Source organism: Aurantimicrobium minutum (genome assembly GCF_029893825.1).
Taxonomy (GTDB): Bacteria; Actinomycetota; Actinomycetes; order Actinomycetales; family Microbacteriaceae; genus Aurantimicrobium; species Aurantimicrobium minutum_C.
The window spans coordinates 115,343-171,533 of the sequence record NZ_JARXXV010000001.1; the positions used below are offsets into that span (position 1 = coordinate 115,343).

Below are 56,191 nucleotides of genomic sequence, written 5' to 3' on the forward strand. Positions count from 1 at the left end.
TGTGTACTCTCCAGAGCCAGGTAATGGTGTGGGAGACCCCGTCAAAGTCGCTAAAGACTCCATCAAGTTCGCTACCGACAAGCAGTACGACGTCGTCGTCATCGACACCGCGGGTCGTCTAGGTGTAGACGCTGAGCTGATGAAGCAGGCAGCGGATATTCGCAAGGCAACTAATCCTGATGAAGTGTTGTTTGTCATCGACGCGATGATCGGTCAAGATGCTGTGTCAACAGCACAGGCATTCCAAGAAGGAGTGGACTTCACCGGTGTTGTCCTCACCAAACTTGATGGTGATGCCCGCGGTGGTGCTGCGTTGTCTGTTGTTTCTGAAACTCAGCGCCCCATCATGTTCGCCTCCACAGGTGAAAACCTTGATGACTTCGAGCCTTTCTATCCTGACCGTATGGCCAGTCGTATCCTCGACCTGGGTGACATCCTCACCCTGATTGAGCAAGCTCAAGAAGCCTTCGACGAGAAGGAAGCAGCACAGCTTCAAGAGAAGTTCGCCACTGACTCCTTCACGCTTGAGGACTTCCTCAAGCAGATGCAGCAGCTGAAAAACATGGGTTCCATGAAGAAGATGCTGGGCATGCTGCCAGGTGCTGGTGCCATGAAGGAACAGCTCGAGAACTTCGATGAGAAGGAACTCGTTCGCACCGAAGCCATCATTCAATCGATGACGAAGGCAGAGCGTCAGAACACCAAGCTCTTGAATGGCTCACGTCGTCTGCGAATTGCTAAGGGTTCGGGCATGACCGTGACTGACGTCAATGCCCTCGTCAACCGTTTTGAGCAAGCCGCCAAGATGATGAAGACCGTAGCCAAGGGCGGAATGCCACAGATTCCAGGAATGGGTCCCATGGGTGCCATGGGTCACGGCGGGAAAAAGCAGCAGGCCAAGAAGAAGGGCTCCAAGTCAGGAAACCCTGCCAAGCGCGCTGCCGAGAACGCAGCTCTTGCAGCTGGGGGAGTAAAGCCTGGTAACGGTGGTGGATTCGGTCTGGGTAACCAGGGCGCCTCAGGTGGACCAAGTCCAGAAGAGCTCGAAGCTTTGCAGAAAATGCTGGGTAAAGGCTAGTTCTATAACCTAAATGACATCAGCCCTCCGCAATTGCGGAGGGCTGAGTCTTTCTAGGGGAGAAACGCTTTAGTACCCCTGCCCTAGAAGACTTGAGGCGCTGATCAGGTATGGATGGTGTGCTTCGACGACGTTGGGATGTGCTCGCACGCGACTCTTCAAAGAATTCTCTCCAAAGATGGTGTGCAACACATTGTTCGGATCTTGAGTAACACCACGAGATTGTTCAGCCAACTTCTCTGGAAGTTCAATAGTTGGAATGCTGGCATCCAACCGGGGTGCATAGAAGAAGGGGAACGAGATTCTGTCGTCACCAATCTCTGGGGATATCACTCGGTGGAGTGTTGCTTTGAGAAATCCGTTTGTTGCGATTTCGAGCATCTCTCCGATGTTCACCACAAATGCTCCAGATACTGGAGGAGCATCAATCCATTCGCCTTCGTATTCCACCTGAAGACCTGCCTTGCCTTCTTCCACATACAAAAGCGTGAGGACACCGAGGTCCTTGTGTGCGCCTACTCCCTGTTGGGGAGTTTCCCCAGATTTGCCGGGGTAACGGACAATCTTGAGGAGCGGAGCAGAGAGCTCGTCGAAGCTTGTATCAAAGAAGTCCGCAGGTGCTCCGAGTGCGGCAGCCCATTCTGACAGCAGTTTGCGACTGAGGGCAGAAAGTTCTTCAATCCATCGTTCTGAAAGTTCTCGAAGGCGAGGAAGATCGCCTGGCCAGAGGTTAGGTCCCTGGAGCGTCCAGAAGTCTTCAGTGAATACAGTACGGTCTAGTGCCGGACGTTCTGGGCCAATGTCCAATTGTTCACGCCAATCAACCTTGCCTTGAGTCAGTTCGCCACCTACTCGTGTGTATCCACGGAAGTGAGGACTTTGAGTGTTCTCTAACTGGAGCTTTGATTCCTCAGGCAGTTTGAAAAACTGTCGTGATGTAGAAACAAATTCATCAATGAAATCTTTTTCAATACCGTGCCCAGTGAGATAGAAGAAACCAATCTCGTGAGTGACGCGACGGAGTTGATCCCGAAGTTCTTCCCTATCTTGCTGAGTTCCTTGAGCCAAGGAGAAATCAATAATGGGCAGTGAGGTGAGTTGAGTAGTAGTCATTTAATGTTCCTTATCCAATTGCCATGAGCGCTGCGTGAATATCTGCGAGTAAATCCTCGACATCTTCGATTCCGACACTGAGACGAACCAAATTGTCGGGAACTTCTAACTCCGTTCCCGCAACCGAAACATGAGTCATTAAATACGGGTATTCAATAAGAGATTCCACTCCTCCGAGTGATTCAGCAAGTGTGAAGAGCTTTGTGTTTGCCACGAAATCGAGAGCAGCTTTCTGTCCGCCAGAGACACGGACCGAAAGCATTCCGCCGAACAAGGACATCTGTTCTTGGGCAATGGCATGACCTGGGTGAGAGGGAAGACCTGGGTAGTAGACAGCCTCGATAGATGGGTGTGACAGCAGTGCTTCCGCAATCGTTTGTGCATTTGCAGAATGCTGCTTCATACGGATTCCAAGGGTCTTGATTCCTCGAGAGGTGAGATAGGCATCAAAAGGTCCTGAAACAGCTCCTGCTGCATTGTGAAGGTAGGCAATCTTGTCGCCCCAGGTGTTGTCCTTCACGATCAATGCGCCACCAACGACGTCACTGTGGCCACCGATGTATTTAGTGGTCGAGTGGATGACAACATCAGCACCGAGACTCAGCGGTTGCTGGAGTGCGGGGGTTGCGAACGTGTTGTCTACAACCAAAATGGCGCCCACTTCGTGGGCAATTTGAGCCAAACCAGCAATATCCACAATCTTAAGAAGCGGATTAGAAGGTGTTTCGACCCACACAATCTTGGGTTGTGTGGCCTGGATTACTTTTCGAGCACCTTCAAGGTCGCCTAAGTCAGTTGCGGTGTGGCCAATGTTCCACTCCCCAAAGACGCCATTGATTAAGCGATAGGTGCCACCATAAGCATCGTTGCCGAGCACGATGTGGTCACCGGGACGTACCACGGTGCGAATGAGGACGTCTTCGGCAGCAAGTCCGCTGGCGAAGGAGAAAGCTCGGTGACCGCCTTCGAGTGCAGCAATGCTTTCATGCAGGTTGTCACGTGTGGGGTTACCACTGCGGGAATATTCATAACCTGCCCGGAGATTGCCTACTCCATCTTGGGCATATGTGGAAGAAAGGTGGATTGGAGGAATGACAGCTCCAGTGAGCTGATCTGGTTCTTGGCCTGCGTGCACAGCACGAGTGTTGAATCCTGACATGAGAAGTCCTTAGTTGTTTGGGAGTGTTAGACGTACGAAAGTGAGAGTGAGTTAGTTATGGCGGAAATGCGTTCGCGAAGTTCGAGTTGGTCTTCGCTTACCTCTACCTCGTAGCCCTTCTCGCGCATCCAGTCATCGTTGAACACCTTGCCGAGGTAGCCGCGGCCAGAGTCTGGAAGCAAAATCACAACGACGGCATCTGCGGGTAGTGACTGGGCGGCGCGTAATCCTGCCACCACCGCCATTCCAGAAGAACCACCTACAAGTAGGCCTTCTTCTCTGGCCAATCGACGTGTCATCGCAAAAGACTCAGCGTCAGTGACCATGAGTACCTCATCTGGAATACTCGGATCAAAAGCTTGAGGCCAAAAGTCTTCACCAACACCTTCCACGTTGTAGCCGTGGATAGGGCCACCAGAATAAATAGAACCTTGAGGATCAGCGCCAATGACTTTGACGCCCCCCGCAGATGCCTCTTTAAGGAAACGGCCGGTACCGGTAATCGTTCCACCGGTGCCAATACCAGCAACAAAGTGGGTGATGCTTCCTTCGGTATCACGCCAAATCTCTGGACCAGTGGTGGCGTAGTGACTCGCCGGCCCATTGGGGTTGTCGTATTGGTTGGGTTTGAACGCACCAGGAATTTCAGTAACGAGACGGTCGCTCACCGAATAGTAAGAACGGGGGTCGTTAGGCTCCACGTTCGTTGGAGTCGCAATGACCTCAGCACCGTAGGCACGCATCGTGTTCTGTTTATCGATCGAAACTTTGTCTGGCACGACAAATATGGTTTTGTATCCGCGTAGTTGTGCAAAAAGCGCCAGACCAACGCCGGTATTACCTGATGTGGCTTCAACAATGGTTCCGCCCGGCTTGAGTTTTCCTTCACGCTCAGCAGCGTCGAGGATCTTCTCCGCTATACGGTCTTTAGCGGAACCTCCGGGGTTCGTGAACTCAAGCTTGACCAAGACGGTTGCCTTGATTCCTTCAGTGACGTGGTTGAGCTTGATCAGAGGTGTGTTGCCGATGGCGTCTGTGACAGTGTGTGCGTACTTCATGGGTTATCCCTAGTGATGAGGGAGACCTCTGCTCTACGCAGATACGTCTCGATGTTGTTGTGGAGTGTGCGTGCGCTCAGAGGCACGCTGAAGAACTAGTTCGGAAAAGGAACTAGCGACAACAACAGAGACGAGAAGTAATCACGATGAGATGACGCTAACAGGGGATTTATCGGTTTCAAAGCCATAAGCAGTTTTGTTACGTCACAATTCGAAGAAAGCGTTTGTTGCGTAACATATTGCGATTGAGGATTTGATCAATGAGAAAGTCCTCCCCCTCCGAAAGGAGGGAGAGGACCGATTCCCCTTGTTCGTGAACTTCGTTAGGAGAGTTCCACATCCTTCTTGACCGCAGCCAAGACGGGTCCAGCAATGAAAGCCAGGGCAATAATGATCAGCACACCGAAGGAGAAGGGGCCATAGGACTCTTCACCAACCAGAACAGGTAGGTTCTGCAGGATGAGGTAGAGGAAGAAGAGAAGACCGACAAGTCCAATGACTGGTGCGATAACTGTCTTCCATGCACTGAGGTTGTGCTTGTCCTTACGGAAAATACCAAGCACTGCAACGCTGGTGATAACCAGAAGCAGAACGATACCAACCGAAGAGATTCCACCAAGCCAGGTGTAGAACTGGACGATGGGATCCAGGCCAAGTGCAACTGCTGCAGCGAGGAGAACCGCAACGATTGTGGTTGCTACAACAGATGCACGAGAAGGCGATCCGTGCTTTCCGTGTGCTTCAGAAAGAGAGTGTGGGAGCACACGGTTAGCTGAAAGCGAGAAGATGTAGCGCGACACAATGTTGTGGAACGACAGAATGCAGGCAAACAAGCTCGTTACAAAGAGAACCTGAATGATGTGGCCACCCACAACGCCAAGGTACTTCTCAGTGGTCACAGCAAGAATTCCACCAGGGTTTTCTGAGGCGATTGCAACAACTTGGCTCTGTCCGTTTGCAGATACGAGAACCCAGCTGGAAACAGCATAGAAAATCCCGATAGCAATCAGTGAGATGTAGGTTGCACGAGGAATAGTGCGCTCAGGATCACGCGCTTCGTCGCGGAAGACAGCAGTTGCTTCGAAACCGATGAAGCTGAGGATTGCGAAGAGGATACCGAAACCGGGAGCTCCAGAGAGAATCTCGGTGGGGTTGAAAATTCCGTTGGAGTAACCCTCGGGTCCACCACCGCTGAAGACGACGACAGCATCGAGAGCGATAACGATCAGAACTTCAGCAATCAGAAGCACGCCCAGGACACGTCCTGAAAGCTCAATTTTGCGGTAGCCAACCCAGGCAACGACCACGAGGCCTAGTGCAGCGTATGCCCACCAGGGAACTGCAGGAAGACCATATGACTCGAGAAGACCATCGAGTGCTGGACCGAACAGACCGAACACACCAGCTTCAAGAGCGAGGTAGGAGAACAACGCTACGAAAGCGGTTCCGATACCCGGAGCACGTCCAAGTCCCTTGTCGACATAGGCGTAGAACGCACCAGCAGACTTAACGAAAGGCGTCGCAGAGGTAAAGCCCACTGCGAAGAAGAGGAGTACGACGGTTGCAATCACGAAGGTAAAGGGGAAACCTGCACCATTACCAAATGCGATACCGAGAGGGACGGGTCCACCGATAACACCCAGCGGGGAAGCTGCAGCGACAACGATGAACACAATGCTTGCCACGCCAAGAGTTCCACGAAGCTTGCGAGTATTCTCGGTCGCTTTCGCAGTCTCGGGGGCTGTGAGAGTGTCAGCCATGATTATTTCCTTTGTTCAATAAAGAAGGGGTTTATTGAACATTAGGTAGTTCATTCAGGAATGGAAAATGTGCTTGTAACAAAAGGTTTCATGGCTCAACATGACGTAATAAAAGAACAGGAAATCCTTTATTTACGGATGTTTTGCGTAACCGGAGTGTTAATTCGCGCAGTGTTTCCTGTCAGCTTTTCACGAAGTGTTCCGGGTGAGTATTCGGTCTTGTGGCGTCCACGCTTTTGCAATTCAGGAACGAGAAGACCAGTTATCTGTTCCCACGATTCTGGAACTGCTGCAGCGGCCAAATTGAAACCGTCCACGCCGGTTTCTTCGACCCACTCTTCGAGCTGATCCGCAACGGTTGTAGGAGAACCCACGATCACTGGACCGTCTCCGCCGACACGTGCGTAGTCAGCAATTTCGCGAATGGTCCACTTCTTGTCGGGATCTGCTTGGCTGAAGGCTTTAACTGCTGATTGGATGGCGTTGCTTTCCTGATCTTCGAAAGTACTATCCAGCTTGAGCTTGGAGAAGTCAATGCCGGTCCAGCCGCTCATCAAGGTGAGAGCACCCACTGGTGAGGCAACCTCGAGGTAGCTTTCGAACATTTGTTGAGCTTCAGCATCTGTCTCTGCAACGATTACGGTTTGCTGGTTCAATATCGTGGCTGAACTGCGCTCACGGCCGGCATCCTCTAGTGCTTGTCGAATTCCCGCAACTTGCTTGGTGAGAACGGTTCGACTTGGAGCTGCAACAAAGATTCCTTCGCCGTGCTTGGCAGAAAATTCCAAACCTCGTTTTGATGCCCCAGCCTGATAGATCACAGGTGTGCGTTGCGGGGAGGGCTCACTGAGGTGAATGCCTGGAACCTTGAAGAATTCACCCTCGTGATTGATGGGGTGGACTTTGCTCGGTTCGGCATAAACACCTGTTGCCTTGTCGGCGATAACTGCGTCATCTTGCCAGCTGGTTTCCCAGAGTTTGTAGCAAACCTCGAGGTATTCATCTGCGATGTCGTAACGACGGTCATGTGCCTCTTGAGCGCTGACACCGAAGTTGACTGCACCGCTATTGAGATAACCGGTAACCACATTCCAGCCCACGCGACCCTTAGTGAGATGGTCGAGCGTGCTCATCCGTCGCGCGAAAGGAAAGGGGTGTTCGTAGGACACTGCGGCTGTCATGGCGAACCCCAGATTTTCAGTTACAGATGCCATTGCTGGAATAAGCGCGAGAGGGTCATTCAGTGGTACTTGCACGCCACCACTGAGGGCAGCATCTGAGTTACCGCCATAAACGTCATAGACACCGAGCACATCTGCCAGGAATAGCGCATCAATCTTGCCATCTTCCAGAGTCTTGGCCAATTGCATCCAGTAGTCCAGATCCAGATAGCGACGAGCTTCATCTCGTGAATGACGCCAGACACCAGGAGAGAGGTGACTGAGAGTATTCATGCTGAACGCATTGAGTGCAATGTAATTCGACATGGTTACTTGTCCTTCTGTGGTCGTCCAACGCCGATGTACCACTCGTAAGGAGGCTCTGCTTGGTTCACGAGCCAGTCCCCAACGATGCGAGCTTTGAATGCAACGGGGTTATGTGAGGTAACTGTTCGAGCATTTCGCCAGTGACGATCCAGCGCTTGGGAAGTGGAGACCGCTGAAGCGCCTAGTCCATCAAAAAGATTTGTTGACGCTTCAAGGGCTAACTTGGTGACGACAATCTGTGCCTCTGCCGACTTCAGTTCAGCTTCGCGCTTGGCGTCCGCTTCACTTTCAGTTCCGTGAGCATCTGCAGCTTCCTGTAAAGATTCAGCAGCGGCCACAACAATGGCCTCTGCAGCGGAAGCCTGAGCGGCAATGCGACCGACAACTTCTAATACTTGGGGGTCATGACGTGTTTCGTCGTGGTTTCCGTGGCTGAATGTGCGTGAACGGTTAGCAACCTGACTTGCTGCATCTTGTGCCGCTGCGCGAGTGATTCCGGCAGTGACAGCAACCAGAATTAATTGGTAGAGAGAAGTCTGGTAGCTGAAACGATCTGAAAAAACATAGACATGCTTTCCTTGAACAGGAGCCTGGGTAAAGACAGCAGTCCCACTTCCAGTAAGTTTTTGCCCAAAGCCGGTCCAGTCGTCAGAAATTTGAATGAGTTCAGTATCTGTACTGACAATTGCTGCCACTTCCACACCATCTGGCCGTAGGGCGTTCGTGTCAATCCACTCCGCGAAGATACTTCCGGTTGTGTAGTACTTGCTGCCTGTGATGGTGAAGTCGTCACCGTTTTCGGTGAGTTTGGTGCGAACGTCACCTAATGCAACTGTTCCGATTTCAGTCACAGCATTACCAACTAGTTCACCCTGAGCAAACCGGGTAAGCCATTCGTCACGATCCTCGGAAGGGGCGGCCTGAAGGCGATCTTCAACAAAAGCAATGTGTCCCCGGAACGCCTGTGGAACATGTGGATCAGCTGACGCCAACTCAACCAAGAGCTTGAAAAGTTGGGGAAGGGATGCGCCATCGCCACCGTATTCTTTTGGAACACGAACGCCCGTGAAACCTGCTTCTTTGAGCCACTGAATTTGTTCGGTGGGGAGTGTTCGGTCGAGTTCTCGTTGAAGAGAGTCTTCAGCAATTCGTGAAAAAACAGGGCGGTACTTTGCTGCTAACTCGGCAAAGGTAGGAGTCTCGTTGGTCGACATTGTGACTCCTTATGTGTAGAGAGAAACGGGTGCAACAGCACCGGTGAGGAAGTTTGCGCCCACTTCGATTTTTTTGTAATCGACAGGATCGTGCAGAGAGTGGGTGCGAATGTTTCTCCAGTACACATCCAAGCCAATGCTGGACTTGGTAGCACTAGCTCCAGTCACCTCATAGACACGGTTGGAAACTTCGATGCCGACTTCAGTCGAAATTACCTTGAGCTGAGCAATGCTGATTTCAAGACGTGCACGATCCTCGGCAGTTGTAGCTGCGCTGAGTGCAACAGCATCGTCATAGCTTCGGTTGAGTTTGTCGGCCAATGCCTCTACAGCAACAGTCTTGGAAACCAATTCGCCGAAAACTCGGTGAGTGATGGGATCTTCTGAATAGCGATCGACGTTGCTGAGGAACCAAGAATTGGGACGTGCCAGAGTCAAAGCCTTGGCTTGGTCAAGTGCACCTTCTGCAATCCCTAAGTAAATGTTGCCGAACAACAATTGAACACCTGGAGTAACCACAGAAGAGAAAGGTTCCTCTTGATCGATTCCGATGATGTCAGCAGGTGTGATGACAACATTATTGAATCTGACAGAGCCACTTGCAGAAGAGCGTTGACCTAAGTGATCCCAGTTGTCTAGGTGCTCCACACCGGAACGTTTTCCATCGATAGCGAAGATGAGAAGTTCGCCATCGAATTCGCCGCCTTGAGCAACGCCGCATGAAATTACGATGTCCGCCACTGCAGCACCGGTGGCAAAATGCTTGAGACCACCAAGAATGTAGTTATCTCCGTCAGCAACCAAGCTGAGATCTGGACTGACCGGGTTGAAAGCGTCGCTCCAAATCCACTTGTTCGATGAACTCTTGGAAAACCAGTGCGCTTGCTTCGCCTCATCTGGGCCGTAGAAGGTGATGCAGGCCTGGTTGAGATAGTGATATCCCAGGATTTGAGCAATTGAGGCATCAGCTCGAGCCAAGATACGGGTAATGAGGAAAGCGGTTTCCCAGTGTCCACCGCTACCACCAAATTCGGCGGGAACGAGAAAGTTTGCCAAACCAGAATCGCGCAAAACCTGGAGAGGACCAAATGGAGGAGTACTGTGCTTGTCACGCTCGAGAGCATCGATAGAAATCTTTGCTGCCACTTCCTCGGCAATATTGCTCCAGTGTGCAATTTCCTCAGTAGTTGCATTGCCGGTCCAGGGGCTACGTGTGTATGTGGCAACAGTGCTCATGATGATCCTTGAGTTCAGGGTTATTGACGCTTATTCATCTTCTCTAGTGCCGTAACAAAGCGCATTCTCAAAAGAAACACAAGGTAACTCAAGGAAAAGGAATGCTGTCCTGATGCAAAAATGCAGCATGCCCAAACAGATACGTTTCAATGCCTTCGACATGAGTTGTGTAGGCCACATTTCTGCAGGAACCTGGCGTCATCCAGATGATCAGGCGTATAGATATACCGATATCGACTACTGGACCGAACTTGCGCAAACACTTGAAAATGGTATTTTCGACGGAATATTCATCGCTGATGTTTTGGGTACCTATGACGTTTATGGGAACTCCCATGACGGTGCACTAGCAAAAGCAACACAAGTCCCTGTGACCGATCCGTTGATGGTGGTCTCTGCCATGGCTGCGGTAACAAAGAATCTTGGTTTTGGTGTTACTGCTGGAACTGCTTATGAGCACCCTTATCCATTCTCACGTCGTATCAGCACACTGGATCACTTGACGAAGGGTCGGGTGGGGTGGAACGTCGTGACGGGATATTTGCCATCTGCTGCTCGCAACATGGGAAACACCGATCAGTTAGAACATGATGCTCGTTATGACCATGCCGATGAATATCTCGAGGTTCTCTACAAACTTTGGGAAGGTTCATGGGAAGACGATGCCGTAATTCGCGATAGGGAATCAGGCATCTATACAGATCCCGCCAAGGTGCATGACATCAACCATCACGGTAAACATTTCACTGTTCCTGGAATTCACTTGGTTGAGCCATCCCCTCAGCGCACGCCCGTGATTTATCAAGCCGGTGCGTCTAAACGTGGAATCACATTTGCTGCTGAAAATGCTGAAGCCATTTTTGTGGGGGCGCCCTCAAAGGAAACTCTCCGCACACAAGTTACTGCTCTGCGGGACGGACTGGAGGCTGCAGGTCGCGATAGATATGCCGCCAAGATATACACGATGCTCACCATTGTTGTGGATGAAATCAGTGAAAAAGCACACGCTAAACATGCAGAACTCTTGAAATATGCAGACCCTGAGGCGGCACTTGTACTGATGTCGGGGTGGATGGGCGTTGATCTCTCTGAATACGAATTTGAAGCACCCGTTGGTTACATCAAGAGCAATGCAATTCAGACAACTGTCGATGCGTTCAAGCAGGAATCAGATGAAGGCCGCGAATGGACTGTGCGAGATATCGCGGAATACTCAAAGCTTGGTGGATATGGCCCGGTTCTCGTGGGTTCACCTTCTGAGGTTGCTGACCAGCTTCAGGAATGGGCTGAAGCTACTGATGTAGACGGCTTCAACCTCAGTTACGCGATCACGCCAGGGTCTTTTCATGATGTTGTGAAGTGGGTAGTTCCCGAGCTCCAAAAGCGAGGTGTGTACCCAACTGAATATGTACCAGGAACTCTTCGCAACAAGTTGCATGGTCGAGGAGACCAACTTCCGCGTGAGCACCGTGGTGCTCAATTTAGTTACAAAAACCGCTAGAGCCTAGAGTGGTCACCGAGATGGTGCCAAGAACGGTTGTGGTACACCAAAGGATTTGACGCAGGATCCTCGTCAGGAATATCAGCTTCGAGTGCGTGAACGGCAAAGACCGTTGAGTCCCCGATAGGCATCTTGTTAATGACTCGTCCACGAATACGTGCCTGAGCATTTTTGAAGTATGGCTCACCTGTAGGAAGCCGGTCCCAGATGGTGGTGTCTTCAAAACGGTTGATCCCGCTTGTTGCGCACAGTTTGGCAATATCAATGTGGTCAGACAGCAACAGGTGAACCACAACGGTATCTGCGGCATTCAGAGTCGGAGCACTAGAAGACGAGCCAGAAACCGAGAACACCAGCACAGCCGGATCGGCACTGACAGAAAAAACAGAACTTGCTGTAAGTCCGACAGGGCCATGTCCTGCATCTGCAGTGATGACAGCAACTCCTGCGGGGTGGTGACGAAATGCAAGTTTGAATTCTTCGGCGCTCAGTCCGTCTACGAGTTCAACTGTCATGGTATTTCCTTCGATTGATATGAAGTCAACGTTATGGAGAACTTTGCTTTACTTCAGGAGTCAGCTCAACCTTTCGTAACTTTCACGCCATATTGAGTGCCCAAAATTGATCAAATTTGCCATTTCGACACTTTTTCTCCTTATCGTTTTCGGCGTCGTCTTTCGAACTTGATGTAATCCTGCGTAACTCAGTTACAAACAATGTCGGCTGGTTTCATCTGCGACCGAGAGCTTTCTAATCTCGAGACATGGCCTCCTCCACGACAATGCCTTACGCTGTGACCAACACGGCGTTTGAGGTGCGCTTCGACGGTGTTGGGCGCAGCTTCACTGCAACCAACACCCGTCGAGGTGAGTCGGCTGAGCCTCGAATTGTTCTGCGCGACATCAACATCACGGTCAAGCCTGGTGAGCTTGTTGCCATCCTTGGAACCAGCGGATGTGGAAAGTCAACTTTGCTGCGCATTACCGCCGGACTCGACACAGGTTTTACTGGAAACGTCACCATAGATGGAACTCCCGTTGAAGGTATTGATTCTCGATCGGCATTTGCTTTTCAAGAACCACGACTTTTTCCCTGGCGCTCAGTTACACAAAACGTTGCTCTCGGACTTCCTCACGGCATCGACAAAGCAGAAGGTGAAGCACGCGTCGCTGAGCTGCTGGAACTTGTTGGACTGAGTGCTTCAGCTCACCATAGGCCACGTGAAATTTCAGGCGGCATGGCACAGCGCGCCTCTCTAGCTCGTGCACTGGCACGTAACCCTGGCGTGCTGCTCCTGGACGAGCCTTTCGGAGCACTTGATGCCCTGACTCGTTTGAAAATGCAGGATCTGCTCTTGGATATTCACGCAGCTGCACCTACAACTGTCCTTTTGGTTACCCACGACGTTGACGAGGCATTGCAACTGGCTGACCGTGTCATCTTGTTGGGACGAATGCCCGGGGAGCCCGGTGCGACCATCTCGGAATTGGTAACTGTTCCTGGTGGCCGACCTCGCGACCGTGGCTCCGCAGAACTGGCTGAACTCAGAGCACACCTGCTTGAGGGCCTTGGTGTTGATCGTCACACGACCAGCACTTTCAGCATCTAAAACTTCCTTTGCACATCACAAAATCCGAAAGATACAAAACACACCATGACGAAAATATCACTACTCGCTTCTGTCACAGCAGGCGTTGCTGCTCTCGCGCTGGTTCTCACCGGTTGCGCAGGGGAGTCCAAGCCTGTCGTTACTGAAGAAGCTGCTGCGGTTATCGACCACACCGGCGAAACTCTCAACATCGACTTCGCTACCTACAACCCTCTCTCGCTGCTAATCAAGAACTACGGCTGGCTTGAAGAAGAACTTGCTGACACGGGTATCAAGGTCAACTGGGTTCAGTCATTGTCTTCTGCTGACGCAAATGCCAAGCTTCTCGCAGGAGCTCTTGACGTGGGATCTACTGCAGGTTCTGCTGCACTTCTGGCACGTTCCAACGGTTCACCCATCAAGACTCTCGAGATCTTTGACCAGCCTGAATGGGCAGCACTTGCTGTTGGGCCTGACTCGACCATCAAGAGCGTGAAGGACCTCAAGGGCAAGACTGTTGCAGCAAAGAAGGGTACTGACCCCTACTTCTTCCTGCTTCAGGCACTCGAAGAAGCAGGCGTTGACCCAGCTACTGTGACCATTCAGAACCTGGCACACGCTGATGGAAAGACTGCACTGTTCAACGGTTCCGTAGACGCATGGGCTGGTCTTGACCCCATCCTTGCTGGTGCTGAGACTGAAGGTGCAAAGCTGATCTACCGCAACGTGGACTTCAACAGCTACGGGTTCCTGAACGGCACCGAAACCTTCATCAAGGAGAAGGCAGACATTGCTCAGGTTGTCACCAACGTGTACGAGCAGGCTCGTCAGTACGCGATTGCTAACCCCGACGCAACCTACGCAGTTCTTGCAGCAGCTTCCGGACTCACCGTTCCAGTTGCTAAGACTGTTATTACCGAGCGCACCGTCATCGACATCAACCCCATTCCTGGCAAGAAGCAGACCAAGCTCCTCAAGGGCATTGGCAAGGTCTTCGTAGCTAACGGAGACGTTGCTACCCAGGCACAGGTCGATGAGGCTTTGAAGACGCTCTACGACACCACCTTCATCAAGAAGTCCTACAAGGACATCGATGTGAAGGCGACCGAGGCTGCTGTAGCGAAGTAATTCGCCACGGTAAACACCAGGATACGAAGCATGAGCGCGACGACCGATCTCACACCTAGGGCACAAGCCCGAGGGAAGGCTGCCCGCCAGGGCGGGGGATCGGTTCGTCGTGCTCGCTTCACGTCCACCCGAGGGGGACAATTCCTCATTAGCTCCATCCTGCCGATAGCCATCTTGCTGGCATGGCAGCTCACGTCCAGCCTTGGCATTTTCACCGTGGGCCAGCTTCCATCACCTGAAATGGTGTGGCTTGCAGGAGTCGACTTGGTTCAACGTGGGCTTCTTGGCCCATTCATTGGCATCTCAGTTCAACGCGTATTGATTGGGTTCGCCATCGGTGCCAGCCTGGGATTGTTCTTCGGAGCAATCGTTGGTTTGGCACGAGTCTGGGACTTCTTCTTTGGTTCCACCTTCGGCGCTATTCGTGCCGTCCCATCTTTAGCATGGGTGCCCTTGCTGCTTCTGTGGCTCAAAATCGGTGAAGAGTCCAAAATCACCCTGATTGCTATTGGTGCATTCTTCCCCGTTTACACAACGGTTGCCGCTGCTTTGCGCCATGTGGACAAGCAGCTTGTTGAAGCAGGACGTGCTTTCGGACTTTCCGGAGTTCAGCTCTTCACTACCGTGCAGCTTCCTGCCGTAGTTCCTTCTGTTATTTCAGGTCTGCGCCTCGCCTTGGCACAGTCTTGGCTCTTCCTGGTCGCGGCAGAATTGATTGCTTCTTCTGCTGGTCTGGGTTTCTTGCTCCTTGATTCGCAAAACAATGGCCGAACAGATCGAGTGATTCTGGCCATCATCTTGCTTGCCGTCTTCGGCAAGACCACGGATGCACTTCTGGGATTGTTTGAAAAGTGGGCAGTTCGTCGCTGGGCGTAGAAGCTCACAGAGGAACAGGCTTAGAATTTCACCATGGCTTACGACGTAGAGAAGAACGACGACCAGTGGCGTGCAGAGCTTTCTGCTGAGGAATATGCGGTTCTGCGTGAAGCAGCAACTGAACGTGCCTGGTCTGGTGAGCTCCTAGATGAAGACCGTGCTGGTATCTACACCTGCAAGGCGTGTAACAACGAACTTTTCACCGCCGGAACCAAGTTCGATTCTGGTTGCGGGTGGCCTTCCTTCTACGAATCTGTTCGACCCGATGCTGTTGAACTTCGCCCAGACCACTCACTTGGTATTGAGCGCACCGAGGTACTCTGTGCAAAGTGTGGTTCGCACTTGGGTCACGTCTTCCCAGATGGTTTCGGAACCCCAACGGGAGATCGTTACTGCATGAACTCGATCTCGTTGAACTTCAAGGCCGAGGACAACTAGTCCCTAGCTGCGCAGAACTTTCACGTCAGCAGCACTCAAACCGGTATTAACCTTGAGCAGTTCTGGCGAGGGTTGAGTTGTTGCTGTCGTAGTGACGGCTGTGAGCAAGTGTGATGTTGCGCGAGCAAGACCTCGATAAGCGGCCTCTGCTGCAGCAGCCTCTGGTGAAGTGGCATCAAGACCTAACGCTGCTAGCTGATCAATCACAGCACCTGCAGCAAGGAGATCCTCTGTTGCAACACGGAGCTGACCATTACGGTTTGAACCAGCTGCAACAACTGCTATCAGAATTCTCTTGGCCAGTTTCACCTGCAGATCAATGACCCACTGAGCGGCAGCATGTGCTGTGCTGAGGTCAGCGCTGATGACAGCGGGACTTAGTGGGAGCTCAGTGAGGTTTACGTCACTACCGTCTTCCTTAATGGCATCAACCCAGACAATCACGTCAGCATCTTCACCAATAGCGTGGGCGCCTTGGGTGGCCCAATCAAAGCGAACCTGGTAGCGAGTTTGTTCCATGCACTTATTCTCGCCGAGTATCAGGAACACTGGTTGTTCATATGACGCTCTGTGACGAAGGCAGTGGGCGCGATTCATGAGTTCTCAATACCCTTGAGGCATGGCTGATCGCGAATATGGGTTTAAGACCCGCTCAATCCACGCTGGAAATATCCCGGATTCAACAACGGGCGCTCGTGCTCTTCCGATCTATCAATCCAGCGCTTTTGTCTTCGATGACACCGCCGATGCTGCAGCGCGATTTGCCCTGCAGAAGTATGGAAACATCTACTCGCGATTATCAAACCCCACGGTTGCTTCTTTTGAAGAGAGAGTTGCAAGTCTTGAAGGCGGTCTCGGTGCTGTGGCAACCGCCAGTGGACTTTCAGCGCAATACATCACTTTTGCTTCCCTAGTCGGGCAAGGTGACCACATCGTTTCTTCAGCAAACCTCTACGGGGGTTCCATTACTCAATTAGATGTGACCCTGCGCCGTTTTGGTGTGGAGACCACGTTTGTTCAGTCAGCAAATCCTGAAGATTATGCGGCAGCAATTACCGAGAAGACAAAGCTGATTTATGCCGAGACAGTAGCAAACCCTTCTGGCGAGATTGCGGATATTGAAGGACTTGCTGATGTTGCACACGCGCACGGTATTCCGCTGATTATTGACTCCACCATTGCCACCCCCTACCTCTGCCGCCCAATCGAGTGGGGTGCTGATGTTGTTATCCACTCCGCCACCAAGTTCCTAGGCGGTCACGGCACCACTCTCGGTGGTGTGGTTGTCGAGTCCGGTCGCTTTGATTGGAACACCGACACATTCCCTCTCTTTGATGAGCCGGTTCCTTCCTATGGTGGTCTCACCTGGGGTGGCAACTTTGGCGAGTATGCCTTCCTTACTCGTTTGCGTGCTGAGCAGCTTCGCGACATTGGGCCAGTTCTCTCAGCACAGTCTGCATTCACGCTCGCACAAGGAGTAGAAACCCTGCCATATCGTATGCAGGCACACATTGACAATGCGCGTGAGGTGGCCAACTGGCTTGCCCAGGACAGTCGTATTGAGTTTGTTAACTGGGCAGGCCTGCCCAGCCACCCACACTATGAACGGGGATTGAAGTATCTGCCCAAGGGTCCTGGTTCAGTCTTTAGCTTCTCGGTCAAGGGTGGCCGTGATGTGGGGCGTAAATTCATCGAATCTGTCGATCTTGCCAGCCACGTTGCCAACATTGGTGATGCAAAGACTCTCGTCATTCACCCTGCATCCACCACTCACGCTCAACTCACAGATCAACAGCTTCTGGATGCGGGAGTTCTTCCTGGCATTGTGCGTTTATCTGTGGGCATCGAGGATGTCGAAGACATCATCTACGACCTTGACCAGGCACTAACCAAGGCAGTGGAGGGGAAGTAATGGCTGACATCATCAATGCGCAGCTTGCCAATGGCCTCAGCTGTGAGCTTCCAGCTAATTCCCCGCTAGCGAAGCTTCTGAAGTCTCAGCGCACCTGGGTTGGACCAGATGCTAAAGCACGTCAGCGTATTCTCAACTCAGCAAAGTCCGTTGCAATTGTCGGAGCATCTCCAAACCCGGCACGTTCGAGTTATTTCGTGGGAACCTATCTTCTTTCCTCCAGCGATTACCGCGTGTATTTCGTAAACCCCAATGCCGATGAAATCTTGGGGGAAAAGGTCTATCCAGACCTTGCTTCACTACCCGAAGTTCCAGACATTGTGGATGTTTTCCGCAAGGGCAGCGACATTCCTTCCGTCATCGATGATGTTGTGGCAATCGGCGCAAAGACTATTTGGGTTCAACTTGGTATCTATAACGAAGAAGCAGCTCGTTATGGCGAAGAACAGGGCCTCACAGTGGTGATGGATCGTTGTATCAAGGTGGAGCACGCCAGGTTCCATGGTGGTTTGCACTTACTGGGCTTTGACACTGGTGTAATCAGTGCCAAAAAGCTCGAACGCTAAATACCAACTGTTTCGTACTTCAGCGTTTTCAAATCCACCGTCGTGACACTGTCGTGTTCCAGCGGTTCCCAGTCATCAATGTCTAACCCGCTAGAGGCAAAAACGATAGTGCCATCCACCCGCTGTTTCATTCGCATGAGGTAGTAAGAATCATCGTGGTCAGCAGGTAGGGTGCTTTTATCGATGCCGCGTTTGTCGAATTCTTCAACCGGGCTGGGTGCTCCGGAGGAGGCGTGAACTGCTATCAGTTGGGTTTCTGAAAGTAACAGTGCATTCAAACTTGAGGTGGGAAACATGGAGCGCAATGTTCCTGCGGCTTTCTGTGCAGCCTCGGGAAGAGTGCTTCCCTGTTCCCGATACGTCTGAATTAGACCAAAGTAGCGTTCACTATCCGTATCACCCTTAATGCCAGCGAGCACATTGGGGGAGAGGAGTTTCTCCACTGACTCCAGATCCGGAAATGAGCCATTGTGGGCAAAAGAAATGTTTCCCGACACAAAAGGATGAGTGTTTTCTGGCTCACAGGCCATGCCACCGGTGGCAAGGCGGAGGTGAATAATCTTGGCCGTTGCAGAAAAACGGCTCAAGGCATCCAGCAGTTGTTGATCTTCGAGTCCGGAAGTGTTTTGTTTGACTGACTCGAGTTCAACATCACCGGATTCATCAATCCACGAGGAGCCCCAGCCGTCGCGGTGAAGTTTGGCCATATCGAGGAACACGCGTGATTGAGCGCCACCGAGCACAGATGCCACCGTTCGGGGCACTGGAGCTGCATAACCCAGGAGTCGACACACGTGAAAACTCTACGACAGGCCGTCGCGCAATTCACGAGCCAGTGAGAGTGTCACTTCGCGCAGGTCGCCCTTGTTTTCTTCAAATACTGCGAGTTGGCGTTGGTAGCTGGCGCCTTTATCCAGAATCAGGTTGATGTTCTCAAGCTCTTGGGCACAGCTTAATTTTTCAGCTGTCGGACGAAGTTGAGTTAGGAGGGCATGGATATGTTCACGAACAGGAACTTCCGTGCCGTTGTTATCGATAATGATGATGGCATCAAGACCATATCGGGCTGAGCGCCACTTGTTCTCACGCACAAACCAGGGTTTGAGATGAGGAAGTTCTTCTCCGGCATCTATCTTGGCCGAGAACCATTCAGTCAGTGACTGTGTCAGTGCTGCAACGGCACCAATTTCTTCCGCAGTGGAAAGCCCATCACATGCTCGGAATTCGATGGTTCCCCACCTGGGCGCCGGGCGAACATCCCAGCGCACTTCTGAGACCACATCAATGATTCCTGTTCTGGTGAGGTCATCAACGTAGTGTTCGAAAGATTCCCAATCAGGTAAGTCATAGGGCAGACCAGCTGTGGGGAGCTGCTGGAACATCAGTGCACGGTTGGAGGCATAGCCGGTGGCTTCTCCAGCCCAGAATGGGCTGGAAGCCGAGAGTGCCTGGAGGTGTGGGTAGTAGGACAAGAGGGCATTGAGAAGAGGGAAGACTTTCCTGCGGTCTTCGACACCCACATGGACATGAATGCCCCAGATCATCATGTTTCGCCCCCACCACTGGGTGCGTTCAATCAGCTTGTGATAGCGAGCCTTGTTGGAAACCACCTGTTCCTGCCACTGGGCAAACGGGTGGCTGCCTGAGCAAATCAAATCGATATCTAGGGGATTAGTCACATGGCGTACTTCTGCCAATTGTCCGCGCAAGTCTTCAACGGCACCGGTGACGGTGGTGTGAACATCGGAGACCAACTCCACCGTGTTCATGAGAAGTTCTCCGGTAATGAAGGGATGGGCAGAGAAGTCGGGGCCATACAGCTCGCCTAAGACCTTATCTGCGACATTTTTCAATTCCCCAGATTGCTTATCAATCAGAGCAATTTCCCACTCGATGCCAACGGTTGAGCGGGCAGAAGGAGCAAAGGTGATGTTCACGTGTGCCCCCGAATCATATTGTGCAGGTTCGATGAAGTTCGAACTGCTGGCTTCATGCTGACACGGAACGCATCGCGCTTGCAGAAATGGACGTAACGATTAGCAATACAAGGCTTTCTTCTGCCAGAATAGGAAGTCGAGTTTGGTTCATATCCGACCCTCTAATCAGATATGTCTCGAATCCCTTAGAGCTTGTACCGAGTGTGCCCCCACGCTCACGGTCGTCAGTTCATCCACTACACATCACTCACAGGAGAATTGTGGCTGTCAAAATTCGTTTGAAGCGCATGGGTAAAATCCGCGCGCCTTTCTACCGCATCGTCGTAGCAGACTCACGCACCAAGCGTGACGGTCGTGTTATCGAGGAGATCGGTAAGTACCACCCCACCGAGAACCCTTCGTTCATCGAGGTTAACTCAGAGCGTGCACAGTACTGGCTCTCTGTTGGCGCACAGCCAACCGAGCAGGTTGAAGCACTTCTGAAGCTCTCCGGTGACTGGGGACTCTTCAAGGGTGACAAGAATGCAAAGAGCACCATCAAGGTTGCTGAGCCTAAGGCTGCATTCGTTGTCGACACCAAGAAGAAGCCAGTTCTCGTTCCAAAGACTGAGAAGGCACCTAAGAAGGAAGAGGCAGCTGTTGAGGCTGCTGAAGAAGCCATCGTAGATGCCGCAGCTGAGGAAGCAGTCGTCGAGGCAGTTGCAGAAGCAATCGTCGAAGAGGCTGTAGCTGAAGCTGTTGTTGAAGAGGTAGCAGCTGAGGTTGTTGCCGAGGCTGAGGAAATCGCCCAGGCTGCTGTAGAAGCAGCTGGCGAGGAACAGGCCTAATCAACATGCTCGCATCAGCAGTCAAGCACCTCGTCAAGGGCATCGTAGAGAACCCCGATGACGTGAAGGTTGCTGTGCGTTCGAACAATCGTGGTGAGGTCCTCGAGGTTCATGTGAACCCCGAGGACCTTGGCCGCGTTATCGGCCGTTCGGGCCGAACTGCAAAAGCCCTTCGCACTGTCGTGAACGCTCTTGCAGATGGTCGCAACGTTCGTGTCGACGTCGTCGACACCGACGCCTAACGTGGCCGCTGACACTAGACAGACCCAACTTCGCGTCGGTCGTCTCACCAAGGCCCACGGCCTCAAAGGCGCTATCAAGGTCGAGCTCTACACTGATGAGCCCGAGAAGCGCTTTGTGCCCGGGGCCATTTTCTCTGTCCAGGTGCCAGAAGAATCTCCCTGGTATGGCAAGAACATCGAACTCATTGAGCTTCGCTGGTACAACTCTCACCCGGTTGCCTTCTTCAAAGATGTTCCTGACCGCACTGCAGCTGAATCTTTAATCAAGGCAATCCTCTGGGTAGATCACGATACGTCTGTTCTACCCGAAGAACCCGAGGCGTGGTACGACCACCAACTCACCGGTCTGAAAGCAGTTCGTGACGGTGTTGAGGTTGGCACCATTGCTCGCGTAGAACACATGCCAGCACAGGACTTGCTCGTTGTGAAAACAGCACAGGGTGAAGTAATGGTTCCGTTCGTGAAGGCCATCGTTCCTGAAGTCGACATCGACAAGGGCATTGTCACCTTGACTCCTCCCGGTGGTCTTTTTGAAGAGCTTCCCGAAGAGGATGACGTAGCTGAGGAAACTTCCGAGGCCTAAATGCGCATCGACATTGTGACGATCTTCCCGGAGTTCTTCGGCACTCTCAATGTTTCTCTCCTGGGTAAGGCGCGACAATCAGGACTGATTGACACTCGCGTGCATGACTTGCGTGCTGTCACCACAGATAAGCACCACACCGTGGATGACACCCCCTATGGCGGTGGCGCCGGCATGGTGATGAAGCCAGAGCCCTGGGGTGACACTCTCGATGCGATCCTCGCTGATTCTGAGAGCTCTCACAATCCTGTCCTCATCGTTCCATCACCTGCGGGGGAGCAGTTCACTCAGGCGGTTGCCAAAGAACTTGCTGAAGAAGAACAACTCATCTTTGCCTGTGGTCGGTATGAAGGAATTGATCAGCGTGTGAGCGACCACTTTGCTACGCGGATTCGTGTGCGCCCCATTTCTCTGGGGGACTATGTCTTGAATGGCGGGGAAGTTGCTTCACTAGCCATGATTGAAGCTGTCGGTCGCCTCATCCCAGGCATGGTGGGCAATCCAGAGTCCCTGGTTGAAGAAAGTCACGAGGATGGCCTGCTGGAGTATCCCAGCTACACCAAGCCTGCAACGTGGCGTGATTTAGAGGTTCCACCGGTTTTGCTGTCGGGAAATCACGCTGCGATTGCAGCTTGGCGTCACGAACAGCAGCTTGAACGCACCAAGCGCGTTCGTCCCGATTTACTTCCTGAGTAAATCTCTGGCACAATTGATCCTTGTGCCGTTGGTCTTACCCTGCCACAGGGGGCACTGAGACTTACAACACAGCACACGTTCTTTTTCATCATTCACGTATGAGGCCTGTGGCTTGTACAGATTGAGATACATCATGCACATTCTTGACGCTGTAGACGCTCCTTCACTGCGTAGCGACATTCCAGAATTCCGCGCCGGTGACACCGTAAAGGTTCACGTAAACATCATCGAAGGTAACCGCTCTCGTATCCAGGTTTTCCAGGGTGTCGTTATCGGTCGTTCGGGTGAGGGCGTTCGCGAAACCTTTACCGTTCGCAAGGTTTCCTTCCAGGTAGGTGTGGAGCGTAAGTTCCCCGTACACTCGCCAGTCATCGACCACATTGAGGTTGTCTCTCGTGGTGATGTACGTCGCGCGAAGCTGTACTACCTGCGCAACCTTCGCGGTAAGAAGGCAAAGATCAAAGAAAAGCGCGACTTCTAAGTCAACACTTTCCAAGACCCCCGGTTTTCCCGGGGGTCTTGTTTTTTACCTCGGTGTTTCACTTCCCTTACACAGGCTTTTGTCGGGAAGGGCAACCTAGACTTGAATCGCGATATTAGAGAGATTCCACACCATGGCCACTGCAACATCTTCGAGGCGCTCTGCCTCCAGAACGGTGCTGTTCTTTGTTCGGGATGTTCTGGTTATTTTCGGTATTGCGATTCTGGTTTCTTTCCTAGTGAAGACCTTCCTCGTTCGCTCTTTCTTCATCCCATCTGCATCGATGGAACAGACATTGATGATTGATGACCGTGTCATTGTCAATGAGCTGGTTCCTAAGGCAGTGGCGGTTGATCATGGTGACATTGTTGTTTTCAAGGATCCAGGCGGTTGGCTACCTGCCCGCCCACCGGTTGAACTTTCCGGTATTCAGGCAGGAACTGAATGGGTTCTCTCCTTGTTTGGTTTGGCCTCGCCAGATAGCAACGACCACCTGATTAAGCGCGTGATTGGTCTACCAGGGGACACTGTTCAGTGTTGCTCAGCCGAGGGCAAGATCATCGTGAACGGTGTTCCTATTACTGAGCCCTACATCACCATCCCTGCAGGTGAAACTCGAGCTTCGGCCATTGACTTCAATGTCACTGTTCCGGAAGGTTCCCTCTTTGTGATGGGAGATAACCGCTACAACTCCAAGGATTCTCGTTACAACACCGACAAGCCTGGTGGAGGATTTGTCGGAATGGATAATGTTGTCGGTCGCGCCTTTGTCCTCAGTTGGCCAATGAGCCACTGGGGTTGGCTCTCCAACTATCCAGAAGTCTTTGCTGACGTCCCCAAGGCGTCTGCCCAGTAAATCCATGCCTACAGATCCCACCCTTGAGGTTGAGCACGAGCTCTTTGCCAGTGGAGCATCTCTGATCATCGGAATAGATGAGGTTGGTAGAGGCGCCATGGCCGGACCGGTCATGGTGGGTGTATGCGCGGTGAAGCAAGGTGTTCAGGACTTTCCTGCTGGACTACGAGATTCCAAATTGGTTTCAGAGAAGAAACGTCTGAGCTTGTTTCCTGAGGTTCAGGCATGGGCCCCAACGGCCGTTGGTGAGGCTTCTGCGGCAGAGATTGATGAACTTGGAATCACGGCCTGTTTGGGGCTTGCTGCGCGCAGAGCGCTCATCCTTCTGCATGAAGCAGGAGTTCCTGTGGGAGAAGCAACCGTGTTACTTGATGGTTCTCACGACTGGCTCAACCCTGCACTCTCCAGCAAGCTTCCGGTGATTACCCGAGTCAAAGCAGACCAAGACTGTGCTGTTGTTTCTGCTGCCTCGATTGTTGCAAAGGTCACCAGAGACGAGCTCATGGTGAACTTAGATGCCCAACATCCTGACTATGGATGGGCATCGAATAAAGGCTATGGCGCCGCAGTTCATATGGAAGCCATCAAGACGATCGGCCTCACTCCTTACCACCGTGCCAGTTGGGTGAAATAACCTCCACTTGGTTAGACATAAGATTGATTCACCATGGATGAAGAAGACTTCGACGACTACGACCGCGAAGCGGAGCTCGCTCTGTATCGCGAGTATCGCGATGTTGTGGGTCAGTTCTCCTATGTGATTGAAACCGAGCGTCGTTTCTATCTCGCCAACGAAGTTGACGTGAAGCGTATTGATGCTGAACATGACTTCTATTTCGAGCTCACCATGAACGATGTGTGGGTCTGGGATGTTTATCGCGCAGATCGCTTCGTCAAGAGCGTCCGAGTGCTCACCTTCAAGGATGTCAACGTGGAAGAACTCTCGTCCAAGGAGTTTGAGCTTCCTAAGGAACTCGCACTCGACGAGTAGTCCTCCACGGTTGTGTTGAGCACAAGCTATTCACAACTTCTGTCTGCGCGTGTTTCTGTGTGAACTAAGTGTTTGAAGATGCTCTTCGGAGGTCTTCATGACAACAATTTGTGGTTTGCCCCGTCTTGCCGTGGAAGAAAGCATGCGACAAGTCATGCCAACTGAGGCAGATATCGAAACTCTTGCTCACGCTTTCGCTCGCGCGGCCTGGACAACCTTGGTTGAACCAGGGGACCGCGTAGCTGGTCGGCTCATCTCGATGTGTGGAGCTGAAAGGGCACTTCAATTTCTCATTGATCGATTTCGCGCCGATGAAATCGTGCAGGAGTGTTTGGCCCCGGAAGAGATCGAGTGTGAGTCTGAGCTATTCATTGAAGATCTGGCTGAAGGAATCATGCGATGGCAGCCTCGCCTCAGTTCAGGTGATGTGCTCAATGCCGTGATTCACGCAGCAGGATTAGGGGCCTTTCTGTTGACGCCAGAGCAGGATACTTGGCCCAGGGGGCTCAGAGATTTAGAACTGCACGCACCCGTTGCGTTGTGGGCACGTGGTCAGCGCGCTGCCCTGAGCGGATTCGATCATTCTCTTGCCGTAGTGGGAGCACGGGCCTCCACAGGTTATGGCGAGCACGTCACGATGGAAACGGTCTCTGCCATTGCTGAACGCGGTGTTTCCATCGTCTCTGGTGCCGCCTATGGCATTGATGGAATGGCACACCGCAGCGCCCTGGCAGTGGGAGGAACAACCATGGCGTTTCTGGCTGGTGGTGTTGACAGGTTCTATCCGAGCGGTCACGATGCTCTGCTGGGAAGGATTATGGAAACCGGGGTAGTACTTGCCGAAGCACCCTGTGGTTATGCGCCGACAAAGTGGAGATTCTTGCTTCGCAATCGACTCATCGCTGCCTCAACCCAAGCAACTGTTGTGATGGAAGCAGGGTGGCGTTCAGGGTCACTCAACACTGCAAATCATGCCGCTTCATTAGGCAGGCCACTTGGGGTTGTGCCAGGTCCGGTGACGAGTGCGGCTTCTGCGGGGTGTCATCGACTTCTTCGAGAATACGATGCCATGTGTGTCACCACAGCATCTGAAATGTTGGAACTGCTTCCAGGCCAGCCTGCTGCCCTGAGCGAGTCTGAACGGCAGGAAAGCGCTGAGTGAGGCATCCTTGAAAGCATGCAACTAGAGAGCGCCCTGGATGGCTTCATGGCCTATCTGGGTGCTGAGCGTGGCTATTCCGAGCACACCATCAAGGCATACTCCTCAGATCTGCGAGATTTGGCCAACTATGCCGAACGCAGGGCAGTAAAGAACCTCGATGGCATCACACTTGAGTTCCTGCGGGATTGGTTGTACGAATCGGCGCAATCTGGACTGACAAAAACGACGCTTGCTCGTCGATCGGCAAGTGTGCGCAGCTTCACAGCATGGATGCGCAGACAAGGGCTCACTCAAGCAGATGCTGGAGCCCGCCTGAAGTCTCCTAAAGCAGATCAGTCACTCCCGCGAGTGATATCTCTGCCTCAACTGGAGGACATCTTTGAGAAATTGACAGACACAGCTGCCGAAGGGGAGCCTATTGCACTGCGTGATCTGGCCATCATTGAGTTGCTCTATGCTTCTGGCTTACGTGTGTCAGAACTCGTGGGCTTGAACCTAGGAGATGTGGATCTTGATCGCTTGACAGTTCGAGTCATGGGTAAGGGATCGAAAGAACGTATCGTGCCATTTGGTATCCCGGCAGCATCGGCATTGACCGACTACCTGACTCGTTCGCGCAAGATGTTGGTTGAAGGCAAGCCACACACCAATGCATTCTTTGTGGGTGCTCGTGGAGGGAAGCTCAGTACCCGTGCGGTCTATGCACTCGTTGCCTCGCTATTGGAACCGCTGGGAGGCAGTGGACCTGCCGGTCCACACTCATTGCGTCACACCACGGCAACCCATTTGCTTGATGGCGGTGCAGATTTACGTATTGTGCAAGAAATGCTCGGTCATGCCAGCATGGGGACAACGCAGATATACACCCACGTGTCGATGGAAAGACTTACTTCGAGCTACCAACAAGCGCACCCTCGCGCTTAGCTGCTGCTTTCATTCTCTGCTTGAACCAGGCTGTGTCTGTGATGCGTGCCAAGACCGGTCCTGAGATGACCGTGATAAGCATGTAGGTGGCAGCTAGCGGTGCAATCAGGGGCTGAACACCGGCACTCACAGCAAGGCCGGCGATAATCACCGTGAACTCACCACGAGGCATCAGGGCAACACCCGTACGCCAGCGACCAGGGCGACCAATGCCTGCCTTTCTGGCAGCAAGATATCCAGTCATCACCTTGGTGGACATGGTGATCGCAGCGAGGATAAGCGCAGGAATAAATACTTCTGGAATATCTGCTGGATTCGTGGTCAAACCAAAAAACACGAAGAAGATTGCCGCAAAGAGATCACGCAGTGGTGCAAGTAGTTTCTCGGCGTTGTGGGCAACCTGACCAGAGAGGGCGATACCCACTAAGAAAGCCCCTACAGCCGCCGAAACTTGAACCTGTGAAGCAAGACCTGCCACCAGCATTGTGAGGCCAAGAACTCCCAACAGGAGGGTTTCTGGCTGCTCTGGGTGGAAGATGCGAGATAGCTTCTTACCGTGACGCACAGCGAGGTAGAGAACGATGGTGACGGAGCCCACAGCAATGGCAACGGTTATTGCGCCTTCGAGCAGGCTGGCCCCAATGACAACTGCAGAGAGGATAGGGAGGTAGAAGGCCATGGCGAGGTCTTCCAACACCAATACCGACAACACGATTGGAGTTTCACGGTTACCGAGTCGTCCCAGGTCGCGTAAAACTTTAGCAATCACCCCGGAGGAGGAGACCCACGTGACGCCGGCCATGACGAGTGCGGCGATGGGACCCCAGCCCAAGATAAGTGCGAACACAGCGCCGGGCACTGCGTTGAGCAATCCATCCCAGATTCCCGCACGAGCAGAGCTTTTGAGATTACCTACCAATTCTGTAGGTGAATATTCCAAACCGAGCATGACCAACAACAGCACAACACCAAGCTCAGCGCCGGAGCTGAGGAAATCAGTACTTGCGTGCAGCGGGAGCAGACCACCAGAGCCGAATACTAGCCCTGCCGTCATATAGAGAGGGATGGGGGATTGGCCGTATTTGATGGCGAGGCGCCCGAGCAAACTGAGGCCGAAGAGCAGTGCTCCTACCTCAATGAGCATCCAGGTCTCGTCATGCATGGCTAAACCTGACTGTGTGCCAGTAGTTTGTCTAGCTTGTCTAAGCCCTCGCGAGTGCCCACAGCGACAATGAGGTCATCCATGCGCAACACCTCTGCAGGGGTGGGTGAAGGAATGACATCATTGCCGCGCAAGATGGCCACGATAGACACACCAGTTTTGGTTCGTGCTTGAGTGTCACCCAACGGGCGATCTAAAAAGCGAGAGTCAGAAGGTAGGACCAGTTGTTCAGTAAACAATCCGATAGTTCCATTACCGAGGTCAGAGAGCTGACTCAGTAATGCTGCGTGCCCGAGTAAGTCCGAAAGTGCAGATGCCTCATCGCCTGTCAGAGAGACAGAGCCAAGGATGGCATCTGGATCTTCTGGATCGTAGAGAGCAACTTCACGATGGCCGTCTCTGAAGCTGAGGACACCAATATGCTGGCCATCCTGTGTCACGACGTCGTGACGTACTCCAAAACCGGGGAGGTCAATTTTTTCGATGCGTACACCCATACCTCCACGTTATCCCAGAGCAGAGCGCACGCCATCCTCAATATCGCTGTCAGTGAAAGTGAAACCAGAACTTAACAACACCTCAGGGACGATCTTTTGACTAGAAAGCAGAAGCTCACGCCCGGCTTGGCCAAGGATCAGTGAGATGGCAAAGCCTGGTGTGGGAAACCAGTAGGGCCGTTTCATCTGCCGGGCAAGAGTTTTCATGACGGTGCCAGAGGTTGCAGGTGTGGGGGCAACGAGGTTGACCGGACCTGCAATCTCATTCTCAATCAGGAAAGCTAATGCACGGGCTTCATCTCTGAGGCTGATCCACGGCCACCAGTCTTTACCGCCGGCTAATGGCCCGGAGGCAAAGAGCTGAGTTATGAGTCGAAGCGGACCGAGAGCTCCTGCTTTGCCAAGAACCAAACCTGTGCGCGCATATGCCACACGTGTGTGCTTCTCCGCAGGCTGCGCAGCAGCTTCCCACGAGGCAACAACATCGGCCAGAAAACCTGAACCGTGTTCTGAATTTTCTGTCAACGCTTCATTGCCACGGTCCCCATAGAATCCTACGGCTGAGCCTTGGACGAGCACCTGAGGTTTGTTAGAAGCTGAAGCAATACCTTCCACAATCGCAGTGGTTGACGACAGTCGAGAGTAGAGAATGTCGTGCTTGGTCTTTGCAGTCCACGGCATTTTGCTGATGGTGGAACCGGCCAAGTTCACAACTGCATCAATGTGACCATGCTGTTGAGCAATCTCATCAAGGTTGAGCGCTGAGTTTCCGGGTTCCCACTGAATTCGCCCAGGACCTGCTGAGCGAGAGAGCAAAAACACTGTGTGGCCAGCTACTTCGAGTTCTCCCCGGAGTGCAGTGCCAATCATCCCGGTGCCACCGGCGATGAGAACCGTTAACGATCGAGCCACGACTGCCTCCATAACTGGAAGCGGCCGTGGCTCGAAAGATTAGTGAGCTAGGCGGAAGCGCTTCCGCGTCCCACGATACCCGCGCGCACCAACAAGACATAGATTTGGCAACCGAGGCAGTAACCAAATACCGAGTTGAGGAATGCTGCCACAAAGGCAAAAGCCATTGCGATGATTGCGCCAGTGCTGATTCCCAGCACGGCAAAGACCAGACCAGCAAGAGCAATAATGAAACCAATCAGCTGCGCAAATGTGGGGGGCTTAGGGTCTTCAAGTTCAGTCGGTGCCGCAAGGCGAGGACGAACCAGGGCCTTGAAGATAGCGCCATAGGGGTGCTTAGCAATGCCAGCGAATGCACCAATGGCGAAGATCACAGTGATGTAGGTCAACAGAAGTCCAGCGGGTGTGAAGAAGTTGCCTGCCAGAGAATTGCTACTCGAGAGTGCTTCGGGGTTTGCCAGCAACAGGATCAACTCAATTGAGAGAGTGATAAGTGTGAGGGTGGCGCCAAAGCGTGGGCCACGAGGATCAATACCTTGTGTTCCAGGCTTAGCTGCGAGGGGGTTGGGCTTGTTAGATGACATAGCTGTCGTGCTCTCTCTTGATAGCGATTTCCAAACCAGTGGTGACTGCTTCGGGTCGTGGTGTTCCACCGATGCGCGCAGCTACTGCTCCGCTGTCATCGAGGATGAACGTGGTGGGGGTTTGCAAGATGTTGAATTGCTGGGCTAAATCTTGACGGTTGGTGAGGTCAACTTCGACGTGGTTGACGCCAGGGTGCTCCGTGGCAACACGTTCCAGGTAGTTACGTGTACCGGGGCATTTGGTGCAGAACTCGGTACTGAACTGAAGCAGAGTTCCTATTTTTCCGAACTCAATTCCTTCTCCCAAGATCTCCGGATCAATGCGAGTTAGCCCATCTTGTTTTTTCACTCGACCCTCTGCTGTCTTGATGATCAGCCCAAGTGCAGTAGACACCACAATCAGGCCGCCCAGCAGCAACAGAATCAGAGAGAGGTCCATAGTCTGTCCAGACTAAATCTCACTACCTGCTTCAGGACAGGGAAGATGTCACAAAAAGAAACTTAAGCGATGTGCCTCATTCTCCAGCGAAGTGCCGACGTGAAGTGTGAACTCACCAGGTTCGTAATTCCAATGACCATCCCAGTGTGCAAAAGCCCGTAGGGGAACAGAAATACAAACCTGTTCACTGAAACCAGGCTCAACCCAGACTGAAGCGAATCCAACCAACCAACGTGCCGGACGATCAATAGCGGTTTCTGATCTGGATGCATAAACCTGGACTACTTGCTTACCTGCGCGGTTACCGGTGTTGGTGAGATTCAGCTCAATCTTTGCGCCATTGTGTTCTTCCGAAATAGCTGGGATTCCCACATGCCAGGAGGTGTATCCCAAACCGTGACCAAAGCAAAAAGCTGGTGCAGTGTTGTTCTTGAGCCACGCTTTATAGCCAATGTGGATTCCCTCGTCATAGCGAACAACACCGTTCTTGGGTGATGTGTCCAAAATGGGAACATCAGATTCTGTGCTGGGCCAGGTGGTGGGTAGTCGACCACCGGGCTCACCTTCTCCGCTGAGAATATCGACCAGGGCATTACCGAATTCTTGCCCAGCGAAATAGGTCACCAATATGGTCGAGACTTCATTTCGCCACGGCATGAGAACTGGAGAGCCAGAATTCACCACCACAATTGTGTTGTGATTTGCTTTGGTGACCTGGGAAACGAGTTCGTCTTGAAGGCCAGGAAGTGCAAGGGAGCTTCGATCAAAGCCTTCGGATTCGACTGCTGCGTTTGTTCCCACAACCACAATGGCGACATCTGCTTCGCGAGCTGAAGACACGGCCTCATCGATCAGAGACTGAGGGTTTGCAGTAAATGATGTGATGCCACACACCGCTGTCATGAATGGCTGCTCAGGATCAAGATCTATTTCACAGCGAAGAGAATAAGTTCTGTCAGCCATGACCACGGCGGGGACACTTGCAGAAGGCGTGGAGAAGATAGCTCCTCCGGGGTCCTTGCTCGTGAGCTTCGTGGAGGTTGTGCCGATGAGTTCCTCATCAATAAAGATACGACCTTCTCCAATGCCAGTGAGGCCCAAAAGGATTTCTCCGGAAACATCTGCAGTCCACTGCGCTTCCCATCGGAAGGTCTTTGTGTTCTGACGCTGATCACCCAAGTCAAGAATCATGATGGTCGCGCTAAAGCGATCTTCTTCGCGGATAATCTGATCGTCAAAGTCGAGATAGCTCACTCGCGCACCCTGTTCCCCTGTAAGTGGGTTGCGGATGGAACCAGCATCAAATTCGACGACGCCTTCATGAACAATGGCGCCCATGGCATAGCTCACGTGTGCTTGTGGGTAGCGTGCTGTGATTGCGTCGAGGGGAGTAACAATGCTCTCAGGAACGACAGTCGCACTACCTCCACCCTGCGTTCGTGCACGGAGGGCATTATCGCCAATGACTGCTATTCGTTGTACGTCAGCGGACAGTGGCAAAAGGTTTCCATCATTCTTGAGAAGCACAGAACCTTCAACAGCCAACTCTCGTGCAACCGTGAGGTTGTCAACCTGAACCAACGGTGGTGCTGTGTAATCGACGCCATCCAATGCGCCAACGCGCGAGGCGAGAAGAAGTAACCTCAACACCTTGCGATCAACGACGGACTCGTCGATTTCGCCCTGCCGGACAGCATCTACGAGCGCCTGACCCCAGGGGCCAAAGGGTCCAGGCATCAAGAGGTCTTGTGATGCGCGGGCACTGTTAATGCTGTGGGAGGCGAACCAGTCACTGACTACCACTCCGTCGAAACCCCACTCGCTGTTCAGAGGGGTTTCCAGAAGATCATTCTCGCTAGAGGTCACTCCGTTGATGGAGTTATAGGAAGACATCACTACCCAACTGCGCGCTTCGACAACCGCTTTCTCGAAGGCGAGAAGATACAGCTCTCGCAGTGCCCGGTCAGAAACCTCAACATTTGCGGTATTCCGGTCCTCTTCAAAGTCATTTGCCACATAGTGCTTGAGGCAACCTCCGACTCCCTGTGATTGGATTCCCTCAATCAGCGCGGAGGCGATTTCCGACGTAAGGATGGGATCTTCACTAAACGCCTCGAAGTGTCTGCCACCTAGGGGAGAGCGGTGGAGATTAATTGTGGGGCCGAGCACCACATCTACGCTTTTGCGTCGGGCTTCACCTGCGACGCACACCCCTGCCTTGAAAGCAGCAGAGAGATTCCAGGTGGAACTCAATGAAGATGCCGAGGGCAGGTTCAACGAGGGGCTGTGCTCATCCCACGTCTCTCCACGAACACCGCTGGGACCGTCAGATACAACAATTCGACGAAGCCCTATCTTGGGGATGGCAGTGGTCGACCACATGTCTGCGCCGGTAAGGAGTGACACTTTTTCTTCAAGAGTGAGAAGTGACAACTTCTCAAGAAGAACTGGAGAATCAGGGGAGGTGGGAAGGCTCATCGGTTTTCCTAAATTGGAGGGTTAACGCATTCTGCCTCACGAGTGGTGTTCTCAACTAGCTTGTGCGCGTGTGAGCAGGGGGAGTGTTGTATTTCCAGCTAAGGTTTATGACGTGGCTGAGATTGAATTTCGTTCTGATGTAACTGTTGAATTGGTGCGTTCTAGCGCCCATGATTCCGACGTGCTTTTTGCTGCTCGCGTATCTACTCAAGGGGAACAGACTCTGGAAGAGTCCATGCACACCGCTGAGTCACGTGCTGAAGATGAGAAGCGCGATAAAGGTCTCATCAACTACTTGATGCGCGATCGCCATGGTTCACCTTTTGAGCACAACTCGATGACGTTTTACGTTCAGGCACCAATCTTTGTTTTCCGCGAGTTTATGCGTCACCGCATTGCTTCCTACAACGAAGAATCTGCTCGATACCGTGAGCTCAACCCCGTCTTCTACGTTCCCGCCGCTGACCGCAACCTGATTCAGGTTGGTAAGCCTGGCGCGTATGACTTTGTTCCCGGTTCAGCAGAGCAGACTGCTCTGACCCAGGAGGCAACTAAGCGTGCCGTGACTGTCGCGTATGAAGAGTACGAGCGCATGCTTGAGGCAGGTATTGCTCGTGAGGTTGCACGTGGTGTTCTTCCTGTCGCGACCTACTCCTCGATGTATGTCACCATGAACGCGCGCTCGCTGATGAACTTCTTGTCACTTCGCACCAAGCGTGAAGGCACACACTTCCCTTCATTCCCTCAGCGTGAAATTGAAATGGTCGCTGAAAAGATGGAAGACGAGTGGGCAAAGCTCATGCCGTTGACCTACGCAGCGTTCAACGAGCACGGTCGGGTTTCGCCGTAATCCCACGCGTTAGATACGCTTAATCTGTGGCCAACGCAGAAAACCCCTTCGGACAAGTTCTTGTCGCACTCGTAACCCCGTTCACCGCCGATGGCGAAGTGGATTGGAATGATGTCGAGAAGCACATTGACCATGTCATTTCAGATGGTGCTGATGGCATCGTTGTTACCGGCACGACCGGTGAAACCTCGACTCTGACTGACGTTGAAAAGGTCAAGCTTGTTGAGGTGGGCAAGAAGGTTGCCGGTAACCGAGCCAAGATCATCATGGGTGGTCCTTCAAACGAAACGGCCCACGCGATTGAACTGGCAAAGAAGAGCGCCAAGGCTGGTGCTGACGGCATCATGGCTGTCACGCCCTACTACAACAAGCCAACTCAAGCCGGAGTGCTCACCCACTTCCGCATGGTTGCTGACGCTACTGACCTGCCGTTCATCATGTATGACATCCCTGGTCGTGCGGGTATTCAGATCCAATACGAAACCATTTTGCGCTTGGCAAAACACCCCAACATTGTTGCTGTCAAGGACGCTAAGGGTGACTTTAGTGAAGTGAGCCGGGTGCTCAACCAGACTGATCTTCTGTATTTCTCAGGCGATGACGCCAATGTCTTGCCCCACATGGCCATCGGTGCTTCCGGGCTCATCGGTGTGACCGCTAACGTTGCTTCTGCTCCCTACCGCGCCATGGTTGATGCAGTAAACCGCGGTGACCTTGCTGCAGCCACTGCTGAACACCAGGCACTCGAGCCTCTCGTTCGCGCCATCATGACCCACGTTCCCGGCACCGTGGCAGCCAAGTATGTTCTGCACGGTTTGGGTCGTATCGGTAGCCCTCGTGTTCGTCTTCCGCTCGTGGGTCCAGAAGAGTGGGAAGCAGCAAAGATTGAAGACGAGATTTCTCTCGTTGGTTCGATCGAAGGCGTTGACTTCTCCAACTTCCGCCCTGACCGCAATGCCGCCGCTGGTGGAGCATTGCCCAAAATCGCCGGTACTACAAGGTAGTACCACACTCGCCAGCGCGACCGTTCTGGTGTCAATGGGGTAGAAATTACCCACTTTCCTAAGAGGAATATGCCTAACGAACTTTTTGATCCACCTGCACTAGAACACGGAACGCTGCGCGTAGTCCCACTCGGAGGAGTGGGAGAGATTGGTCGCAACATGACCGTCTATGAGCTCAACGGCAAGCTGCTTGTTGTGGACTGTGGTGTTCTCTTCCCTGAAGAAACCCAGCCAGGTGTCGACCTGATTCTTCCTGACTTCAGCTACATCCGTGATCGGATGGACGATGTTCTCGCTATCGTGCTCACCCACGGACACGAAGACCACATTGGTGCAGTTCCTTATCTGCTGCGTTTGAAGAATGACATTCCGTTGGTGGGCTCTGGGCTCACCCTGGCGTTGACTGAAGCCAAACTCAAAGAGCACCGGATTCAGCCCTACACACTGCAGGTCAAAGAGGGCGACAAGGAACAGTTCGGTCCCTACGAACTGGAGTTTGTTGCAGTCAACCACTCCATCCCCGACGCACTGGCTGTGGCAATTCGTTCAGAAGCTGGTTTAGTGCTGCACACCGGTGACTTTAAGATGGATCAGCTTCCCCTCGATGGTCGCCTCACCGACTTGCGAGCTTTTGCTCGCCTGGGTGAGGAAGGTGTTGACCTCTTCTTGCCAGATTCAACAAACGCCGATGTTCCTGGATTTACTCCGCTGGAACGTGACATTGGTCCAGTCCTGGAAAGCGTGATTCACCGTTCCAAGCGCCGCGTGATTGTGGCAAGTTTTTCTTCCCACGTTCACCGCGTTCAGCAGGTCATTGATGCTGCAGTTGCCAACAACAGGCATGTCGTATTGATGGGGCGTTCCATGGTTCGCAACATGGGTATTGCTGCTGAGCTTGGTTACCTCGAAGTTCCTGAGGGAACCATTATCGATGCCAAGAAGGCAGCAGAACTTCCAGATGACCGTCTGGTTTACATGTCCACTGGATCACAGGGTGAACCCATGGCAGTGCTTGCACGCATGGCAAACCTGGAACACCAGATTGAGGTGGGGCCAGGTGACACTGTCATTTTGGCGTCGAGTTTGATTCCAGGTAATGAGAACGCGGTGTTCCGCGTCATTGATGGTCTTACCAAGCTCGGTGCCAAAGTCGTACACAAGGGCAATGCCAAGGTCCACGTTTCTGGCCACGCCGCAGCGGGGGAGTTGCTCTACTGCTACAACATCCTGCAGCCCAAAAACGTATTCCCCGTCCATGGCGAATACCGCCACCTTGTCGCCAATGCAAACCTTGCCATTGACTCAGGCGTTGATGCACACCGAACCATCCTGGGTGAAGATGGCACAGTCATCGACCTCAGGGCAGGTATTGCTCGGGTAGTAGGCCAGCTCGATATTGGGTATGTCTATGTTGATGGATCAAGCGTGGGTGAAATCACCGACAACGATCTCAAAGATCGACGCATCTTGGCCGAGGAAGGTTTCATCTCGATCATCGTTGTTGTGGATCCGGCAACAGGCAGGATCATTGTCGGGCCAGAGATTCACGCCAAGGGATTCGCAGAAGACGATGCCGTATTTGATGAGATCAAGCCAGCAATTGCGAAGGCGCTTCAGGAAGCCGCCCACAACGGTGTTCGCGACACTCACTCTCTTCAGCAGGTGATTCGCCGAACAGTTGGACAGTGGGTTTCTAAGGGTTACCGTCGTCGCCCCATGATTATTCCACTGGTTATTGAAGCGTAGTTTTCTTCGTTACGAGGCAGCCCCGAGCATCAACTTCTAAAGGAAGTGGATCGCAAATGGTTCCCGTGAATCCGCCCGGATCACCGTTATCTATAAAACCAATCAGTAGCGGATTATTCTCAGCATCTCGAATGATACGTGCTGCATAGATCCCCCCACCGTTGAGGGGAACTGACTTTTCCAGATGGAATGGACCAAGTGGGCCATCAGCAGGTGCGCTATATGTTGCATAGGCAGCAGAAATTTGCGAATCCCACACGTCGCTAGGGCTCGTGCAGAAAATTACAAACCACTTGCCGTCAATTTGCTCCACTTGAAGAACCTCCATTTGCCCAAACTGAGATTCATGGCATAACGGTTCCTTCAATTCCCAGCTGTACAAATCTGATGAGGTGGCGTGGCCAATAGTGCCTGCGGCTTTCTCGGCTCCTCCTCCTTCACGCGCTGTGATGAGCATGTGCCAGAGTTGATCTTCCTCAAGGAAGAAGACCCAGGGATCTCTAAATGGTTTTTCACCACGAAAGTCTGTATCTGCCGTGGCATACCATCGTGAATTTGCGATGAGAATCGGGGATTCAGAAACTCTGTCCCATTGCATTAAATCTGTTGAGATTGCATGGCCAAGGCGCTGTATTTTGCCGACTGATTCCTTATCTATTCCGGTGTAGAACATGTGCCAGAGTCCTGCGTGCTTGACCACACTTCCAGTCCAAATGGCTTTGTTATCGAAGGCATTTCCGGTGCTGGGAAGGAGAGCATCGGGAAGCTCTTCCCAGTTATGTAGATCTCGAGAAATTGAATGACCGACCCGGGCATTGTGGTGACGAAGATCTGTGTCTCCCAAAGATCGAGGAGCAGTGAGGTGGAAAGCGTGGAATACGTCCCTGTCAAAGCAGTACCAGGAATCCCAGAGCCAGTCTTCAGCGCTCGAAAGGGGCATGGCAGTGAGTTTATTACCAGCGGTTGTTCAGTTTTTCCGGGCTAGGCTGTACCTCATGTCTCGACGCTCCTTTCTTCTTCCAGTTTTCGCTGTGCTCCTCAGTGTTGTCCTTGCTGCATGTAGCACGACGGACAACCGCAACCTCTCAGGTGCTGCCGCGAAGGATGCGCTGACCACTGTGTTGAAGTCTTCTGAGAAGAAGTACTTGGCTGAGGGCGGTACTGAGACTGTCTATGTCGGCACTAAGCGGTATGTGCTGCTCTACGACCCCTCGGCAGAAGCAGATAAGCAGGTTGCATTCCAAGACCTCGACACGACAGATGCTCCACAGCTCGGATCGACTGACATGATCCGCATCACTGCGTTATTGAATTTGGTGTCGAAGAACCTCAGTGACAAAGCAACCATCACACTCTCGGATAACACCTTCAAAATTCAAGACACCGAAGTTTCTATTCAGATCTCCGTTGAAAAAGATCTGATGACTCAAGCGATTGTGACCACTGCGGCAAATGGTGCAAATCAGACCACAATGTTTGCCACCACTTATGGTTTCAGTAAAGATGCCAAGAAGTTGCTCAGTTCTGCGACTCCATCTCCTGTGCCTACACAGTAGGAATTCATCGTCGATTAAGTAGTCGACGCGTGTCGACGAATTCGCTAGGCTTTCGATGTGCCCTCATCGAAGAAGCCCAAGCAAGCAACGCGCGCTGATGTTGCACGTCTTGCAGGTGTCTCTGAGAGCACGGTGAGTTATGCGCTGACCGGCGTTCGTCCCATTAGCGAAGAGACGAGAGAACGCATCGAATCTGCCATGAAGGAATTGGGTTATGTTCCCAATGCAATGGCACAAGCGCTCGCCGGAAAGCGCTCAGGAATTCTGGCACTGTTGTTCCCGGTGGGGGAGCGTGGCTTCAACGAGACCGACTTCGAGTACGTCCAGGCCGCCAATGAGGCGGTGGCTGAAGATGGCTATCAACTTCTCCTGTGGCCTAATGCGGTTGAAGATATTGAGTCTCTCAAAAAGATTGTGAACCAGGGATTAGTAGACGGTGTTCTACTCATGGAAGTCCGTTCTGAGGATCCACGCGTGCCCGTGCTTATTGAGGCCGGCATGCCGTTCTGTCTGATCGGGCGTACCGAAGATCCCTCCAAGCTCACCTACGTCGACGCAGACTTCTCTCAGTGGGGGCCACTGGCTATCCGCCACTTGGGTGACCTCGGTCACAAACAAGTTGGCTACATCGGTATTGCTGATGAGCTCATTAATGTGGGATATGGTCCTGGTGTTCGAACCGAAACCGGTTTACACGAAGAAGCTGGCCGTGCGGGCATCACCTTGCACCCTAAGCACGTAGCCGCAACGATCCGTGCAGGTCGTGCTGCCATGGAAGAACTTCTTACCTCAACCCCACCTGTTACTGCAGTCATTAGCCTGAACGAATCAGCAATGGTGGGAGCCCTTGAAGTGCTTGCCTCTCATGACCTCAGCATTCCTGAACAATTCTCTGTCATGTCTTTTGGTATTTCTGAGATCGCGGCAAACATGACGGTGCCTTCACAAACCACTATCGGAGTAGAAGGTAAGGATCTAGGTCGAATGGCCGACCAGTACCTTATTGCCCGACTCAATGGTGACAATAAGTCTGTTCTTCAGCACCTTTCTGCGCCAGTATTTGCTGACCGAGGCAGCACCGGCCCCGCCCCTGAATAAAGCGGTTGAGGGAACAAATCCCTCAAGAATCACGATTCGGTTACGAAAATAAAGATTCTTTGATTTTGGCTAGACATTCGACAAAAGTGTTGGGTAGATTACTTCCTATCGACGCGCGTCGACAACGCGCGTCGAAACCTGGAAGCACCAAAGAAGTTGCGTGATCAACCTGGTCACCACTGAGAAAGGTAACTATCACATGAAGCTAGAAAGCAAGCGCGGTATCCGCGTCGCTGCTGCTGTAGCTGTTGGTGCACTTTCGCTGGGAACTCTCTCAGCTTGTGCTCCTTCTGCTGACAGCAACGTATTCACCGTATGGTGGTACGAGAAGGACACCGCAATGGCCACCACTTGGGCTGCTGCACTTGACGCCTTCAAGACCGCTCACCCTGACGTAACCGTCAAGTTCGAGCTCAAGACCTGGGACCAGATCCAGAAGTCGGGTAACGCAATTCTCGACTCCGACAAGGCTCCCGACCTCGCTGAGTGGAACAAGGGTAACGCTACCGCTGGTTCCGCTTCTCAGGCAGGTCTGCTGACCAACCTCGACAAGTACGCTAAGGAATACGGCTGGGACACCATGCTTCCTCAGTCCGTACTCGCTTACGGTGAGTACACCGACGGCATCATGGGTTCCGGTTCACTGTACGGTGTTCCTACCTACGGTGAGTACGCATCTTGGTTCTACAACGTAGACGCATTCAAGGCTGCTGGCATTGACGCTCCTCCTACCACTCAGGCAGAGCTCGAAGCTGACCTCGCAACCCTCAAGGCTGCTGGCCAGACTCAGTGCATCGGTGCTAAGGAATACCAGAACGTTCACCTGGCATACGGTCTCGCACTGTCTCAGGCTGACCAGAAGTTCGTCAACAACTTCCAGGCATTCGCTGGGCCAGTTGACTGGACCAAGGAATGGACCTACGCAGCAAACACCATCTCTGACTGGATCGCTAAGGGTTACTTCGACCCCAACGCTTCCGGTATCGGTGCAGATGACGCAGTTGCAGCCTTCCAGGCTGGCAAGTGCCCACTGATCTACGGTGGTACCTGGCTCGACGAGGGTATGCAGAAGAACTCTGTATCCTTCGAGTGGAACAAGTTCCTCATGCCTGGTGGTCTCTCTGTTGGTTCTGCAGGTAACCTCCTGGTTATCCCAGAGCGTTCAAAGCACAAGGACTGGGCTGCAGAGTTCATCAACATGATCCTCTCTCCTGAGTACCAGAACATGCTCGGTAACAACGGTGGTCTTCCTCTCCTCGCTGACGAGGCTGCACTCACCAACCCACTCACGGTAAAGACCTACGCACAGTTCAAGAAGATTCTTGATAACGATGCACTGGGTATGTACCCTGACTGGCCAGTACCTGGCTACTTTGACATCCAGCTCGCAGCAGGTCAGAAGCTCTTCTCTGACGGCGACGCAGCTGCATACGTCAAGACCCTGCAGGACTTCTACGACCAGAACAAGCCATAAGTAGAACCTCAGGTAGCTAACTAGTACCAAACAAGAAAACTGGTGCGGTGCACATCTTGCACCGCACCAGTTTTCACACTAAACAGGTAAAACATCACAAAGCCGTGAGACGGGAAATCCAATGTCGATAACAACCTCTAAGGCCAAGTCGCTCGCTCGCAAGCGTTCTGAAGCTGTGAATCAGCGCCGAGGTTATTACTTCTACCTCATCCCAGGTTTGATTGCGTTCGTCGGTCTGATCGGAACTGCATTCGTCTGGAACATCTACCTCAGTTTCACCAAGTGGAACGGTTTGGGTAAGCCCGTCTGGGTCGGTTTCAATAACTACATCAAGTTGGCCGGCGATGACGTTTTTTGGCAGTCATTCCTCCACGCAATCGGATTCATCGGCGCTATGTCGATTGTCCCCACTTTCTTAGGTCTGCTCATTGCGGCCCTGCTCTTTGACTACATCGAGCCTCGATTCGGAAATGCCCCTACGACCGTCATGCGTGGTGGTTTCTACATTCCTCAGATTGTTCCTCTGACAATTACAGGAATTATGTGGGTATGGCTGGTTTCTCCCAGCACCGGTGTGATCAACACTGTTCTTCAAAACATGGGCATTGCTGCGCAGCCCAACTGGCTCGGTGACGCCAACTTGGCGTTCTGGACCCTCTCGGTCATCATGGTGTGGCTGCAAATTGGTTACACCATCGTGATCTTCATGTCCGGTATGTCTCGTCTGGACCCTTCACTGAGTGAAGCAGCCCAGATTGATGGCGCATCATGGTGGCAGCGTTTCCGCATCATCATCCTTTCTCAGCTCGGCCCTGAAATCGGTGTTGTTCTGTTGACCACAACAGTTGCGGCACTGAAGGTTTTCGCACCGATCTACGTGATGACTCAGGGTGGACCTGGTAACGCAACACAGGTGCCTGCCTACTTCTCCTACTTCAACTTCTTCACCACCACAAAGGTTGGCTACGGTGCTGCTGTTGCGACAGTTCTTGCATTGCTACTGACCGTGATGGCTATTGTCATTCTTTATGTTCAGAACCGCCAGAGCGAGGGAGCTAACAAGCGATGAGTATGGAACTAGAAGTCCCAATGGCTCCTTCCCCCAAGCCATTGAAGGCAAAGAAAGTAGAGCTGAAAAAGCGCGGCATTTCAGGCTGGATCGTTTTTGCTATCTTGGCAATTAGCACCCTGGCTTGGTTGCTGCCGTTCTACATGGCGCTGATCAACTCGGTGAAGACCGAGTCTGAATTCGTCAACGGCGGCCCCTTGGCACTGCCCATGGGTTTCGACCTCACCAACGTTATTGATTTCTGGAACGCGGTTGATTTCCCACGTAAGTTGTGGAACTCCGTCATTAGCAGTCTTTCCGGCGCATTGATTGCAATCGTATTGAGCCTATTTACTGCTTTTGCGATTGGTATTGGTCGAGTTCGTGGCCGTTTCTGGATTCTTGCCCTGTTCATGATCGCGTTCACTATTCCCCAGGAAGCGTTGATTTACCCCTTCTACAACATGGCAAAGAGCATTGGTCTCTACGACAGCTTGCTTTCGGTCATCATCATTTACGCAGTACTGTCCACTGCATTTGGAACCTACATGCTCAGCTCTGTCCTGAACGAGTTCCCAGAAGAAATGCTTGAAGCAGCAAAGATTGACGGCGCAACAACCTGGACAATCCTGTCCCAGATTGTGTTCCCGCTCCTTCGTCCAACGTTGTTGGTTCTGTTCACGTTCTTCTTTATCTATAACTGGAACGAGTTCTTGATTCCGTTGGTTCTGCTGCCATCGAATGACAACCAAACCGTCACTGTTGGTCTGGGTGTTGTCTTTGGTCAGTGGACCACTGACCCAACACAGCTAGCAGCAGCAGCACTATTGGGCTCACTGCCATCGATCATCTTCTTCTTCATCTTCCAGAAGTCGTTGATGCGCGGTGTCACGATGGGATCTACCAAGTAATTATTTGGGGGCGTGGTCGGCTTGTTGGTTGACCATGCCCCCTTATTTTGGCGTAGTATCGACGCGCGTCGACGAAAATCGAAGTAACACAGTAAATAGCGAAAGTTGAAAAACATGTCAGACTCTGTTTTCCTCGCAGGTGATGAAAACTGGTGGCGTCAAGCCGTTGTGTACCAGGTGTACCCACGATCCTTCAAAGACTCCAACGGCGATGGCCTTGGCGATATCAAGGGCATCACCTCAAAGGCTGACTACATTGCTGAACTCGGTGTAGACGCAATTTGGCTAAGCCCTTTCTACCCCTCTGCTCTTGCAGATGGAGGTTACGACGTTGCTGACTACCGCGACGTAGACCCCAAATTGGGATCCCTTGCTGACTTTGACGAGATGATTAAGGCATACCACGACCGAGGCATTCGAGTCTTCGCTGACGTGGTACCTAACCACTCTTCTGACTTGCACGTGTGGTTCCAAGAAGCACTTCAATCAGAACCAGGTTCTGCTGCTCGTGATCGCTACATTTTCCGCGACGGCAAGGGTGAAAGTGGAGAACTCCCACCCAACGACTGGCCTTCCCACTTTGGTCCCACCTCGTGGACTCGAACAACCAATGCTGATGGAACTCCAGGCCAGTGGTACCTGCACCTGTTTGCTCCTGAACAGCCAGACTTCAACTGGGATAACGAAGAAGTAATTGAAGACTTCAAGAAGACCATGCGTTTCTGGTCTGACCGTGGTGTTGATGGTTTCCGCATTGACGTGGCACATGCACTCAAGAAGGACATGTCAGAGCCATACCCACACATCGAAAATTACGATGTGAAGCACATTCCCCTCGATGGCTCACACCACCTCTTCGACCGTGATGATGTGATGGAGATCTACAAGGGATGGCGTGAAATCTTCAACTCGTACAACCCACCACGTGTTGCTGTAGCAGAAGCTTGGGTTCCAGCTGAGCGTCGCCCTCGCTACGCCAGCATGGAGACACTCGGTCAGGCGTTCAACTTTGATCTGCTTGCTGCGCCTTGGTCGGCGAAGAAATTCAAGAAGAGCATCGAGTTCAACCTAGATCTCTCTGAAAAGTCAGGTTCTTCCTCAACGTGGGTTCTGTCTAACCACGACGTCGTTCGTCATGCAACTCGTTACGGTCTGCCCAAGAAGACAGACTACGAAAAGTGGGTCATGACCGATGGCAACAGCCCTGAACTCGATCGTGAGCTCGGTCAATCTCGTGCACGTGCAGCAACAATGTTGCTCTTGGCGCTTCCTGGTAGCACGTATATGTATCAGGGTGAAGAACTGGGATTGTTCGAGGTGGCGGACCTTCCTGGCCAGGTACTTCAGGACCCCATTTGGCTTCGTGACGGTATGACTCGCAAGGGACGCGATGGCTGCCGTGTCCCATTGCCATGGGAAACTACTGGCTCATCCTTCGGTTTCGGCACGGGGGCAGCGCATCTGCCTCAGCCGACCTGGTTTGCAGGCTTCTCCGTTGAATTTGAAGAAAAGCAGGAAGATTCAACTCTCAAGCTTTACCGCGCTGCACTCAAGCTTCGTAAGGAATTGCTCACTTCAGAAACTCTGGAGTGGGTACCCAGCAAACGTAAGGTTGTGCACTTCAAGCGCGACAACGGATGGCACAACATCACAAACTTCGGGAAGAAGCCAGTGGCCCTTCCCGTGGGCACGGTTCTACTCACCAGTGCTCCATTGGTGGAGGGGAAGCTTCCAGGCAACTCCACCGCTTGGATCAAGGAATAGGGGTTCCCTCCCTCCGAATGAATGCCCCGCTCCGAAAGGTAGCGGGGCATTCGTTTATCTGGACACTCGCCAGTAATCACGCGGAAAGTCCGTGCTCTCGCGTAACTTTGAGGCATGGCTTCAGGCAGTAATTCGCGTTCCCGCTCAGGTAGTGGTTCTCGTTCGCGTACCTCCACATCGAAGTCCACGAAATCTTCAGCGAATAGTCGTTCTCAGAGCTCTAACGGCGGCAGTAATTACACCGGTATTGCCTGGTTGTGGATGTCGCTGGCACACATCACTGGTGGTGCTGCGCGCATGCTGGGACCGGAGAAGTTTGCCAAAGATGAACGCCGTGACGGTGTTCCGTTCACGCTAGTTCTGTTAGCCATCGTTGGTGCAATTACTCAGTGGTTCCTGCCCAATAACGAGATCGCCCAGGTCATCAATGACTGGACTATTGGGGGCTTGTTCGGACGAATTGCCTATGGCCTGCCTGTTGTCATGCTGTTGATGGCCATTTGGCTTTTCCGTCACCCAAGTTCCGTCAACGACAACAATCGCATTGGTGTTGGCCTGACGTTGTTGCTGATGGCTGCAGCAGGCTTAGCCCAAGTTTTTGGTGGTCAGCCAGATCCTTCTCAAGGCCCCGCTGCTTTGGCAGATGCTGGTGGTTTGTTGGGTTGGATTTTGGCATCTCCACTGTCAACGGTGATTAGTTCTGTGGGCGCTGTGTTTGTCATGATTGCCCTCATTGCGCTGTCACTACTGATCATCACGAAGACACCTCCCAACCGTATTGGGGCACGGTTCCGTGAGCTGTACAACTATCTTTTTGGCGCTCACGCCGAAACAGAGGCACATCAGACCGGAAAGATTGAAATCCTCGATCTTGATCCGGTGGAGGCCTCTTCCTTGCCGTGGTGGCGCCGTAATAGCAGTCGTCGTGAAACCGAAGCAGCTTTCGATTCACCGGTCATCACAGACCCTGCTGCACACGCAGTCGACCTCGCCGCAACGCGGGAAATAACTGATCTCGACATTCTTGAAGAACTCACCAACGCCGAAGAAGCAGTCCGAGTGTTCCACACGGGTGAAGTCGTCACCGATGTCGCCGCAGTTGCGGCACAGGACGATGTCTCGACTGCTCCCGTTACTGTTGTTGCTGCCACGGCAGAAGCAGCCGGTGTGGACGAAGCGGTCGTTGTGGCACCTCCAGTGCCGAAGGGCCCTGCTGCTGTGTATCGCTTACCGCCAGCAAATGCATTGGCTCAGGGAGCTCCTGCCAAGACGCGTTCTGCCGCAAACGATGAAGCAGTGCGAGCAATTACTGAGGTTCTCAAGCAGTTCTCGGTCGATGCGACCGTGACGGGGTTCAGCCGTGGACCTACAGTGACCCGTTACGAAATTGAATTGGGCCCCGGCGTCAAGGTTGAGCGTGTTACCGCACTGTCTAAAAACCTCTCTTATGCGGTGGCATCGAACGAAGTTCGAATCCTTTCACCCATCCCCGGTAAGAGCGCTATCGGTATTGAGATTCCCAATACCGATCGTGAAATTGTGACCCTCGGCGATGTGCTGCGTTCGAATGCGTCCACCTCCAGTGAACATCCCATGACTATTGGCGTCGGTAAAGACGTTGAAGGTGGTTTCGTAGTTGCCAACTTGGCAAAGATGCCCCACCTTCTAGTGGCTGGTTCAACTGGTTCAGGTAAGTCCAGCTTCGTGAACTCGATGATCACCAGTATCTTGATGCGTTCAACCCCTGCAGAAGTCCGCATGGTTCTGGTTGACCCTAAGCGAGTAGAGCTTGCCCCGTATGCAGGCGTCCCACACTTGATTACTCCCATCATCACGAACCCCAAGAAGGCGGCAGAAGCGCTGCAATGGGTAGTTAAAGAGATGGACATGCGCTACGACGACCTGGCTAGCTTCGGGTTCCGTCACATTGATGACTTCAACCGCGCGGTGGTAAACAACGAGATCACGTTGCCACCAGATAGTAAGCGTGAGCTTCGTCCATACCCATACCTGCTCGTCGTCGTAGATGAACTTGCGGATCTCATGATGGTGGCTCCACGAGACGTGGAAGATTCCGTGGTTCGAATCACCCAGTTAGCTCGCGCTTCGGGAATTCACCTCGTGTTGGCAACTCAGCGCCCATCTGTCGATGTTGTTACTGGTTTGATTAAGGCAAACGTTCCCTCACGTCTTGCCTTTGCCGTGACGAGTGTGACGGACTCTCGAGTGATCTTGGATCAGCCAGGAGCAGACAAACTCATCGGACAAGGTGATGCGTTGTTCCTCCCCATGGGTGCAAACAAGCCAATTCGTGTTCAAGGTGCGTGGGTTTCTGAAGAAGAAATTCATAAGGTAGCCACCCACGTCACGCGGCAAGCACGGCCTGAGTATCGCCAGGACGTTGCTGCAGCAGCTGAGCGTAAAGAGATTGATGCTGATATCGGTGACGATCTTGATGTACTGCTGCAAGCCGTTGAGCTCGTTGTCTCAACCCAGTTTGGTTCCACCTCCATGCTTCAACGCAAGCTTCGGGTTGGTTTTGCCAAGGCTGGACGCCTGATGGACTTGATGGAAAGCCGAGAAATTGTGGGCCCTTCTGAGGGCTCCAAAGCACGTGACGTCTTGGTTTCACAGGAACAACTCCCAGAAGTTCTGGCCAAGCTCAAGGGTGAAGATATCTCACCTGCACCATCATCAACTCCTGCCGTCAGTATGGTTTCCGACCCTTATGCCAATGACCCCGTTGCGGGAATGAGTGCAGGTATGGAAGAAGTTGACGGCGACGAAGGCGATGAAGATGCCTGGGGTTTGACCGGGCGCGACTAGCCTTGAGCCTATGAAGCACGTACCCAACACCATCACAATTGTCCGGATATTCTTCGCTCCGGTATTTATTTGGATGTTGCTCACAGCGGGTTCTGACGTCACCTCACCCCTGCGCTGGTGGGGAGCTGGACTATTTGTCGCGGGAATGGCCACCGATGGTGTGGATGGTTATCTAGCTCGCAAATACAACGTGGTTAGTGACTTCGGGAAACTCCTCGACCCGATTGCGGACAAGGTTCTCACCGGTGGTGCGCTGATTACTTTGTCCATTCTGGGGGAGTTACCCTGGTGGGTTACAGGCCTGATCCTCCTGCGCGAAATTGGTATCACCATATTCCGCTTCGCCGTTCTCAGTGATCACGTGATTCCAGCTTCTCGCGGTGGCAAAATCAAGACCATCACGCAGTTTGTTGCAATTACTGCCGCCTTGCTTCCGTTGCAATCACTCATTGGTGACTCGGCCAACATCATCAACATCGTTTTGATGTCAGCAGCAACCATCATCACGGTCTGGACGGGTATTGACTACCTTGTCGACGCATGGCGTCAAAGCAAGAAGCTCTCTTCTTCGCAAGCAGGCAAGTAACCTCCATGCATGGCGAACTCATCACTCGGTTGACCACCCGTGGTCTGACCCTTGCCGTTGCGGAATCTCTCACCGGGGGATTGCTGTGTGCTGAGCTGACTGAAGTCTCCGGGGCATCTGCTGTCGTGCGCGGTGGCGTTGTCGCCTATTCAACAGACCTTAAGGCGTCCGTGTTAGGTGTGCCACAGGATCTTCTCGATTCTGTGGGTGCTATTGATGCAGACGTCGCGCTGGAAATGGCACGAGGTGTGGCGGTTCGGCTTGGTGCCGATATTGGAATCTCCACAACAGGTGTTGCGGGTCCAGATGTTCAAGATGGCAAGCCAGTGGGAACGGTATTTATTGCGTGTGTGTGGGGTGAAAAAAACCGCGTCCAGGAGCTTTCGCTAGCTGGAACACGCAATGAAATTCGCGCATTGACCGTGCAATCTGCCCTTTCAATGCTTGCCACAATGATTTCGTGAATGAATTGGGAATAAAACTGTCGTAACCTAAGTTGATACAAGCAGACTCACATCTGGTTTTCAGGTTTCTGGAGCTAGCATGGGTTATAGATGTAGAGGAACCGAAAGGTTCACAAGCGTAGGGAGGCACCATGATTCTTGTTCGACAGGAAATCGGCGATGTTCTGCGCGACTACCGCCTGCAAAAAGGTCGCACCCTGCGACAGGTTGCAAGCAAGGCCAGCGTTGCACTCGGTTACTTGAGCGAAGTAGAGCGTGGCCAAAAGGAAGCAAGCTCAGAAATTCTTGCTGCAGTAGCTGATGCTCTCGATACCCCCATTTCGCAGATTATGCGTGAAGTGGGAGACCGTCTTGCTGTGATTGAAGGCATCGAGCCCATGCGCGCGATTCCAGACACAGTTCCTGACGAGTTCGTCAACGACTTCGCTGCAACCCGCTAGTAGCGCACGTGCGCCTCAGCGAATTTTGGCGTGCCGTCTCTGATGAGTTCGGTGAGGCATACGGGCGAGTAGTGGTCAACGATCTCGTCCTCTCCGAACTCGGTTCTCTAACCTCAGCTGAAGCATTGCGGAAGGGAATTCCTGCTCGCGATGTGTGGCTTGCGTTAGTCAAAGCTGCTGATGTTCCGCCGAGTCGCTGGTATGGAGTAGGCCTGCCGGAGCCGAAAAAGTAATTTCCAACACGCCGATATTTGTTCGAATATGTATTCGAAAACGGCTAGTCTCCTACACATGCACTTGTTTACACGTGTTATCCACGGAGGATCCTTTCTGGCAGTGAATGTCAGTGGCTCCACCTACGGTGAAACATGTCCACACAAGGAGCATGCGCCTTGTCGTAAGCGCTCCGCAGCGCCCGTCCCGCCCTCACAGGCCGGCCGGTAGCGGAGGAGTAGCACGACAGCCGATAGGCGAATCACCCTCGATAAGTAAAGGAGACGGCCATGGCATCCGCCGCAGACCGCGAAAAAGCACTAGAAACAGCACTAGCCCAGATCGACCGCCAATTCGGTAAGGGTTCCGTTATGCGTCTGGGAAGCGATGAGCGCGCTCCCGTCGAGGTGATTCCAACCGGCTCCATCGCCCTGGATGTTGCCCTCGGTATTGGCGGACTCCCACGTGGCCGCATTGTTGAAATCTACGGACCCGAGTCTTCAGGTAAGACCACACTGACTCTGCACGCCATTGCAAACGTTCAAAAGCAGGGTGGCATCGCTGCCTTCATCGATGCAGAGCACGCACTTGACCCCGAATACGCCAAGAAGCTGGGCGTTGACATTGATTCGCTGCTGGTTTCTCAGCCAGACACTGGTGAACAAGCTCTCGAAATCGCAGACATGCTCGTGCGTTCCGGTTCAATTGATTTGATTGTGATCGACTCTGTTGCAGCATTGGTACCGCGCGCAGAAATCGAAGGCGAAATGGGTGACTCCCACGTGGGTCTCCAGGCACGTTTGATGTCTCAGGCACTGCGCAAGCTCACCGGTGGTCTGAACTCCACCAACACCACCATGATTTTCATCAACCAGTTGCGTGAAAAGATCGGCGTATTCTTCGGAAGCCCTGAAACTACTGCCGGCGGTAAGGCGCTGAAGTTCTACGCCTCAGTACGCCTGGATATCCGCCGCATCGAGACCCTCAAGGACGGTACTGACGCAGTTGGTAACCGCACCCGTGTCAAGGTCGTCAAGAACAAGATGGCACCACCCTTCAAGCAGGCAGAATTCGACATTCTGTACGGAACGGGTATTTCTCGCGAAGGAAGCCTGATCGACTTTGGTGTTGATCATGGAATCGTGAAGAAGTCTGGTGCGTGGTACACCTACGAAGCAGATCAGCTGGGTCAGGGTAAAGAGAACTCACGTAACTTCCTTATCCAGAACCCCGCAGTTGCACTGGAAATTGAGCAGAAGATCCTCTCCAAGCTTGGTGTTGGTGCTGCCGCGGCAGAAGCTGTCTCGATTGAAGCTGCAGCAACTGCTGCTGAAGTCGAGCCTGACTTCGAAGCGGTTGAAGAGGTTCGTAAGGGCGCTTGAGCCTCGTGACAAACGTCACATTCTTACCCTGGGTTGATCCAGAAGGCACTCCTAACTCTGCCTCGCCTGAAATATCAGGCGAGGCAGCAGGGGATGCTTCCAAGGATCTCGCCGGAGTGCACAAACTCAGTTCGGTTATGTTCACCGAGGTTGAAGAAATTCCAGAAGAAACCGAGTCTGTCTCTGCATTAGATATTGATTCCATGGAACAAGCATTGCTTCGCAAGCTGAACACTCGGGACATGTCAATTCATGAGGTGATGAGCTGGCTGCGCTCGAAAGATGCTGCCGAGGGTGATGCTGCCGATTTGGTGGCAAAGTTTGAAAGATTGAACTATCTCAATGACGAACGACTTGCCAGAGAACTGACTTCTCGACTCAGTGATCGAAAAGGGAAAAGCAAAAGTGTGATTTCTCGTGAACTTCGTCAACGAGGCATCTCACACCATGCCATTGATGCAGCACTTGAGCTCATTGATGACGATGATGAATTAGCGAAAGCGACAGAGCTTGCTTTGCAGCGAGTGCGCCAATTCAGCAAGCTTGATCAAGAAACTGCAGAACGCAGACTTGTCGGTTTTCTCAGCCGACGTGGATATTCAGGGAGCACCGTCCGCGAGGCGTGCAGGCAGGCACTCGCAACTAGGAATTAGGCTGAGTGCGTGCTCAATGACTTCCTGAACAGCCCCTACGCCATCGCTGCGGCATTACTTGTTGTCATTGTGTACATCACATGGGGCTATCGCCGCAGAAAGTAGTGCACTGAATATGTTTGAGACTGAACCAGCACCCGAAGAAAAGCCAGCCAAGCCACTGACTCAGAAGCAGATGGCTGCACGGCTCAAAGCGAAAAAGATCAACACAGTCGCGGTCATTGTGTGTGCGATGTTGTGTGTTGTCCTGGGCGTTGTTTCTGCGGTTTTGCCGTCAAATTCTGCAACACCGTGGATGTTTGCTAGTTATGCCGCAGGATATGTCGGCGTGATGTGGGCATTAGCAGGACTGTGGGCACACTACATGGGTCCTAACGCGCCGAAATAATCGGCCCTCTGACCGCCGTAAACTTAAGGGGTTATGACCAGCCCCAGTGAAGCTCCCACCATCATCACTGTTTCTGACGCTGCAGTGGATGACAGTGGTCGTGTGCGCACCTATGAAGTGCGCACATTCGGTTGCCAAATGAATGTTCACGACAGTGAGCGTTTAGCAGGGGCCATGGAAGCCGCCGGTTATGTGAAGTTTGAATTTGCATCTGATGCAGAAGCAGATCCTGACCTCAAACGTTCGGCAAGTTCTGCCCAGCCAGACGTTGTGGTTATTAATACCTGTGCAGTTCGCGAAAATGCAGATAACAAGCTCTACGGAAACCTGGGACACCTTGCCCGCGTGAAAGAAAAGCACTCCGGCATGCAGATTGCTGTGGGCGGATGTCTGGCGCAAAAAGACCAAGCGCTAGTGCTGAAGAAAGCACCATGGGTTGATGTTGTTTTTGGTACCCACAACATGGGTTCCTTACCTGGGCTGCTTGAACGTTCGCGACACAATCACAAGGCAGAGCTAGAAATCCTCGAGTCCCTCGAAACCTTCCCCTCCACGCTGCCTACCAAGAGAGACTCCACCTATTCCGGGTGGGTATCTATTTCGGTGGGGTGTAACAACACCTGCACATTCTGCATCGTGCCCAGCCTGCGCGGTAAAGAGCGTGACCGCCGACCAGGTGAGGTCCTCAACGAAGTGAAGGCACTTGTTGACCAGGGCGCTATTGAAGTAACCCTGCTGGGTCAAAATGTGAACACTTATGGTGTTGAATTTGGTGACAAGGGGGCGTTTGCCAAGCTCCTTCGTGCGTGTGGGGAGATCGAAGGTCTTGAACGTGTGCGCTTTACTTCACCGCACCCTGCTGCTTTCACCGATGATGTGATTCAGGCGATGGCAGAAACACCAAATGTGATGCCCCAACTACACATGCCCTTGCAGTCAGGATCTGACTCGATACTCAAAGCCATGCGTCGCAGCTATCGAAGTGAAAAGTTTTTAGGAATTTTGCAACGCGTTCGCGAAGCAATGCCTCACGCTGCCATTAGCACCGACATCATCGTGGGATTCCCCGGTGAAACAGATGAAGACTTTGAAGAAACCCTGCGGGTAGTGCGTGAAGCACGCTTTGCTACAGCATTTACGTTCCAGTACTCCAAGCGTCCTGGCACCCCAGCTGCCCAGATGGAGAATCAAATCCCTAAACGGGTCGTTCAAGAACGCTATGAACGGCTGCTGGCTCTTCAAAATGACATTGCGTGGCAAGAGAATAAGGCTCAGATTGGCCGGGAAGTACATGTTCTTGTTGCTAACGGTGAAGGCCGTAAAGACAGCGCTACCGAACGTATGAGCGGCCGTGCTGAGGACTCACGCCTCGTGCACTTCGAAGTAACTCCCGGAAGTGAGATTCCTCGCCCTGGAGATATTGTCACCGTCACCATCACAGAAGCAGCACCATTCCACCTCCTTGCAGATGACCCAACCGGGGCGCCACTGAAAGTTCGTAGAACAATTGCAGGAGATGCCTGGGACCGTGAACAGGCAGAGAGCTGCGGCGTTCCTTCAACGGGTGGGGCAAAGAACCTCGGATCAACCTCTATCCCTGTAGTGGGTTTAGGGATGCCTACGTTGCGTGTGTCCACCACGCCCATTTATGACCTCGAAGACGGGCAACGTTAGCGTGAACGAGCGAACCCAAATCTTGGCGATTGTGGGGGCAACGGGCACGGGAAAATCTGAGCTTTCCCTCGATATTGCCCAGGCACTGATTGCTCAAGGCCACGGTGTTGAAATAGTTAACGCCGATGCGATGCAGCTCTATACAGGCATGGATATTGGCACAGCAAAACTTTCCGTTGCTGAACGCCGAGGAATTGCTCACCACATGTTTGATGTGTTGCAGGTCACGGATGAGGCCGCGGTCGCTGATTATCAACAACAAGCTCGGAATGTGATTTCAGAGATCAATGCGCGCGGCAACCTTGCCGTACTAGTTGGTGGTTCGGGTCTCTATGTCAGCAGTGTCCTTTTCGATTTTGATTTCCCAGGACATGACGATGTTGTTCGTGCACGACTAGAGCTGGAGCTGGAAGAGCGTGGTCCTGGTGTCATGTTTGCCAGGCTGCAGCAAAAAGCCCCCGAAGCCGCCAAACGCATTGATCAAAAGAATTCCAGGCGTATTGTTCGAGCCCTTGAGGTCCTTGAGGTTACTGGCAGTACCCAGGCCCTGGGCACACTTCCTGAAGAGCCTGTCTATTGGAGGCCAACCGTCATTATTGGCTTAGCCGAGGAACGTGATGTTCTGGTGGAGCGACTAGATCGTCGCGTTGAGAAGATGTGGGAAAGTGGTCTTCTTGCCGAGGTTGAAGAACTCATTCCGCGAGGAATAGAGCAGGGAGTGACAGCACGTCGCGCTATTGGCTATGCGCAGGCACTAGCTCAACTTGCGGGGGAGATCACTCAAGCAGACGCGATAGCGGAAACTCAGTCAATCACACGGCGTTATGCCCGTCGTCAGGTGAGCTGGTTCAAGCGTTATGCCGATCTGGAATGGTTGCCAGCAGGTGAGAGCAACAATGTTGCAGAGGTTATCTCCAGGCTGAACCTTTAAGCTGGAGACATGGCAATCTCGCTGCACTTCACCAAAGGACACGGAACCGGTAATGATTTCGTGCTCTATAGCGACCCCGAAGGGGAGATGCCACTGACTCCCAGCCAAATAGTGGCACTGTGTGATCGCCACTTTGGAATCGGTGCCGATGGGGTTATCCGTGCGGTTAAGAGCAGCAAGCTCAACCGCAAGCACGAACCAGGTCAGATTGTGAGCGATCCTGCAGGGGTTGTTGCGCTTGAAGAAGACTCCGCTGCCGAGTGGTTCATGGACTATTACAACTCCGACGGATCACTGAGTGAAATGTGTGGCAACGGTATTCGCGTGTATGCCAAGTACTTGCTGGAAACTGGTTTAGCTTCCATTAACCGCGGTGAAACTCTAGCCATTGGCACGCGTGCTGGGGTGAGAGACCTCACCGCGCAAGGAACCCAGTTCCAAGTTGATATGGGACGTTGGAGCTTTGAGGGCGGGGAACCTGTAGTGAAGGTTGCCGGTGTTCCTGTTGCTCGCCCTGGTGTGGGAATCAATGTGGGAAACCCGCACGTCATTGCTGCGTTTGCAGATGATGAAGAACTGGATGCAGCAGACCTGAGCAAGGCACCTCGACTAGAGCCTGTTGCGCCTGAGGGTGCCAACGTGGAACTTGTTGTGCCTCGGGATCCTCTGGTCAAAGATGGTGTTGGCCACATTCGCATGCGTGTACATGAGCGTGGTTCAGGAGAAACACTCTCCTGTGGAACCGGAGTTGTTGCAGCTGCGTTGGCCACACGCCACTGGGCGGGCGAAGGAGCACCCCACAACTGGCGTGTTGATGTTCCTGGCGGAACCCTTGCTGTTCGCATGTTCCCCACAGAAGAGGGAGAGCATGTCGCACTTTCTGGGCCCGCAGAGCTCGTATACACCGGAACAGTAGAACTGGTGTAATTCACGGCATGAAAACCTCTCACCGGGCCATCCTGAGCCTTTCAGGAGCACTTGTTGCAACCTTGGCGCTCGCCGGTTGCGATCAAATCCCTAGTTTTAACCCCGCAGACCAAAGCGCCAACACAACTGCGTGTGAATCCGTGGGTGAAACGTGGAAAACACTCAACACTGCTTTGAGTTCTGGAGATATTGCAGGACTTCCTTCGGCGTTCATTTCTATCCCCACACAGTTAGATTCTGTGCTGTCAACTGCAACAGATAAACAACTGACTGAAGCTCTCACTGAATTGAAAAAGAACGCCCAGTCAGTTGTTGATGGCAATCAGCCCGATGTTGCAGGATTTATTGCCTCAGGAGTGGGAATTTCTGCCCGGTGCGCAATTCTTGGCGCAACTGTGAACTTGGAGCTTCCTTCACTGCCTCAGTGAGACCGCACAACCTTAATGATGCGAAATCCCTTGCGGGTGTCTTCACGCGTAACGATGTGAGTTGAAGCAAATTCGGTGCCCAACCACTTTTCAAATGAATCAGCACCGAGATGCTTGGCCACGACGAGATATGCCTCACCACCCATAGTGAGCCGGGGGAGCCAGGTCGTCATAATGTCGTGGAGCTCAGCTTTGCCTACACGAATGGGTGGGTTTGACCAGATCAGATCAAAGCTCAGCGAAGAATTAAAGGTGTCTGGTTTTCCTACGGTGATGTTTTCTAGGCCTAAACGTTTGGCGTTGCGACGGGTGAGCTCGAGTGCACGCTCATTGACATCAACGGCATACACATTCGCGTCGGGGGCTTCCAACGCCAAGGTCAGCGCCATGGGCCCCCAACCACAACCCAGGTCGAGGAAATTACCTGTCTCGGGGGGAGTGGGCACGCTATAGAGCAGTTGTTCAGTTCCAGCATCAATGTGATCAGGGCTAAAAATACTGCCAGCGGTCTCCACACTGTGGTCGCCGTGTGCAAGGCGCACGGCAATCACTTTTGTGGTGAAATCACCAGTGGGTTGTGCCGAGAAGTAATGCTCGGTGTTCTTCTCGGTCATAGATAGTTCTTAGCCAACAGTGACGTTCCAGGAGCCATCTGCCTTGATGGTGACCACAGCTGGTCCGGCAGTAATTGGTCCGCGCTGATCGACCATGCTGGGTGAGTTGACGAGCGTTTGAGCAGCGGTTTTAGGGCCGAAGAACTCCGTTACAACGATTCCCTGATCTGGCACAAAGGTTTGTGCGTGCAGGGTTGCTGCGCCACCGGCGTAGAGGTAAACCATGTCGCCACCAGTGGAACTTTGAGTAGAGAGAGGTCCTGGAGTTGCAGATGAAACCGGTGAAATCAGGACAGACCAGGTCACATCGTTAGCCGTGGTGATCTTGA

Annotated in this window: 57 protein-coding genes and 2 pseudogenes (2 of these 59 cut by a window edge); 39 read left to right on the plus strand and 20 right to left on the minus strand. The window is 52.7% G+C overall.

Features of this window, described 5'->3' with window-relative positions:
* Nucleotides 1–1,078: the 3' portion of a signal recognition particle protein gene (ffh, locus tag M2120_RS00485; RefSeq protein WP_280796780.1), read on the plus strand. Its footprint begins 476 nt before the window's first position; 1,078 of the gene's 1,554 nt are visible here — the last part of the coding sequence; its start codon lies beyond the left edge, outside the window; the stop codon is at nt 1,076–1,078.
* 69 nt (nt 1,079–1,147) lie between these two features.
* Here the strand turns inward: ffh and M2120_RS00490 are convergent, their stop codons facing one another.
* From M2120_RS00490 to M2120_RS00520, 7 genes and pseudogenes are all read right to left on the minus strand, one after another.
* Nucleotides 1,148–2,191: an isopenicillin N synthase family dioxygenase gene (locus M2120_RS00490; RefSeq protein WP_280796781.1), complete on the minus strand. Its 1,044-nt coding sequence runs from the start codon at nt 2,189–2,191 to the stop codon at nt 1,148–1,150.
* A gap of 10 nt (nt 2,192–2,201) precedes the next feature.
* Entirely contained in the window at nt 2,202–3,350 is a 1,149-nt protein-coding gene (locus M2120_RS00495) for a cystathionine gamma-synthase (RefSeq protein ID WP_280796782.1), read from the minus strand.
* A gap of 110 nt (nt 3,351–3,460) precedes the next feature.
* Nucleotides 3,461–4,408: pseudogene (locus M2120_RS00500) on the minus strand (pyridoxal-phosphate dependent enzyme); the annotation flags it as partial.
* A gap of 323 nt (nt 4,409–4,731) precedes the next feature.
* Nucleotides 4,732–6,168, minus strand: coding sequence for an APC family permease (locus M2120_RS00505; protein ID WP_280796783.1), 1,437 nt, complete (start codon nt 6,166–6,168; stop codon nt 4,732–4,734).
* Between the two features lie 128 nt (nt 6,169–6,296).
* A complete protein-coding gene (locus M2120_RS00510; protein ID WP_280796784.1) occupies nt 6,297–7,655 on the minus strand; it encodes an LLM class flavin-dependent oxidoreductase in 1,359 nt (452 codons plus the stop codon).
* Between the two features lie 2 nt (nt 7,656–7,657).
* Entirely contained in the window at nt 7,658–8,869 is a 1,212-nt protein-coding gene (locus M2120_RS00515; RefSeq protein WP_280796785.1) for an acyl-CoA dehydrogenase family protein, read from the minus strand.
* Nucleotides 8,870–8,878: 9 nt separating this feature from the next.
* A complete protein-coding gene (locus M2120_RS00520; protein ID WP_280796786.1) occupies nt 8,879–10,105 on the minus strand; it encodes an acyl-CoA dehydrogenase family protein in 1,227 nt (408 codons plus the stop codon).
* Nucleotides 10,106–10,232: 127 nt separating this feature from the next.
* Between M2120_RS00520 and M2120_RS00525 the strand changes: the two genes are divergently transcribed.
* Complete coding sequence (locus M2120_RS00525; protein ID WP_280796787.1) at nt 10,233–11,606, plus strand: LLM class flavin-dependent oxidoreductase; 1,374 nt, start codon at nt 10,233–10,235, stop codon at nt 11,604–11,606.
* On the opposite strand, the gene M2120_RS00530 is transcribed toward M2120_RS00525, so the two are convergent.
* Nucleotides 11,603–12,121: a flavin reductase family protein gene (locus tag M2120_RS00530; protein WP_280796788.1), complete on the minus strand. Its 519-nt coding sequence runs from the start codon at nt 12,119–12,121 to the stop codon at nt 11,603–11,605. The genes M2120_RS00525 and M2120_RS00530 overlap by 4 nt on opposite strands.
* 248 nt (nt 12,122–12,369) lie before the next feature.
* On the opposite strand from M2120_RS00530, the gene M2120_RS00535 reads away from it, so the two are divergent.
* The 4 genes from M2120_RS00535 to msrB are packed head-to-tail and all read left to right on the plus strand — an operon-like array spanning nt 12,370 to nt 15,636.
* Nucleotides 12,370–13,215: an ABC transporter ATP-binding protein gene (locus tag M2120_RS00535; protein WP_280796789.1), complete on the plus strand. Its 846-nt coding sequence runs from the start codon at nt 12,370–12,372 to the stop codon at nt 13,213–13,215.
* Nucleotides 13,216–13,260: 45 nt separating this feature from the next.
* On the plus strand, nt 13,261–14,322 hold the full coding sequence (locus tag M2120_RS00540; RefSeq protein WP_280796790.1) for an aliphatic sulfonate ABC transporter substrate-binding protein: 1,062 nt from the start codon (nt 13,261–13,263) through the stop codon (nt 14,320–14,322).
* Nucleotides 14,323–14,352: 30 nt separating this feature from the next.
* A complete protein-coding gene (locus M2120_RS00545) occupies nt 14,353–15,198 on the plus strand; it encodes an ABC transporter permease (RefSeq protein WP_280796791.1) in 846 nt (281 codons plus the stop codon).
* A gap of 33 nt (nt 15,199–15,231) precedes the next feature.
* A complete protein-coding gene (gene msrB, locus M2120_RS00550) occupies nt 15,232–15,636 on the plus strand; it encodes a peptide-methionine (R)-S-oxide reductase MsrB (protein ID WP_280796792.1) in 405 nt (134 codons plus the stop codon).
* Nucleotides 15,637–15,639: 3 nt separating this feature from the next.
* Here msrB and M2120_RS00555 read toward each other — a convergent pair whose 3' ends face one another.
* Nucleotides 15,640–16,155: a hypothetical protein gene (locus tag M2120_RS00555; RefSeq protein WP_280796793.1), complete on the minus strand. Its 516-nt coding sequence runs from the start codon at nt 16,153–16,155 to the stop codon at nt 15,640–15,642.
* 100 nt (nt 16,156–16,255) lie between these two features.
* Between M2120_RS00555 and M2120_RS00560 the strand changes: the two genes are divergently transcribed.
* Nucleotides 16,256–17,548 (plus strand): O-acetylhomoserine aminocarboxypropyltransferase/cysteine synthase family protein, encoded by a 1,293-nt coding sequence (locus M2120_RS00560; protein WP_280796794.1) that lies wholly within the window; start codon nt 16,256–16,258, stop codon nt 17,546–17,548.
* Nucleotides 17,548–18,114 (plus strand): CoA-binding protein, encoded by a 567-nt coding sequence (locus M2120_RS00565; RefSeq protein ID WP_280796795.1) that lies wholly within the window; start codon nt 17,548–17,550, stop codon nt 18,112–18,114. The genes M2120_RS00560 and M2120_RS00565 overlap by 1 nt, the downstream gene beginning before the upstream one ends.
* Here M2120_RS00565 and M2120_RS00570 read toward each other — a convergent pair.
* A complete protein-coding gene (locus tag M2120_RS00570; protein ID WP_280796796.1) occupies nt 18,111–18,908 on the minus strand; it encodes a class II glutamine amidotransferase in 798 nt (265 codons plus the stop codon). The genes M2120_RS00565 and M2120_RS00570 overlap by 4 nt on opposite strands.
* Nucleotides 18,909–18,917: 9 nt before the next feature.
* Complete coding sequence (locus M2120_RS00575) at nt 18,918–20,051, minus strand: glutamate--cysteine ligase (protein ID WP_280796797.1); 1,134 nt, start codon at nt 20,049–20,051, stop codon at nt 18,918–18,920.
* A 260-nt stretch (nt 20,052–20,311) separates the two neighbouring features.
* Between M2120_RS00575 and rpsP the strand changes: the two are divergent.
* The 10 genes and pseudogenes from rpsP to M2120_RS00625 form a co-directional block, all read left to right on the plus strand.
* A pseudogene (rpsP, locus tag M2120_RS00580) lies at nt 20,312–20,725 on the plus strand (30S ribosomal protein S16); the annotation flags it as partial.
* Between the two features lie 158 nt (nt 20,726–20,883).
* Entirely contained in the window at nt 20,884–21,120 is a 237-nt protein-coding gene (locus M2120_RS00585; RefSeq protein ID WP_280796799.1) for an RNA-binding protein, read from the plus strand.
* Nucleotides 21,077–21,703 carry a ribosome maturation factor RimM gene (gene rimM, locus M2120_RS00590; protein WP_432418521.1) on the plus strand — a complete coding sequence of 209 codons (627 nt, stop codon included), beginning with the start codon at nt 21,077–21,079 and terminating at the stop codon, nt 21,701–21,703. Before M2120_RS00585 ends, rimM begins: the two co-directional genes overlap by 44 nt.
* On the plus strand, nt 21,704–22,399 hold the full coding sequence (trmD, locus tag M2120_RS00595) for a tRNA (guanosine(37)-N1)-methyltransferase TrmD (protein WP_280796801.1): 696 nt from the start codon (nt 21,704–21,706) through the stop codon (nt 22,397–22,399).
* Between the two features lie 133 nt (nt 22,400–22,532).
* Nucleotides 22,533–22,880: a 50S ribosomal protein L19 gene (gene rplS, locus M2120_RS00600; protein ID WP_096380636.1), complete on the plus strand. Its 348-nt coding sequence runs from the start codon at nt 22,533–22,535 to the stop codon at nt 22,878–22,880.
* A gap of 133 nt (nt 22,881–23,013) precedes the next feature.
* Entirely contained in the window at nt 23,014–23,736 is a 723-nt protein-coding gene (gene lepB, locus M2120_RS00605; RefSeq protein ID WP_280796802.1) for a signal peptidase I, read from the plus strand.
* Nucleotides 23,737–23,740: 4 nt separating this feature from the next.
* Nucleotides 23,741–24,370, plus strand: a complete 630-nt coding sequence (locus tag M2120_RS00610) for a ribonuclease HII (protein ID WP_280796803.1) — start codon at nt 23,741–23,743, stop codon at nt 24,368–24,370.
* Between the two features lie 33 nt (nt 24,371–24,403).
* The gene (locus M2120_RS00615; protein ID WP_110233074.1) at nt 24,404–24,727 is read left to right on the plus strand and encodes a DUF2469 domain-containing protein; all 324 of its coding nucleotides are present in this window, start codon (nt 24,404–24,406) and stop codon (nt 24,725–24,727) included.
* 97 nt (nt 24,728–24,824) lie between these two features.
* Nucleotides 24,825–25,889 carry a DNA-processing protein DprA gene (dprA, locus tag M2120_RS00620; protein ID WP_280796804.1) on the plus strand — a complete coding sequence of 355 codons (1,065 nt, stop codon included), beginning with the start codon at nt 24,825–24,827 and terminating at the stop codon, nt 25,887–25,889.
* Between the two features lie 15 nt (nt 25,890–25,904).
* Entirely contained in the window at nt 25,905–26,813 is a 909-nt protein-coding gene (locus M2120_RS00625; RefSeq protein WP_280796805.1) for a tyrosine recombinase XerC, read from the plus strand.
* Here the strand turns inward: M2120_RS00625 and M2120_RS00630 are convergent.
* From M2120_RS00630 to M2120_RS00655, 6 genes are read right to left on the minus strand one after another with little or no spacing between them, the layout of a single operon-like run.
* Entirely contained in the window at nt 26,776–27,975 is a 1,200-nt protein-coding gene (locus tag M2120_RS00630) for a cation:proton antiporter (RefSeq protein ID WP_280796806.1), read from the minus strand. The two genes, M2120_RS00625 and M2120_RS00630, sit on opposite strands and share 38 nt — an antisense overlap.
* 2 nt (nt 27,976–27,977) lie before the next feature.
* On the minus strand, nt 27,978–28,472 hold the full coding sequence (locus M2120_RS00635) for a cation:proton antiporter regulatory subunit (protein ID WP_280796807.1): 495 nt from the start codon (nt 28,470–28,472) through the stop codon (nt 27,978–27,980).
* Nucleotides 28,473–28,481: 9 nt separating this feature from the next.
* Nucleotides 28,482–29,384, minus strand: a complete 903-nt coding sequence (locus M2120_RS00640; protein ID WP_280796808.1) for a TIGR01777 family oxidoreductase — start codon at nt 29,382–29,384, stop codon at nt 28,482–28,484.
* A 47-nt stretch (nt 29,385–29,431) separates the two neighbouring features.
* A complete protein-coding gene (locus M2120_RS00645; protein WP_280796809.1) occupies nt 29,432–29,968 on the minus strand; it encodes a DUF4395 domain-containing protein in 537 nt (178 codons plus the stop codon).
* Entirely contained in the window at nt 29,958–30,407 is a 450-nt protein-coding gene (locus M2120_RS00650; protein ID WP_280796810.1) for a TlpA family protein disulfide reductase, read from the minus strand. The genes M2120_RS00645 and M2120_RS00650 overlap by 11 nt, the downstream gene beginning before the upstream one ends.
* Nucleotides 30,408–30,455: 48 nt before the next feature.
* The gene (locus M2120_RS00655; protein ID WP_280796811.1) at nt 30,456–32,885 is read right to left on the minus strand and encodes a beta-glucosidase family protein; all 2,430 of its coding nucleotides are present in this window, start codon (nt 32,883–32,885) and stop codon (nt 30,456–30,458) included.
* A 112-nt stretch (nt 32,886–32,997) separates the two neighbouring features.
* On the opposite strand from M2120_RS00655, the gene thyX reads away from it, so the two are divergent.
* From thyX to M2120_RS00670, 3 genes are all read left to right on the plus strand, one after another.
* On the plus strand, nt 32,998–33,735 hold the full coding sequence (gene thyX / locus M2120_RS00660) for an FAD-dependent thymidylate synthase (protein WP_280796812.1): 738 nt from the start codon (nt 32,998–33,000) through the stop codon (nt 33,733–33,735).
* 26 nt (nt 33,736–33,761) lie between these two features.
* The gene (dapA, locus tag M2120_RS00665) at nt 33,762–34,739 is read left to right on the plus strand and encodes a 4-hydroxy-tetrahydrodipicolinate synthase (RefSeq protein WP_280796813.1); all 978 of its coding nucleotides are present in this window, start codon (nt 33,762–33,764) and stop codon (nt 34,737–34,739) included.
* Nucleotides 34,740–34,808: 69 nt separating this feature from the next.
* Entirely contained in the window at nt 34,809–36,485 is a 1,677-nt protein-coding gene (locus M2120_RS00670; protein WP_280796814.1) for a ribonuclease J, read from the plus strand.
* Here the strand turns inward: M2120_RS00670 and M2120_RS00675 are convergent.
* Entirely contained in the window at nt 36,472–37,425 is a 954-nt protein-coding gene (locus M2120_RS00675) for a glycosyl hydrolase family 32 (protein ID WP_280796815.1), read from the minus strand. The two genes, M2120_RS00670 and M2120_RS00675, sit on opposite strands and share 14 nt — an antisense overlap.
* 55 nt (nt 37,426–37,480) lie before the next feature.
* On the opposite strand from M2120_RS00675, the gene M2120_RS00680 reads away from it, so the two are divergent.
* The 18 genes from M2120_RS00680 to M2120_RS00765 all read left to right on the plus strand — a co-directional run bounded on the left by M2120_RS00680 (nt 37,481) and on the right by M2120_RS00765 (nt 55,248).
* A complete protein-coding gene (locus tag M2120_RS00680; protein WP_280796816.1) occupies nt 37,481–38,041 on the plus strand; it encodes a hypothetical protein in 561 nt (186 codons plus the stop codon).
* Nucleotides 38,042–38,098: 57 nt separating this feature from the next.
* On the plus strand, nt 38,099–39,139 hold the full coding sequence (locus M2120_RS00685) for a LacI family DNA-binding transcriptional regulator (protein ID WP_280796817.1): 1,041 nt from the start codon (nt 38,099–38,101) through the stop codon (nt 39,137–39,139).
* 199 nt (nt 39,140–39,338) lie between these two features.
* On the plus strand, nt 39,339–40,613 hold the full coding sequence (locus tag M2120_RS00690) for an ABC transporter substrate-binding protein (protein WP_280796818.1): 1,275 nt from the start codon (nt 39,339–39,341) through the stop codon (nt 40,611–40,613).
* Nucleotides 40,614–40,734: 121 nt separating this feature from the next.
* Nucleotides 40,735–41,682, plus strand: a complete 948-nt coding sequence (locus M2120_RS00695; protein ID WP_280796819.1) for a carbohydrate ABC transporter permease — start codon at nt 40,735–40,737, stop codon at nt 41,680–41,682.
* Between the two features lie 20 nt (nt 41,683–41,702).
* Nucleotides 41,703–42,572 carry a carbohydrate ABC transporter permease gene (locus M2120_RS00700; protein WP_280796820.1) on the plus strand — a complete coding sequence of 290 codons (870 nt, stop codon included), beginning with the start codon at nt 41,703–41,705 and terminating at the stop codon, nt 42,570–42,572.
* 114 nt (nt 42,573–42,686) lie between these two features.
* A complete protein-coding gene (locus tag M2120_RS00705) occupies nt 42,687–44,336 on the plus strand; it encodes a glycoside hydrolase family 13 protein (RefSeq protein WP_280796821.1) in 1,650 nt (549 codons plus the stop codon).
* Nucleotides 44,337–44,450: 114 nt separating this feature from the next.
* A complete protein-coding gene (locus tag M2120_RS00710; protein ID WP_280796822.1) occupies nt 44,451–47,162 on the plus strand; it encodes an FtsK/SpoIIIE family DNA translocase in 2,712 nt (903 codons plus the stop codon).
* A gap of 10 nt (nt 47,163–47,172) precedes the next feature.
* Entirely contained in the window at nt 47,173–47,748 is a 576-nt protein-coding gene (gene pgsA, locus M2120_RS00715) for a CDP-diacylglycerol--glycerol-3-phosphate 3-phosphatidyltransferase (protein WP_280796823.1), read from the plus strand.
* Nucleotides 47,749–47,753: 5 nt separating this feature from the next.
* Nucleotides 47,754–48,212, plus strand: a complete 459-nt coding sequence (locus tag M2120_RS00720) for a CinA family protein (RefSeq protein WP_280796824.1) — start codon at nt 47,754–47,756, stop codon at nt 48,210–48,212.
* Nucleotides 48,213–48,343: 131 nt separating this feature from the next.
* A complete protein-coding gene (locus M2120_RS00725) occupies nt 48,344–48,652 on the plus strand; it encodes a helix-turn-helix domain-containing protein (protein WP_280796825.1) in 309 nt (102 codons plus the stop codon).
* An 8-nt stretch (nt 48,653–48,660) separates the two neighbouring features.
* Nucleotides 48,661–48,885, plus strand: coding sequence for a DUF3046 domain-containing protein (locus M2120_RS00730; RefSeq protein ID WP_280796826.1), 225 nt, complete (start codon nt 48,661–48,663; stop codon nt 48,883–48,885).
* Between the two features lie 270 nt (nt 48,886–49,155).
* The gene (recA, locus tag M2120_RS00735) at nt 49,156–50,247 is read left to right on the plus strand and encodes a recombinase RecA (RefSeq protein ID WP_280796827.1); all 1,092 of its coding nucleotides are present in this window, start codon (nt 49,156–49,158) and stop codon (nt 50,245–50,247) included.
* A 5-nt stretch (nt 50,248–50,252) separates the two neighbouring features.
* Nucleotides 50,253–50,900, plus strand: coding sequence for a regulatory protein RecX (locus M2120_RS00740; RefSeq protein ID WP_280796828.1), 648 nt, complete (start codon nt 50,253–50,255; stop codon nt 50,898–50,900).
* 115 nt (nt 50,901–51,015) lie between these two features.
* A complete protein-coding gene (locus M2120_RS00745) occupies nt 51,016–51,288 on the plus strand; it encodes a hypothetical protein (RefSeq protein WP_280796829.1) in 273 nt (90 codons plus the stop codon).
* A gap of 33 nt (nt 51,289–51,321) precedes the next feature.
* Complete coding sequence (gene miaB, locus M2120_RS00750) at nt 51,322–52,962, plus strand: tRNA (N6-isopentenyl adenosine(37)-C2)-methylthiotransferase MiaB (protein WP_280796830.1); 1,641 nt, start codon at nt 51,322–51,324, stop codon at nt 52,960–52,962.
* Nucleotides 52,937–53,893 carry a tRNA (adenosine(37)-N6)-dimethylallyltransferase MiaA gene (gene miaA / locus M2120_RS00755; RefSeq protein WP_432418522.1) on the plus strand — a complete coding sequence of 319 codons (957 nt, stop codon included), beginning with the start codon at nt 52,937–52,939 and terminating at the stop codon, nt 53,891–53,893. Before miaB ends, miaA begins: the two co-directional genes overlap by 26 nt.
* Nucleotides 53,894–53,902: 9 nt before the next feature.
* The gene (gene dapF, locus M2120_RS00760; protein ID WP_280796832.1) at nt 53,903–54,820 is read left to right on the plus strand and encodes a diaminopimelate epimerase; all 918 of its coding nucleotides are present in this window, start codon (nt 53,903–53,905) and stop codon (nt 54,818–54,820) included.
* Between the two features lie 8 nt (nt 54,821–54,828).
* Nucleotides 54,829–55,248, plus strand: coding sequence for a hypothetical protein (locus tag M2120_RS00765; RefSeq protein ID WP_280796833.1), 420 nt, complete (start codon nt 54,829–54,831; stop codon nt 55,246–55,248).
* Here M2120_RS00765 and M2120_RS00770 read toward each other — a convergent pair.
* Together M2120_RS00770 and M2120_RS00775 are read right to left on the minus strand one after the other, a co-directional pair.
* Nucleotides 55,242–55,862 carry a class I SAM-dependent methyltransferase gene (locus M2120_RS00770; protein ID WP_280796834.1) on the minus strand — a complete coding sequence of 207 codons (621 nt, stop codon included), beginning with the start codon at nt 55,860–55,862 and terminating at the stop codon, nt 55,242–55,244. The two genes, M2120_RS00765 and M2120_RS00770, sit on opposite strands and share 7 nt — an antisense overlap.
* Before the next feature lie 9 nt (nt 55,863–55,871).
* Nucleotides 55,872–56,191: the final stretch of a hypothetical protein gene (locus M2120_RS00775; RefSeq protein WP_280796835.1), read on the minus strand. The gene runs 547 nt beyond the window's last position; 320 of the gene's 867 nt are visible here — the last part of the coding sequence; the start codon falls outside the window, past its right edge; it ends in the stop codon at nt 55,872–55,874.

What these genes read in the sequence shown, in the direction of transcription:
- M2120_RS00765 (WP_280796833.1), top strand. Translation starts at nt 54,829, where the DNA reads ATGAAAACCTCTCACCGGGCCATCCTGAGCCTTTCAGGAGCACTTGTT.
- M2120_RS00710 (WP_280796822.1), top strand. Translation starts at nt 44,451, where the DNA reads ATGGCTTCAGGCAGTAATTCGCGTTCCCGCTCAGGTAGTGGTTCTCGT.
- rplS (WP_096380636.1), top strand. Translation starts at nt 22,533, where the DNA reads ATGCACATTCTTGACGCTGTAGACGCTCCTTCACTGCGTAGCGACATT.
- M2120_RS00560 (WP_280796794.1), top strand. Translation starts at nt 16,256, where the DNA reads ATGGCTGATCGCGAATATGGGTTTAAGACCCGCTCAATCCACGCTGGA.
- M2120_RS00680 (WP_280796816.1), top strand. Translation starts at nt 37,481, where the DNA reads ATGTCTCGACGCTCCTTTCTTCTTCCAGTTTTCGCTGTGCTCCTCAGT.
- M2120_RS00585 (WP_280796799.1), top strand. Translation starts at nt 20,884, where the DNA reads ATGCTCGCATCAGCAGTCAAGCACCTCGTCAAGGGCATCGTAGAGAAC.
- M2120_RS00525 (WP_280796787.1), top strand. Translation starts at nt 10,233, where the DNA reads ATGCCCAAACAGATACGTTTCAATGCCTTCGACATGAGTTGTGTAGGC.
- M2120_RS00635 (WP_280796807.1), bottom strand. Translation starts at nt 28,472, where the DNA reads ATGGGTGTACGCATCGAAAAAATTGACCTCCCCGGTTTTGGAGTACGT.
- M2120_RS00630 (WP_280796806.1), bottom strand. Translation starts at nt 27,975, where the DNA reads ATGCATGACGAGACCTGGATGCTCATTGAGGTAGGAGCACTGCTCTTC.
- M2120_RS00670 (WP_280796814.1), top strand. Translation starts at nt 34,809, where the DNA reads ATGCCTAACGAACTTTTTGATCCACCTGCACTAGAACACGGAACGCTG.
- M2120_RS00505 (WP_280796783.1), bottom strand. Translation starts at nt 6,168, where the DNA reads ATGGCTGACACTCTCACAGCCCCCGAGACTGCGAAAGCGACCGAGAAT.
- dapF (WP_280796832.1), top strand. Translation starts at nt 53,903, where the DNA reads ATGGCAATCTCGCTGCACTTCACCAAAGGACACGGAACCGGTAATGAT.
- M2120_RS00515 (WP_280796785.1), bottom strand. Translation starts at nt 8,869, where the DNA reads ATGTCGACCAACGAGACTCCTACCTTTGCCGAGTTAGCAGCAAAGTAC.
- M2120_RS00705 (WP_280796821.1), top strand. Translation starts at nt 42,687, where the DNA reads ATGTCAGACTCTGTTTTCCTCGCAGGTGATGAAAACTGGTGGCGTCAA.
- M2120_RS00555 (WP_280796793.1), bottom strand. Translation starts at nt 16,155, where the DNA reads ATGGAACAAACTCGCTACCAGGTTCGCTTTGATTGGGCCACCCAAGGC.
- rimM (WP_432418521.1), top strand. Translation starts at nt 21,077, where the DNA reads ATGGTCGCAACGTTCGTGTCGACGTCGTCGACACCGACGCCTAACGTG.
- M2120_RS00720 (WP_280796824.1), top strand. Translation starts at nt 47,754, where the DNA reads ATGCATGGCGAACTCATCACTCGGTTGACCACCCGTGGTCTGACCCTT.
- trmD (WP_280796801.1), top strand. Translation starts at nt 21,704, where the DNA reads ATGCGCATCGACATTGTGACGATCTTCCCGGAGTTCTTCGGCACTCTC.
- M2120_RS00690 (WP_280796818.1), top strand. Translation starts at nt 39,339, where the DNA reads ATGAAGCTAGAAAGCAAGCGCGGTATCCGCGTCGCTGCTGCTGTAGCT.
- M2120_RS00490 (WP_280796781.1), bottom strand. Translation starts at nt 2,191, where the DNA reads ATGACTACTACTCAACTCACCTCACTGCCCATTATTGATTTCTCCTTG.
- M2120_RS00745 (WP_280796829.1), top strand. Translation starts at nt 51,016, where the DNA reads ATGTTTGAGACTGAACCAGCACCCGAAGAAAAGCCAGCCAAGCCACTG.
- M2120_RS00545 (WP_280796791.1), top strand. Translation starts at nt 14,353, where the DNA reads ATGAGCGCGACGACCGATCTCACACCTAGGGCACAAGCCCGAGGGAAG.
- M2120_RS00495 (WP_280796782.1), bottom strand. Translation starts at nt 3,350, where the DNA reads ATGTCAGGATTCAACACTCGTGCTGTGCACGCAGGCCAAGAACCAGAT.
- msrB (WP_280796792.1), top strand. Translation starts at nt 15,232, where the DNA reads ATGGCTTACGACGTAGAGAAGAACGACGACCAGTGGCGTGCAGAGCTT.
- M2120_RS00725 (WP_280796825.1), top strand. Translation starts at nt 48,344, where the DNA reads ATGATTCTTGTTCGACAGGAAATCGGCGATGTTCTGCGCGACTACCGC.
- recA (WP_280796827.1), top strand. Translation starts at nt 49,156, where the DNA reads ATGGCATCCGCCGCAGACCGCGAAAAAGCACTAGAAACAGCACTAGCC.
- M2120_RS00615 (WP_110233074.1), top strand. Translation starts at nt 24,404, where the DNA reads ATGGATGAAGAAGACTTCGACGACTACGACCGCGAAGCGGAGCTCGCT.
- M2120_RS00625 (WP_280796805.1), top strand. Translation starts at nt 25,905, where the DNA reads ATGCAACTAGAGAGCGCCCTGGATGGCTTCATGGCCTATCTGGGTGCT.
- M2120_RS00535 (WP_280796789.1), top strand. Translation starts at nt 12,370, where the DNA reads ATGGCCTCCTCCACGACAATGCCTTACGCTGTGACCAACACGGCGTTT.
- M2120_RS00610 (WP_280796803.1), top strand. Translation starts at nt 23,741, where the DNA reads ATGCCTACAGATCCCACCCTTGAGGTTGAGCACGAGCTCTTTGCCAGT.
- dprA (WP_280796804.1), top strand. Translation starts at nt 24,825, where the DNA reads ATGACAACAATTTGTGGTTTGCCCCGTCTTGCCGTGGAAGAAAGCATG.
- M2120_RS00530 (WP_280796788.1), bottom strand. Translation starts at nt 12,121, where the DNA reads ATGACAGTTGAACTCGTAGACGGACTGAGCGCCGAAGAATTCAAACTT.
- M2120_RS00650 (WP_280796810.1), bottom strand. Translation starts at nt 30,407, where the DNA reads ATGGACCTCTCTCTGATTCTGTTGCTGCTGGGCGGCCTGATTGTGGTG.
- M2120_RS00565 (WP_280796795.1), top strand. Translation starts at nt 17,548, where the DNA reads ATGGCTGACATCATCAATGCGCAGCTTGCCAATGGCCTCAGCTGTGAG.
- M2120_RS00700 (WP_280796820.1), top strand. Translation starts at nt 41,703, where the DNA reads ATGGCTCCTTCCCCCAAGCCATTGAAGGCAAAGAAAGTAGAGCTGAAA.
- M2120_RS00770 (WP_280796834.1), bottom strand. Translation starts at nt 55,862, where the DNA reads ATGACCGAGAAGAACACCGAGCATTACTTCTCGGCACAACCCACTGGT.
- pgsA (WP_280796823.1), top strand. Translation starts at nt 47,173, where the DNA reads ATGAAGCACGTACCCAACACCATCACAATTGTCCGGATATTCTTCGCT.
- M2120_RS00540 (WP_280796790.1), top strand. Translation starts at nt 13,261, where the DNA reads ATGACGAAAATATCACTACTCGCTTCTGTCACAGCAGGCGTTGCTGCT.
- M2120_RS00675 (WP_280796815.1), bottom strand. Translation starts at nt 37,425, where the DNA reads ATGCCCCTTTCGAGCGCTGAAGACTGGCTCTGGGATTCCTGGTACTGC.
- M2120_RS00655 (WP_280796811.1), bottom strand. Translation starts at nt 32,885, where the DNA reads ATGAGCCTTCCCACCTCCCCTGATTCTCCAGTTCTTCTTGAGAAGTTG.
- M2120_RS00520 (WP_280796786.1), bottom strand. Translation starts at nt 10,105, where the DNA reads ATGAGCACTGTTGCCACATACACACGTAGCCCCTGGACCGGCAATGCA.
- M2120_RS00645 (WP_280796809.1), bottom strand. Translation starts at nt 29,968, where the DNA reads ATGTCATCTAACAAGCCCAACCCCCTCGCAGCTAAGCCTGGAACACAA.
- lepB (WP_280796802.1), top strand. Translation starts at nt 23,014, where the DNA reads ATGGCCACTGCAACATCTTCGAGGCGCTCTGCCTCCAGAACGGTGCTG.
- M2120_RS00510 (WP_280796784.1), bottom strand. Translation starts at nt 7,655, where the DNA reads ATGTCGAATTACATTGCACTCAATGCGTTCAGCATGAATACTCTCAGT.
- miaA (WP_432418522.1), top strand. Translation starts at nt 52,937, where the DNA reads ATGACCTCGAAGACGGGCAACGTTAGCGTGAACGAGCGAACCCAAATC.
- M2120_RS00695 (WP_280796819.1), top strand. Translation starts at nt 40,735, where the DNA reads ATGTCGATAACAACCTCTAAGGCCAAGTCGCTCGCTCGCAAGCGTTCT.
- miaB (WP_280796830.1), top strand. Translation starts at nt 51,322, where the DNA reads ATGACCAGCCCCAGTGAAGCTCCCACCATCATCACTGTTTCTGACGCT.